The following is a 56,293-nucleotide window of genomic DNA, read 5'->3' as shown; positions in this document are numbered from 1 at the left end:
CTGGCACAGCATGTCGCCATCCACGATGCGATCATCGCCGGCGATGCTGCCGGCGCCCGGGCGGCGGCGCAGGCGCATATCGACTACATCGTCGAGGCGACGCGGGAGGCGACCCGCAGCGGCGAATGGTCCCGCGTCTCGCGCCTCAGGCTGATGCAACAGGAAAACCGCGGCTAATTTACCGGTTGAGATCGAGGTAGGCGCTCGCCACCATCGCATCGATATCGGCTGGCACCGGCACGATGCAGGCTTCTGCCCCGACACCACCCTTCGCAATACGCTCCAGGCAACGCACCTGCAGCGTGAAGCCGAGATCCATCGATTCCACCGAATTTCCGAGCGGCCGCGGCCCGGCGAGATTGGCCATGTGCCCGCCGCCCAGAACGTGGAAGGCGCGGCCGTCGGCAAGGTGGAAGGTCTCGATGCCATCGGCGGCATACAGATCGGTCTTCACCACCTCGGCGCTGGCGCGAAAACCCTCGACATCGATCTCGTGCGGGAAATGCCCGCCGTTGAGCAGAATGGCGCCGTCCTTGATCAGCGGCAGGTCGGCGACGGTGACGATGCCGGGAAAGCCGGTGACGGTGGCGATGATGTCGGCGGAGCGGATCGCCGCCTCGCGCAGCGGCGTGGAAAAGCCGTCGAGATGGGCTTCCAGCGCCGTCACCGGATCGATATCGACGACGCTGACGGCCGAAAAGGCATTGCGGAAGCAGGCGGCGGTGCCCTTGCCGCAGGCGCCGTAACCGAAAACCGTCACCCGCTTGCCGTTGGTCGAGCGGTTGGTGAAGCGCATATAGCTTTCGAACAGGCTCTGGCCGACGGCATGGCGGTTTTCGGCAAACTGCTTGATCGGGCTGTCGTTGATGACAAGGATCGGCATGGCAAGCCGATCACGCATCGGCAGGAGACGCGTCCGGCCGGAGGTCGTCTCTTCCGTGCCCCCACGCAGGCCGGCATAAGGCGCATCCGCAACGCGGGCGAAAAGATCGCCGCCATTGTCGAGCAGCAGGTCGGGCTTTTCGGCAAGCAGCGCATCCAGCGTGCGGGCATGTTCGGCTTCATCCGTGGTCTGGGTGGCGAAGACGGTGATGCCGCTGTCGCGGAGGTAGGCGACGGTTTCCGGCTGGGTGCTGTTGAGATTGCCGGTTGCGACGATCCGGGCGCCGCCGGCCGCCAGCGTCATCAGCATGGCAACCGTCTTCGGCTCCAGATGGATACCGGTCCCGATGCTGAGGCCATCGAATGGCCGCGTGGTACGAAACTCCGCGGACGTCGCCTGCAGCAGCCGACAGCTGCGGGCAACCCAATCGATGCGGCTGGCGGTTTCTGTCTGCGGCATGGCGTTCTCCCTGATGATCCCGGCGTATGATCCAAGGGCGATACTATGGCCGCGACCGCGATCCAATGGAGATAATCCTGCCCTTATGGTCAGATTTTCTGCCCTGTCGCCGCCCCCTGCCCGGCCAGCCAGGCACCGAGCCCGACGATGGCGGGATTGTCGGCGTCCGCAGTACGGAAACACAGCCGGTAACCGCCCGGCCGGGCGATGAAGCCGTAAGGTGCCTGAAGCAGGCCATGACGCAGATCGGCCTCGATGGAAGCGCGCGGCGCGATGGTGACGCCGGCGCCGGCGCGGGCGGCGGCGATGGCGAGCAGCAGGTCCTCGAAAACGGAACGCCGCGGGAATGTCACCGGCGCCGTGCCACCTTCGACAAACCAGTCGTCCCACAGCGTCGGCGCGGTGCGCGCAAGCAATGCCACGGCATCACCCAGCCGCGATGGGTCCTCCTGCAGGCGCAGCTGCGCGCACAGGTTTGGCGCAGCGACTGGGCCGAACTCGTCCTCCATGAAACGAAGGGCAGCGATATCGGGCGCCGGCTGATATTCGCCGCCCATGATGACGGCGTCGAGATCGGCATGGCGCGATAATGGCTCCACCACCGCCAACGGCAGAACCCTGATATCGATGCCATCGAGATCCGCTTCCAGCGAGGGCAGGCGCGGCATCAGCCACCAGACAGCGAAGGCGGCAGGAACACCGAGGCGAATTTCGCGCCGCCCCTTTGGCGCGACGATGTCGGCGGCGGCGCGCTGGAGAATGCCGAAGGCGGTTCCCGCCGCGACTGCCAGCTGCTCCCCCTCTTCCGTCAGGACCAGACGACGGCCCCCGCGGGAAAAGAGCGGCACGCCCAAATGGCTTTCCAGCGCAGCAATCTGCTGGCGCACCGCGCCGCGAACAACACCCAGCTCCTCCGCCGCCTTGAGGATGCTGCCGCAACGGGCAACTGCCTCAAAGGCGCGCAACGCATTCAGCGGCGGAAGTCGCATGCATCTGCCTTTTTTGGGAGAACGGCACGCATGTCGCAATCTGAACAAGGAATGCCGACAAATTCAAACTGAAACAGAGAAGTTTGCCATAGAGCACCCATCACGCGTTTTCCTTTGGATACGCTTTTTTTCCATAAGACTGGGGCAACTTTAAAAGATTATTCCTATATATGTTGCTTAAATAACCGTAGCTGAAAGGTTGTCCCCGAATTGCCAATCCTGTCGCGTCTTGCTTCCGATGTCCAATTGATGTTTCGGCGTCCGCCGAGGCAGCAATATGCGGCGCTCTGCTATCGGATGACGAGCGACGACCGGGTGGAAATCCTGCTGCAGACCAGCCGCGACACCGGCCGCTGGGTCATCCCCAAGGGCTGGCCGATGGCCGACAAGGGCCCACATGAGGTTGCTGCCCAGGAAGCTTATGAAGAAGCGGGCGTTCGCGGCAATGTGGACAAGACCAGCATCGGCTGCTTCCTCTACCGCAAAGGCATGAAGGACGGCTTCACCGTCGATTGCAAGGTGCAGGTATACGCCTTGGAAGTGACCGAGATGGCGAAGAAATTCAAGGAAAAGGGCGAACGCCGCGCCGAGTGGGTCTCATGCGAGGAAGCCGCCAACCGCGTCCATGAGCCGATGCTGAAGCTGCTGATGCTCGGCTTCGAAACCGAATTGCGGCAACGCAAGGGTTAAGCGGGCGCACCCCGTTGCACAAAAACGGCAAGACCTTTAAAGCGTGCCGCGATCTTTCACATTCGCTTGTCACGCTTCGGATCCTTGTTTTCAGGCAGGCCGCCATCGCGAAATCGTTGTGCCGTCCCGCCGCGCGACATGCGTTCGTTCACGGGATGCTTCGGCCGTCCCTGATCACGATGCCGTAGCAGGTTCTGGAGACGCATGGCGAACAAGCCGAAACAACTGACGAAGAAGACGCTCGACAAGGATCTCGACAAGCTGACCTTTGTCGAAGACGCGTCCAAGTTCGTCCTGCGCAGCCTGGTTGCGCCGGGGCTTGCCGTGCTGTTCCTCGGCATGGTCATGCTTTTTGCCGGTGTCTACGTGTTCGACCAGCCGGATGCGGTGCTGATCATCGCCGCGTCTGCGCTTGCGGCCTACATGGCGCTGAACATCGGCGCCAACGACGTCACCAACAACGTCGGCGCGGCCGTTGGCGCACGCGCCATCAGCATGGCCGGCGCGCTGATGATGGCAGCGGTCTTCGAAATCCTCGGCGCGACGATTGCCGGTGGCGCCGTGACGCAGACCATCGCCTCCGGTATCGTGGCGCGCGAAGTGATCCCCGATGCCAACACGCTGGCCTGGCTGATGATGGCGGCGCTGACCGCCGCCGCCTTGTGGATCAACCTCGCCACCTGGCTCAATGCGCCGGTCTCCACGACGCATTCGATGGTCGGAGCGGTGTTGGGGGCAGGCATAGCGGCGACCGGCTTCGATCTCGTGAACTGGGAGACGATCGGCATGATCGTCGTCAGCTGGATCGTGTCGCCAGTGCTGGGCGCCCTGATCGCCATCTTTTTCCTGTATATTCTCAAGGAAACGATCATCTATCGCGAAAACAAGATCGCAGCCGCCAATCGCTGGGTGCCGATCCTTGTCGCCATCATGGTCGGGTCCTTTGCCACCTACATCATACTGCAGACGGCCAACATCAATCATATCCCGATTGCCTGGGCAGCACCTCTGGGGCTTGCGGCCGGATTTGCCTCCTGGCTGGCGGCGCGGCCGCTCATCGCCCGGCAATCGATCGGCCTGGAAAACCGCAACGATTCGCTGCGCAAGCTGTTCCGGCTGCCGCTGATCTTCTCCGCCGCGCTCTTGTCCTTCGCACATGGCGCCAACGACGTCTCCAATGCCATCGGGCCGCTGTCGGCCATCGTGCATGTGGTGATGGAATCGCGCGATGTGGCCGAGATGGTGACCGTGCCTTTCTGGGTGATGGCCATCGGCGCCCTCGGCATTTCGGTCGGTCTCCTGCTGTTCGGACCGAGGCTGATCCGCATCGTCGGCGAGCAGATCACCAAGCTCAACCCGATGCGCGCCTATTGCGTCGCGCTGTCGGCCGCCGTTACCGTGATCGTCGCCTCCTGGCTCGGCCTGCCCGTCAGCTCGACGCATATTGCCGTCGGCGCGGTGTTCGGCGTCGGCTTCTTCCGCGAATGGTACACGCGCCACTCCCGCCGGCGCATCGAATACATGCGCCAAAAATCCGGCAATTTCGACATCGCCGAACCGGAGGACCGCAATCCGGACGAAACCCGACGGCGTTACCTGGTGCGCCGCTCGCACCTGATGACCATCGGCGCCGCCTGGGTGATTACCGTTCCCATTTCCGCAGCGCTTGCAGCGGTCCTCTATTGGATTATGTTCGCGCTGTTCATCTAGGACCGCCGATGCTGGCGTCACGGTCCGCTTCCCGAAATGTCTTCAAGGTCTGGAAATAGCATGCGCGCCAATTTTCGAATGCAGCGGCTCTACATAGAAGCGGCCCTGCAAAGGGACGTTGCCATCGAAGCCGGCAAGGAACACGTCCATTATCTCGCCAACGTGCTGCGCGCGGAAGAAGGCAGCGAGATCCTGCTGTTCAACGGCCGCGACGGCGAATGGAAGGCGAAACTCACCTTTCCGACCCGCAAGCGCATCCAGTTCCTGCCGCTGGAACAGGTTCGCCCGCAGCCGGCACCGTCCGATCTCCATTATCTTTTTGCCCCGTTGAAGGTCGGCAGGCTCGATTACCTGGTGCAGAAGGCCGTCGAAATGGGCGCCGGCGTGTTGCAGCCGGTGATGACCCAGCATGTGCAGGGCCGCATCAACAGCATCGAACGGCTGGAGGCCAATGTCATCGAAGCCGCCGAACAATGCGGCATCCTCGGCATTCCGACGGTCGCGCAGCCGAAGAAGCTGCAGGATCTTCTCGAAAGCTGGCCGGGCAACCGCCGCATCATCTATTGCGACGAGGGTGACGCCGGCCAGAACCCGCTGCCGCTGCTTGCGAACATCAAGGAACGGAACCTGGCGCTTCTGGTCGGCCCGGAAGGTGGTTTTTCGGAAGACGAACAGGCCCTCCTGCGGTCGCTCGATTTCGTCACGGCGATCCCGCTCGGACCGCGCATCCTGCGTGCCGATACCGCCGCCGTTGCCGCCATGGCGGTCATCCAGGCGGCGATCGGCGACTGGCGATAGCCACTCAAATCGGCTTCCGTTTTTTTTGATCCACGCATAAAAGATTTTCACTTGCGCGGTTTATCAATCCGGTCCACTCCACCCTACCGGCCCGCTTCCGGAGAAGCGGGTGCCTCCTCGTGTGCAAGGTTTGTCCATGGCTCGTGATACCACCGATCAAACGCCGATTACTGCGGCCAGCGAACTGACAGCCTATCTGGCATCGGGATCCAAACCGAAAGAAGAATTCCGCATCGGCACGGAACACGAGAAATTCGTCTTCTTCAAGGCCGACCACGGCCCTGTGCCCTATGCCGGCGACGCCAGCATCCATGCCCTGCTGACCGGCATGCAGAAGGCGCTCGGCTGGGAGCCGATCATGGATGGCGACAACATCATCGGCCTCGCCGGTCCGTCCGGCGCCGGTGCCATCTCGCTGGAACCCGGTGGCCAGTTCGAACTCTCCGGCGCGCCGCTCGAAACGCTGCACCAGACCTGCATCGAATCGAATCAGCACCTTGCGACGCTGCGCACCATCGCCGAGCCGCTCGGCATCCGTTTTCTCGGCCTCGGCGGCAGCCCGAAATGGACACTCGCCGAAACGCCGCGCATGCCAAAATCGCGCTACGAGATCATGACCCGCTACATGCCGAAGGTCGGCTCGCGCGGCCTCGACATGATGTACCGCACCTGCACCATCCAGGTGAACCTCGACTTCTCGTCCGAGGCGGACATGGTCAAGAAGATGCGGGTTTCGACCAAGCTGCAATCGCTGGCGACCGCGCTGTTCGCCTCCTCGCCGTTTACCGAAGGCAAGCCGAACGGCCTGGTCTCCTGGCGTGGCGATATCTGGCGCGACACCGACAACCAGCGCTCCGGCCTGCACCGCTTCATGATCGAGGACGGCATGAGCTTCGAGCGTTATGTCGAGTGGGCACTCGACGTGCCGATGTATTTCGTCGTGCGCGACGGCCGTTACCACGATTGCACGCACATCACCTTCCGCCAGTTCATGAACGGTGCGCTGAAGGGCGAAATCGCCGACTGGGAGCCGACGCTCGGCGACTGGACCAACCACATCTCCACCCTGTTCCCGGAAGTCCGGCTGAAGCGGTTCCTGGAAATGCGCGGCGCCGATGGCGGTCCGTGGCGGCGCATCTGTGCCCTGCCGGCCTTCTGGGTCGGCCTGCTCTATGACGACGCGGCGCTCGATGCTGCCGAGGCGCTGACAAAATCCTGGAGCTTCGAACAGGTTTCGGCATTCCGCGATGCCGTGCCGGCCGAGGGGCTGAAGGCGACCATTGCCGGCCACGGCCTGCTCGACGTCGCCCGTGAGGTGCTTGCCATTTCCCGCGCCGGTCTCAAGGCCCGGGCGCGGCTGAACGGCGACGGCCAGGACGAGACCGTCTTCCTCGCCTCGCTCGACGAAATCCTCGCCAAGAAGGCGACGCTCGCCGACGACCTGCTGATGCTCTACCACGGCCGCTGGAACGGCAGTGTCGAGCCGGTTTTCGAAGAATATCAATACTGAAGCGAAAACGGCCGGATGCAGAAATAGCTGTGTCCGGCCCGGGCGCTACGGCAAAAACCGGTTTGCGCCTAACCTTTTCCAGCTATAGTGGCGCAAATCGCACCGCTCCGGGAAAGGAACTCCGATGCTGCCTCTCTTCGACATGATGATGCGGGCCCAGAACGGCGCAGCCATGGAGGCGATGGCCGGGCAGTTCAATCTTGCCCAGGAACAAGCAGCCAAGGCAATGGCGGCGCTGATGCCGGCATTTTCCTCCGGGCTGAAACGCAGCAGCACCAATCCTTACGATTTCAGCGCGCTGATGCAGGCGGCCGCCTCCGGCAACTATGCCCGATATTTCGAAGACATGAGCAAGGCCTTCACCCCGCAGGGCATCGCCGACGGCAACACCATCCTCGGGCAGATCTTCGGTTCCAAGGACGTTTCCCGCGCCATCGCCGCGCAGGTGGCGCAGATGACCGGCGTCGGGCAGGAAGTGTTGAAGCAAATGCTGCCGGCCATGGCCGACATGCTGATGGGCGGCATCCTGAAACAATCGACCGGGCAGATGCCAGGCACCAATCCCTTCGCCAACACGCCGATGGCCGGCATGATGCAGCAATGGCTGGAAACCACCGGCATGGTTCCGAAATCCAAGCCGGAGCCGCAGGCGAGCATCTTCGACAATCCGTTCACTCAGGCCATGCAGGCGATGTTTGCCGCACCGAAAGCCGAGCAGCCGCAACCGGCCGCCAACCCCTTTGCCGACAATCCCTTCGCCAAGGCCTTCCAGGACATGATGGCGGCCGGTTTTACCGGAACGGCGGCGGCGCCGAAGCCGGAAACCGCCAAACCGCAAGCGCCGCCGGAACAATCGCAATTTTCCGATATGCTGAACGCGATGTTCGACAGCGGGCTGGAAGTGCAGAAGAGCTACCAGAAAAGCCTGGAGTCGATCTTCGAAACCTACCGCCCGGCCGGCGACGATGCGGCAGCGAAAAAGCCGTCGAACGACTGAGGCGAAGCTTTCGGATCTCAGGCGCAATTGGCGCGTGAAGACCCGCCACTTCGAACGCAAGCTTGCCTTCTTCATCACAGACTCTGATCGACCATGCAGATGCGTGGTGTCTCGTATTGCCCGGCAATACGACCTTGATGGCATTTCTGTTGCGGCCGAAAGGACAAGCGGGTGCGCCTTCTTTCTCCGGCCGGCGGCAAACCTCCTTCAGAGCATGGAAATGTGTAAATGCTCGGTACATCAGCTTCTCGACAATCGCCGATACTCAAAATTCTTCGCAAAACAACGAAATACATTTCCGCCCATCGGACGATTATCTTCTAAATACAGAATTATATTTCATAATATATCTCTATTAATCGTTGTACAAATTTGAGGCATTTATACAAAATTTCGGTTTTGAGTTTTTATACTTTGATTTCCGTTGAATTAGTAAGAATTTATGATAGCTGAATAGAAAAATCATTAGATCCTATTTAGCGATAGTGAGATTTCATATGAGAATCGTGCAAAACGGCATTTTTGTCGGTGACCTTCATAAGAAGGGCTTCGACGTCGAGACGTGCTCAAAGTTTCAAATGGGACCGAACCTGATCAACGATGGTGCCGGTGGCGGTAAAAAGGAAACCAATCCCCTTCATCCATCCGTGATTACCGAAAATGACTCGCTGATCCTGTTTGCAAAAAATGCGGAAACGATGAAGAGGGGCCTGGCAAAAATTGACCAGACTCAGATCATAACAGGCAATGGCTGCGGCCTCTGCATCGTGGCCGGGTACCACTCAAAGCCCGTCATGGGCGGCGCGAAGAAGGTCGGCCAGTTCTTGCAATGGTCTGTCGAGCGCGGGAAGCAGGGATTCATCCACGACTCCTACAACATCGCTCAATTTTTCGCCGCCATCTCCAAAGCAACAGTGCTTAAGAATAACAGCAACAGGCAATATATATACGATAAAGTTAACACAACTTATGCGCGACTTGGCATGAGAGGCAAGGTCACCTTTGCGGATTTCAAGTCCATCGTCAATCCGAAGCTGAAAGACAACTTCGCGATGATCATGGTATGCCTGAACAAATCCATGCCACTGCACAAACCCGAAGGCGTCACCGTCATTCGCAACATCAGGACGCGCATGACCGCAGGCGAATTGAGCTCTTTGGCCACACAAGCCTTTGCCGGACAGGGCGAAAACCCCTTTATGAACCCCTTCAACGGCACGATGCAAACGCACAACGACATTGGCTCGATCTAAGCACCGACACTGTCAGGCAAAGCCCGATCTGTCTTCGCAAGCCATCCTATCTCTACCGTCGACCGCAATGGATCGCTGTCCCAACCACAGCGATCCGTGGTCATTTGAGCGACAGGAACGCTCATCCGGCGCCATCCCGACCACAGAGATGGCCTGCGTCCGAAGCCCACCTTCCATTTTCCGAAAGCATAAAAAAACCCGGTGACGGCTCTTGGGTCCAGTCACCGGGTAAAGAGCAGGGCTTATTGGCTATCACCCTGCGGGGAAACTTCAAAAAATCAGCGCGTCCGTTCCATGCGCCGGGCGCGGTTGCGGGCGGTGGTCCGCAGTTCCAGGAACGGGTCCTCGAAGAAGGTCGAGGTCGCCGCCTGCCGGACATCGCTGCGCGTCAAGCCGATATCGAGGAGCTGGTGATCGTCGAGATCCTGCAACCGATTGAGTTCCACGCGGTTGCGGATGGCACGATAAACGGAAGTCAGCATGGCCCACAGGATATTCGTCCGGCCGGCAGCCGTCGGGCGCGCTATCGCAATTCTGGTCGTCCGTTCTGTCGTGCGCATCGGTCTGTTCCTTTCTTCAGGCACGAAAAAGTCATGCCCCTCCCGGAGGTCGGAAGGAGGGGCGTGTAAGAAACCGCGAACAGTCAGGGTTTCTGTTCGCTGTCGCTGTCGTGATTTGCAGGATCAGAATGTCAAAAACGTATTGATCAGTCCAACGAATGTTTCTAATATCAATCATCAATCGATTTTATGGATGATCCCATGTCCTCGCCGCTCGATATCGATCAGTTGCAGACCTTCATCGCCATCGTCGACACTGGCAGCTTCACCAAGGCTGCGGATCGCGTCTTCAAGACGCAGTCCGCCGTGTCGATGCAGATGCGCCGGCTGGAGGAGCGTGTCGGCAAGCAGCTCTTTGCCAAGGACGGCCGCGGCATCCGCATGACGACGGAGGGCGAAAAGCTCCTCAATTATGCCCGCCGGATCATCCGCCTGAACAACGAGGCGATCGCCGCCTTCGACGACAACCGGCTGGAAGGCACGCTCAGGATCGGCACGCCCGACGACTACGCCGACCGCTACATGCCGGAGATCATCGGCCGGTTTGCCAAGACGCATCCGAATGTCGAGCTTTACATCGTCTGCGAACCATCCGTCGACCTGGCGGAAAAGATGTCGCGCGGCGAACTGGATATTGCGCTGGTCACCCACAATCCGCGCGAACGCATGTCGGATGTGGTGCGCACCGAGCCTTTGTGCTGGGTCAGCTCCGCCAACCACCCGCTGCGCGACGACGCGCCGGTTCCGCTGGCGGTCGGAAGACGTGATTGCCTGTGGCGGCAGCTCGCCTGCTCGGCGCTCGACGGTGTCGGCCGCGAACACCAGATCCTGTTCACCAGTTGGTCGTCCACCGTGGTGGCGGCGGCCGTGCTGGCCGGCATGGCGGTCTCGGTGCTGCCGGAATCGGCGCTGCGCCCGGGCATGAAGGTGCTCAGCCAGAATGACGGCTTCCCGGCCCTGCCGCCGGTGCAGATTGGCATCATGAAACGGCCGGGATTTTCCTCGTCGCTGATGAGCGCCATCACCAACCATATCGCCGCCTGCCTCGACAACATCACGCCCGCCAACGTCAACGACGATCTGGAAGGCGAGGTGAAGGCCTATCCGCGCTACCCGCGGCTCAGGGCCGGCCACATGCTGCCGGGCTGGTGAGAAAAGCCGCCGCGATCAGGGATTTTCGGCAAACAGCGATGCCCGGATGATCAGCTTCCATTCGGTGAGCAGGCGTTGCGCCATCGCCGGCTCGGTTATCAGCGACATCAGCACCAGGTTGCCGACGAGGTGGCTGAAAAGAAACGCCCTCGCCTCCATGTCGATGCCGGTCGTGACAGGCAGCAGGTGACGGATGGCGGAATGGATCGTGTCTCCGACCCGCTTGCTGTCGGCAACGTTGAGGCGCATCAGTTCCGGATCGCTTTCGGTGCTCGAGAGGATCTGGCGCAGGGTCGGCTGCTCGCGGTATTCGCTGTAATACCAGTCGATAATGCCGTCGATCCGGTCGCTGGCCTCCTGCACTGAGGAAACGCCTTCGAAAGCGCCTTCAAGCTGGGTATGCACGCCCGCCGCCATCCTCTCGAACAGGGCAGCGACAATGGCGCCGCGATCGGGAAAATACTGGTAGAGCGAGCCGACCGGCACCTGCGCCTCGCGGGCAATTTCCGTCATTTTCAGGCCGGCGATGCCGTGCATGCCGATCAGGGTCTCGGCCGCCTGGAGGATCGCCTCCACGCGCTGCATGCTGCGGTCCTGCTGCGGTTTCCTGCGGTAACTCACGCGAGGAGTATCGTCCGAACGGTTCATATGCGCCTATACGAAAATATGGAAATGCTTATGTGCCGAAGTGAGACAAGCTGTCACTCTATGGCACCGGCAGGTTCATACTTCCTGAAACAAAACGGTCGCCTTTTACCGATCGAACCATTCTCCTGAAAAAATCGCAGTGGACACGGCTGCCAACCACTCTCCCCGTTTTCGACGCCCCGTCAGGCGGCGAGGATCACGTATTTCTTCAGGAAGGCGACGGTGCGCGACCAGGCGAGATCCGCGGCAGCCTTGTCGTAGCGAGCCGCCGAAGTATCGTTGTTGAAGGCGTGGTTGACGCCGTCATAGACATAGATCTCGAAGGTCTTCCCGTTTGCTTCCAGCGCTGCGCGATAGGCCTCGATCCCGGCATTGATGCGCTCGTCCAGGCCGCCATAATGCAGCAGCATCGCCGCCTTGATGCCGGGCACATCCTCCGCCGGCGGCTGGGCGCCGTAATAAGCGACGCCGGCCTTGAGATCCGCAGACTTGGTGGCCAGCCGGTTGACGAGCCCGCCGCCCCAGCAGAAACCCATGGCGCCGGCAGCGCCATTGCCATCCGGCAGGCCGGTAAGATAGACGCGGCTCGCTTCGGCATCCGCCACCGTGGCGGCGGGATCGAGCTTGCCGATCATGTCCCGCGCCTTGTCTTCGTCGGCGGGCGTTCCGCCTGACGGGGTGAGGAAATCGGCAGCAAGCGCCACAAAACCTTCCAGCGCCAGACGGCGGGCGACATCGCGGATATGCGGATTGAGGCCGCGGTTTTCATGGATGACCAGCACGCCCGGAAGCGGCGCGGCAGCACCCTTCGGCTTGACGAGATACCCCTTCATCTCGCCCTTGCCGCCGGGGTAGGTAACGTCTTCTGCAACCAGCCGGTCATCGTCGGCCGGAACGATCTCGGCCCTGGCATTGCTGGCGGCGAGAAGCGGCGCGATCGCCGCCGCTGCAGCACCCGATCCCGCCAGCGCCGTCAACTTTTCCATGAAGCGGCGGCGGTCGAGTGTCAGGTGGGTGTATTCGTCATAGGCGTTGATCATCGCCTGGGTGATATCCGGCCTGTCCATGGCTTCTGCCTCCTCCGATCGCGTCCAACGTTTCGATAGCGGGGAAGATAGGTCAGGCGCCGGCAGGCAGCGAACAAAATCGCGTTACCGCGACACGATCAGCTCATGGCCAGCCAAACGGCGAACCAGGCCCACATCAGGCCAAGCGTGACGAAACCGACCAGGAAGGCCGGCTGGCGGCGCGACAGGCGGTTCCCGGTGACATGGACGAAACTGTGGGCATAGCGGGAAACGACAAAGATCCAGGACAGCGCAATCATCGGCAAGTTGTCGGCTTCGACGAAATAAAGCGCCAGGCAGCAGACGTGGAACAGCACCGGCAGTTCGAACTGATTGGCGAGATTGTTGCGAACCACCAGGCTTTCGGCCGGTTCGTCGCGGTTTTCGCGAAACTGTTCGATATAGGCCTTGCCCTGCTTGACCATGGCGGCGCGGCGCAGGCCGAGCAGGCCGTAGAGGCCGAAGACCAGGGCCGCATGGGCGACCATCGGCCAGAAGATGGCGGCTGTGGCGGACATATTGCTTCCTTCAAAATTTCGTCGCGCCATCCAGACAAGAAAATGTGCCCGCGATCAAGCATTTAGGCTGATCGCGGGTGAAACTGTTCCGGCCAAAGACGGTCGCCCAACCTTCTGAACTGCGGCGCCCGATGCGGCGCGAGCCGAGGGAACCTTCTGCTTCATGCTGCCGGAAACGGCGGCGCAAGGACCACACAATCGACGGACCCCGCGGACAGGCGACCTCTCGAACACAAAAAACCCTTTTGCAAGCGGTTCGACTTGCGATCCCGGGGAGGCCAAACTTACATATGCATCATCTGCGGCGGGGACGGTTTTCATGAGCATTCTTGAGGGGTCTTTGGATAAAATCACGGCCCTTTGCGTCGGCACCACCGCGATGGCTTTCGGCATTCCGACGGGAGCGCTGGAGGCGAGCGTTGCCACAGCTGGCTTGATTGGCTTCTTTTTGGGCCGCAGGCAAAAATTTGGGCCGGAGTGCCAGCGCGTTCGACAACACATCACCGCCGAGGTGCTGGAGAGCTACATAAGCCTCACATCCGGTAGCGACGGCAACGGAGAAGCGCAGCAGGACCTGCGCGCCGCAAGCGGGATGCTGGATGCCGCCCTTGAGACCTGCTTCATCGATCGCCAGAAACTTGCCGCCTCAGCCGTTACGCCGAAAGGATTTCCCGACCGCGCAACGGAAATCGTCATGGAGAGTTTGGGCGCTGCGCACCCCGAATTTTTCTCCTCGTCCTGCGCCAACAGCCTGCCCTATCGCTTCGCAAAGGACGTCGTCCAGGCGGGGATAACAGCCGCTGCCGGAAACGCGGACTATTATCGCCATCTCGAACCGCAACTGATGTTCGAGATGGCGCGAGCCCTTGGCGAGGTACGGGAAGTCGCCATATCGACACGGCTGACCGTAGAGGAGCTTCGCGATACCTACCGCCGTGAACTGGACGTCGCAAAACGCGACTTGCAGGCGACGGAAACCGACCTCATCGCGCTGCTGACATTTATCCTGCAGACGCGGGTGTCGCGGGAAAATCTGCTCGGCGCCCTTGAGCAAGCCTATGGGCGACTGAGCCAGTTACGCGAGAACATGGGAGACCTGCGTTCGCTCGGAAATGAAATCCCGGAGATTGCCGAACTTCTGGCGAAAGCAGACGCGGCACTTTCGGCGGGCGTAGGGTTTTCTCTCGATGAGGCAGAAAAGGCTCTGGCCCTCGCTGATCGACGATACGCAGACATCATCGAACAGCGGGAAAAGGACCTCCAAAGGCGGCGGGCGGAGCTTGAAGAGCGGGAAGGCGAAAATCGGCGCGACAAGGAAAATCGTGCCCGGATCCTCGGCAAACGCGCTGACGTGGCCGCCGTCAAATTCAACTACGCGGACTGCGTCCAGCTATACAGGGAGCAATTGCGCTTGCTGACCGAGGCTTTCGGTTCGGAACACCCCGACACGGCGAGAAGTTGCAACAGTCTCGCTGATAGTCTCAACGCAATGGGGAAGCCGTTTGAGGCCGAACCGTTTTATCGCAAGGCGCTGGAGATCATGGAGCGGTTACACGGTGTTGATCACCCGGATACGGCGACGAGTTACAACAATCTTGCGTTGAATCTCAACGCGTGCGGTCAGCCATTCGAGGCCGAACCGCTTCTCAGAAAGGCAATGGCCATCAACGAACAGATGCTCGGCCTTAACCATCCGCACACGGCCGGAAGCTATAGCAACCTTGCTTTAAATTTACAAAGCCAAGGACGATTAGCTGAGGCCGCGCAATTTTTATACAAAGCAAGTGCGATAAGAGAGCAGGTTCTAGGCCTCAACCATCCCGACACCGCACGAAGCTACAACGATCTCTCCCTGAATTTAACTGCTCAAGGCCGGCCAGATGAAGCCGAACCACTCTCGCGCAAAGCCATTTCAGTTTTGGAGCGGGCACTCGGTCTTGACCATCCCGATATCGCAACACTTTATGATAACCTAGCTTCAAGCTTGACTGCCTTGCGGCGGTCGTCAGAGGCTGAGACGCATTTTCGCAAAGCGCTGATGATTACTGAGCGGATACTAGGTCCTGATCATCCTCAAACATCCACAAGCTACAACAATCTTGCCTGTAATTTGAACGCTCTGGGACGGTTTTGCGAGGCTGAACCGCTTTTCCGAAAAGCTTTAGATATTGTTGAGCGAGCACTTGGCCCGCAGCATCCGCACACAGCCACGTGCTACGACAATCTTGCGTCCAATCTTGTAGACTCGGATCGCATATCTGAGGCTGAACCGCTTTTTCGACAAGCGCTGGAGATTCGAGAACGAACACTCGGCCTCGAGCATCCGACCACAGCCATGAATTGCAACAACCTTGCACTGAATCTTGACCATCAGGGTAGGTCAAGAGAGGCCGAAGCGCTTTTCCGAAGAGCTTTTGATACTTTGTATCGAGTACTTGGCCCCGATCACCCCAAAACAGCGCAAAGCTGCCACAACCTTGCTCTGAATTTAGACGGTCAGGGCAGACTATCTGAGGCCATACCGCTTCTTCGCAAGGTAATCGCAGTTACAGAGCAAACTTTAGGCCTCAACCATCCCGACACGGCAACCTATTACAACAACCTCGCCTCGAAATTGAGTAAAATTGGTGAGTTGTCCGAGGCTGAGCCATTTTTACGAAAGGCACTCGAAATTCGTAAACATGCGCTTGGTATCGATCACTCCGATACTGCTAGGAGCTATAACAACCTCGCTTCCAATTTAAACGCTCAAGATCGGATAGCAGAGGCTAATTTGCTTTATCGTAAAGCGCTGGAAATCCGCGAAGAGTTATTCGGTCCGGATAATCCAGACACCGCAAGGAGCTATCACAATCTCGCCTCCAACTTGAACGTGTTAGGCCGGCTATCCGAAGCAGAACACCTTTTTAAGAAGGCAATAGATGTAAGAGAACATATCCTCGGCCCCACCCATCTCGATACCGCAGCGAGCTACCACAACCTCGCGACCAATCTTGAAGCTCAGGGCCGGTCGGCGGAAGCGGAACCACTCTTTCGTAAAGCTATCGAAATCAGGGAACGGCCCGCCGAAGCGGGCCGAAACACGTAAACCAGCATACAGCCCCGCTTCCAAAACAGCAGCGGATGCCATCAGAGCATTTCCGCCTTTGTCCGAAACGCGAAAACGCTCTATCTCTTTATTCCCACGCAATTCCGGACGCAAAACCGCTTCGCACTTTTGCTGGAAATGCTCTAGCCTGCGATCAAGCAGGCAGGCTTACTGAGCGAGCGTCAGCTTTTCCGTGCCGCTGCCGTCTTTGCCGGTAATCGTCCAGGCGCCGTCGAGCTCACCGTCGCCGACCTTGTAGACGATCAGGCCGATGGCATCGCCGAGGACATAAGCGGCGGCAAAGGCGTCGCCGTTCAGCATGCACACGCCCTGGGAGGTGGTCGAACCCGTCTTCCACTCGATGACGCAGGTGGTTTCGCTGGCGAGCGTGATCGTTGCCGTGCCGTTGTAGCTCGAACCGTCGAGGTTGGTGCCTTCGACGTTGTAGGTGCCGGCGCTGACGGTCTGTGCGGCGACCGGAGCGGCCATGCCGAGTACGAGCATCGCCGAAACAAGAAGCTTCTTCATGGTATCCCCCAAAATTGGAACGCCGCACCTGAATCGGTCGGCGTGCAAGGATATTAGGCGCAAACAGCGCCGCCGGAAATGAACATAATTGGGTGATAGGATGTTCTTTGGTAAAGGAAGTGTTTATTCTGGCAATACTTAACCGACATCATTTTCTTTAAACCGCTGCAGCAGCAAAAAGCGCATGATGACGAGCGCCGAAACCAGGAAAAATACCATCTTGGCGCTTCCGAGCCACGGCAGCAGCCTCGGGGCGTTTTCCATGACGACATGCAGCGGAACAGCCGTCGAGAAATAGGCGAGGCTGAGGGCGTTCTCGGCGTAATCGGCGATGACATAGATGAACGGCAGCGCCAGGAGCATCGTCAGCAGGCCGCCGCTGATGGGGCGGCCGAACAGCGTGCCGCCGGGCGCCAGCCGCCGCATCGACAGCAGGCCCAGCGCGCCGAGGCAGGCCGGCAGGATCAGGTCCGGTCCGGCATAGAGCCAGAACAGCAGCACCGCTGCCTCGCGTCGCTCCGGCAGCAAAAGCATGTCGCGCAGAAAGGCGATATCGGCTGGTGTCGCCGTGCCGAAGATGAGGTTCCAGATGGGAAACCCGTCGGAAGCCTGGACGAAACGCCAGGCGATCCATGCCGCCAGGATCAGGCAGACAAGGGAGATGCCGGCAAGCAGCCGGATCCTGAACAGGAATCCGCGCTCGCCGGCGTCCAGCATCAGAGACCGCCCGGATAGTTCGGGCTTTCGCGGGTGATGGTGACGTCATGCGCGTGGCTTTCGCGCAGGCCGGCACCGGAGATGCGCACGAAGGTGGCACGCTCCTGGAAGTCCTTCAGCGTCGCGCCGCCGACATACCCCATCGCTGCCTTGAGGCCGCCAGCGAGCTGATGGAGAACGCCGGAGACCGGCCCCTTGTAAGGTACCTGGCCTTCGATGCCTTCCGGCACCAGCTTCAGCGTGTCGCGCACTTCCGCCTGGAAGTAGCGGTCGGCGGAACCGCGGGCCATGGCACCGACAGATCCCATGCCGCGATAGGCCTTGAAGGAACGGCCCTGGTAGAGGTAGACCTCGCCCGGGCTTTCGTCGGTGCCGGCCAGCAGCGAACCGATCATGACGGCCGAAGCGCCGGCGGCGATGGCCTTGGCCAGATCACCCGAGTACTTGATACCGCCATCGGCGATAACAGGGATATCGGCGGCACGCGCCGCCTCGACAGCCGACATGATGGCCGCCAGCTGCGGCACGCCGACACCGGCGACGATGCGTGTGGTGCAGATCGAACCCGGGCCGATACCGACCTTGACGGCATCGGCGCCGGCATCGATGAGCGCCCTGGTGCCATCCGCCGTCGCGACGTTGCCGGCCATGATACGCACCGAGTTCGACATCTTCTTGACACGCGTCACGGCATCCAGCACGCGCTGCGAGTGGCCATGGGCGGTATCGACAACGATCAGGTCGATACCGGCATCGATCAGCCGCTCGGCCCGTTCGATGCCGTCATCGCCGACGCTGATGGCGGCGGCGGCACGCAGGCGGCCCTGTGCATCCTTCGAGGCATTGGGGTTCAGCTGCGACTTCTCGATGTCCTTGACGGTAATGAGGCCAACGCAACGACCATCGCCATCGACAACCAGCAGCTTTTCGATGCGGTGGCTGTGCAGCAGCCGCTTGGCTTCCTGCTGGTCGACGCTTTCCTTCACCGTGATGAGGTTTTCGCGGGTCATCAGTTCGTAGATGCGCTGCTCCGGGTCGGAGGCGAAACGCACGTCACGGTTGGTCAGGATGCCGACGAGGCGGCCGGCACGGCTGCCGTTGCCGCCGTTCTCGACCACCGGAATGCCGGAGATGCCGTGGGATTTCATCAGTGCCAGGGCTTCGGCCAGCTTGGCGTCCGGGCCGATGGTCACCGGATTGACCACCATGCCGCTTTCGAACTTCTTGACCTGGCGGACCTCTTCGGCCTGCTCGACCGGGGTGAGGTTGCGATGGATGACGCCGATGCCGCCGGCCTGCGCCATGGCGATCGCCAGGCGGCTTTCCGTCACCGTGTCCATGGCGGACGACAGGATCGGCAGGTTGAGGTCGATATCGGTGGCGATCCGGGTGGCGATATTCGTCTGGCCGGGAAGAACTTCGGAGTGCCCCGGCTGCAGCAGCACGTCGTCGAAGGTAAGGGCGTCTGCCCCGGTTGCCGTTTCTATGATCCGCGCCATGGCCAAATTCCTTTTTAGAAGAAAATGCCGATCCTCCCGGTACGAATCGTCGTCCCGGCGATCAGCAAGAATTGCTTGGAAGTTGGCGAGGGCTGGTAACACGTCTATGACAGGAAGGAAATAGCAAAATGTCGAAGTCCACCAGACGATGGTTCTTGCAGCAGCCGAGTGGTTTTGACCATTCCCAGGCATGGGCGGCCAACGCCGTCCACGCCCTTCCGTCGTTTAAAAACCGCCCGCAGCGCCCTCAGATGTCGAACTGATAGGACTTCGGCACGAAACGATACCCTGTCTCCACCTTCTCGACGAAGCCGACGGCCGGGAACGGCATGTGGTATCCGAGGAAACCGAGGCGATCCGTGGCAATCATGTCGAACACCTTTTTGCGCGTCGCAGCGGCAGCGGCCTTGTCCATGTCGTAACGCACTTCCCAATCCGGCCGCTGCAGCGACAGGACGAAGTGGTTTGCGGTGTCGGCCGTGAGGATCAGCTGCTTGCCACCGGATTCGACGCGGAAGATCATGTGGCCGGGCGAATGGCCGGCGGCCAGGATCGAGGTGATGCCTGGCACGACGGTCGCGTTGTCGCCGATGAAGGTGGTCTTTTCCGCCAGCGGCACGACATTGGCGAGCACCGCCTTGTGCCCGCCTTCGGCCGGCGAGCCTTCCCGCGTCTTGTCCGACCAGAAATCATATTCCACCTGGCCGGCGACGTAGCGGGCATTCTTGAATGCCGGAGCGCCGTTTTCCATCAGCCCGCCGATGTGGTCGCCATGCATGTGGGTGAGCACGACGATGCTGACCTGATCGGGCGAATAACCGGCGGCAGCGAGGCCATCCAGCAGGCGCCCGCCGCCCTGTTCACGCGCGGCAGCGCCGAGGCCGGTGTCGAACAGCACAACATCCGAACCCGTATCGATCAATGTCGGCGAAAAGCTGTTGACGAAACGGTCGGCCGGCAGGAAGTTTTGCGTCAGCAGTTCCCCCACCGCTTCCGGCGTCTGGTTGGTGCCAAAAATCTCGTTCGGCTTTTCCATCGGCCGGCCGCCGTCCTTGATCACCACGACATTGAAGGTGCCGACCTTGAACTGATGGATGTCGGGCAGTTGTGTCTTTTTCATTCCGGCTCCCGGATCGGTGTTGGCTATGGCGGCGCGGCTCATCAGGAAGGGTGCCGACAGCAGCCCTCCCCCGACTGCACCGAAAAGTGTTCGGCGGTTCAAAGAAAACGACATCGGCATGGTCCACCTCCGGCTGTGGCGGCATCCGGTGCCGCGCTTTGCTTATAGACTTGACGAACGACAAGATAGCGTCGGCCGAAAGCCGAAGAACAGGGTTTCACGCAGACGTGATCTTGCGCGATCATCAGCCATTGGCAGAACGCAAACCAAGGCGTAGAGACGGGCCGAACGAGAGAATCCAAAGGCTATCTCGCTGATGAATCGTGTCGTACCGCTTATCCTCGCCGTCGCCCTGTTCATGGAACAGATGGACTCGACGGTCATTGCCACTGCCCTGCCCGCCATTGCCACCGACCTCGGGGTCGGGCCGATCACACTGAAACTCGCTTTGACCTCCTACATGGTGGCGCTGGCAATCTTCATCCCGGTCAGCGGCTGGATGGCCGATCGTTTCGGCGCCAAGCGGATCTTCCGCATGGCGATCGTCGTCTTCATGATCGGCTCGGTGCTCTGCGCCGTATCCTCCAGCCTGTTCGCCTTCGTTCTCTCCCGCTTCCTGCAGGGCATGGGCGGGGCGATGATGACGCCGGTGGGGCGCCTCGTACTGCTGCGCACGACGAAGCGCAGCGAGCTGGTCGGCGCCATGGCGCTTTTGACCATTCCGGCCCTCGTCGGACCGCTGGCCGGCCCGCCGCTCGGCGGCTTCATCACCACCTTCTTCAGCTGGCACTGGATTTTCCTCATCAACGTGCCGGTCGGCATCGCCGGCCTGTGGCTGACCCACATTTACCTGCCGGAGGTGGAGGCCACCGCGCCGCCGGCCATGGATGTGCGCGGCTTCCTGCTCAGCGCGATTGCTGCTGCGGGAACGGTGTTCGGCATGTCGGTCATCAGCCTGCCGGCGCTGCCGCCGGCCATCGGCATCACCGCCACGGCAATCGGTCTGATCTGCGGCGTCGCCTATGTGTTCCACGCCCGCCGGCATCCGGCGCCGATCATCAACCTCAACCTGTTTCGCAACCCGACCTTCCGGGCGGCCACCGTTGGAGGCTCGACCTTCCGCATCGCCATCGGCGCCATCCCCTTCCTGATGCCGCTGATGCTGCAGATCGGTTTCGGCCTCTCGCCGTTCCAGTCCGGCCTGATCACCTTTGCCGGCGCCATCGGCGCGATCACCACGAAATTCATGGCAAAACGTGTCTTCGCCGCCATCGGTTTCCGCACGACGCTGCTCTGTACGGCCGTCATCAGCGCCATTGCGACGGCCGCCAACGGCTTCTTCACGCCGGAGACGCCCTATCTCGTGCTGATCGGTTTCCTGCTGCTCGCAGGTTTTACCCGCTCGTTCTTCTTCACCGGCGTCAATGCGCTGTCTTATGCCGATATTCCGGATGAGCAGGCCAGCCAGGCAACCTCGCTCGGCTCCGTGCTGCAGCAGATCAGCCTGGCGCTGGGGGTGGCTTTCGCCGCGGCGATCCTCGAAGGGGCGACGCTGATCCGTGGCACGCATCTGCAGATCGGCGATTTCCATCTCGCCTTCTTCGTCGTCGCAGCCGTCTCGCTGTTCGGCGCCATTCCCTTTATCGCCATGGATCGCAATGCCGGCGCAGCCGTTTCCGGCCACCGGCAGGAGACTGTGCTCGAAACCGAGAAGGCGGAGTGATTATTCCGGACGCTCGCAGACGGCGGAAATCTTGTTGCCGTCGGGATCGCGCAGATAGGCGGCATAAAAATCGGCGTGGAAGGGGCGAAGGCCCGGCAGGCCCTCATCCGTGCCACCATGGCTGAGGCCGGCGCGATGGAAGGCATCGACGGCAGCCCGGCTCGGCGCCTCCAGCGCCACCATCGACCCGTTGCCGATCGTCGCTGCCTTGCGATTGAACGGCGTTACCACCCAGAGCCGGCAGCGCATATCGCCATCGGCGGCATATCCCACTTCCTCGATGTTTTCGCGCTGGCGCTTGTAACCGAGTTCCGCCAGCACGGCATCGTAGAACAGCCGGGAGCGGAAAAGATCGTTGCTTCCTATGGTGATGTAGAGCAGCATCGAAGGCCTGTTCAATCCTCGACCGTGTCGTCGCCGTGGACTTCCACCTCGCCATCGGACGCCCCGGGACGCGGGCGTCCCTTGAAATCTTTGGCCAGCAGGAACATCTCGACCGACTCCGCCCGCGAGGACGGCGGCTTGATGTGGATGACCTGACGGAAATTCAGCTTGAGCAAGTTCAGAAGCTCGCGCTCCGTGCCACCCTGGAACGTCTTGGCGAGGAAATGGCCGCCCTTGGCCAGCACCTCGATAGCGAAATGCGCCGCGACTTCGCAGAGATGCATGGTGCGGATATGGTCGGTCTTCTGGTGGCCGGTGGTCGGCGCCGCCATGTCGGACAACACGACGTCGGGCGCGCCGCCCAGCGCATCCATCAGCGCCTGGGGTGCGGCATCGTCGAGAAAATCCATCTGCAGCAGGGCAACACCCGGCAAAGGCGCCACTTCCAGGAAATCGATGGCCGCGACGCGGATATCCTCGTCGCTGGAATCGGTGACCTTGGCGGCGATCTGCGACCAGCTGCCCGGAGCGGCCCCCAGGTCGATGATCCGGCGCGCGCCCTTGAGGATCTGGTGCTTTTCGTCGATCTCCAGCAACTTGAAGGCCGCACGGGCGCGAAACCCTTCGAGCTGCGCGCGCTGCACATAGGGATCGTTGATATGGCGCTCGATCCAGCGCCGCGACGACGCCTTGAGCTTGCCCTTCTTGACTTTTTGGCCGAGCTTGCGGCCGGTGCGATTTCCGCCGATCGGTGGCTTGGTCATCGGTTCCTCAACGTTCCCTGCCGCTGCGATGGCTGCGGCGCTGGCGGCCGCGGCGCCAAACGCCGTCATCCGCCATCATGTCTGTGAGCAGGCCTTCCCGCAAGCCGCGATCGGCGACGCGCATGCGTCTGGCCGGCCAGCGGCGGCGGATGGCTTCGAGAATGGCGCAGCCGGCAAGCACCAGGTCGGCACGATCCGGCCCGATGCAGGGATTGGCGGCACGGCCGGCGAAATCCCAGGACAGCAGGCGCGCCTGCATTTCCGTCACTTCCGAATCCGACAGCCAGAGCCCGTCGACGCGGCGGCGGTCGTAACGCGGCAGGTCGAGATGCACACCGGCCAGCGTCGTCACCGTTCCGGAGGTGCCGATCAGATAAAAATCGTCAAGCGGCATGGTGGCGTCGAGCGCCGGGCAATCGAACCGGGCGAGCATACCGTCGACCTCGTCGACCATGGCGGCAAACACAGTGGGCGACACATCCCGGCCGCCATGACGCTCCGACAAGGTGACGACGCCGACCGGCAGCGACGTCCAGTGGGTGATATGGTTGGCAAGCCGGTTGGAGCGGTTTTCGCCGATACGCAGCACCGCGATCTCCGAAGAGCCGCCGCCGATATCGAACAGCACGACGGAACGGGCATCGCGCCCGACCAGCGACGAGCAGCCGGAAACGGCCAGCCGCGCTTCCGTCTCGCGATTGATGATTTCCAGTTTGAGACCGGTTTCCGCCGTCACGCGGGCGAGAAATTCCTCGCCGTTGGCAGCGGCGCGGCAGGCTTCCGTCGCGATCAGGCGCATGCGCCGGATTTCACGGCTTTTCAGCTTGCCGGCGCAAATGCGCAACGCCTCGACAGCCCGCTCCATCGCCTCGTCGGACAGGCGCCCGCTGGCGCCAAGGCCTTCACCGAGCCGGACGATGCGCGAAAAGGCATCGACGACGCGGAACTGTCCCGGCCGGGTCGGCTGGGCGATCAGAAGACGGCAATTGTTGGTGCCGAGATCGAGCGCCGCATAAAGATCCTGCGGATAGCTGTCTGTCCCGCGATGGCCGGCACGCTCGCCGTCATGCTCCCGGTCGGAACGCTGGCGGCCGGCCTCGCCGGTTTCGCCGTGGTCCGCACGCGGCATCCTGGCTTGAACCGAAGGCGAAGCGGAAACGGAGGGCAACTGCACCGGGGCAAGAGGCCGTGCCTGCGAGCCGCGCCGGTTCTTGTTCTTGCGCTTGTTCTTTTTGGCGCGCGCCGGCGCAGCGGGCGACGTGCCCTCGCGATCGGGTGCGCCGCTGACGACCTGGACGGGCGATGGTATGGCTGTGGCCGGATTGCTCAAGCCATTGCCGCCGCGACGACGGCGTTTGCGCTTGCGGGCAGGCTCTGCGGCATCGTTATAAACAGGACGTCCAGCCGCGCCGGGAACACCGGCCTGGCTTGCATGGGCAGAATTCGCAGCGTCACGGGTTTCCCCGGTGCGCTTTGACTTGCCGCGACGGGAGGACTTCCCCCGTTTGCGGACTGCCGTCGACGCCCCGGCATCTTGCGACTCTGGGCCGCGATCGGGGTCTTTCACGTGTCTTATCCACCGCGCCGCGCAACGCCTGAGGCATGCAGCTGGCACTCGCTCGATTTTCGTTGGATCTATGATACCAGCGGCAAGGGCTTTCGCCAAATTCTTTTTACGGCATCGCTGTTGCCGGAGAGGACAAGCAGAAAAACAGGCGCATCAACCGGTGGCGAGGCCGGGAGCAAAGGAGGGGTCTTAGCGGTCGGCAGTCAGCACATGGGCAAGGGAGACCAGTTGCTCCTTGTCCCTGACGCCCTTTTGCAGGGAATGGACAAGAATCACGGCCAGAGCCTCGGCATCCTGACTATCCTTCTTGATGCCATGCTCGGCGCAAGCTTCGTCGAAAACATCCCGCAGCAAAGTCAACTGATCGCTGTTGATCGGGGCTCGAGCATTGGGTGCGCGCATATAGTTTCCTCCAAAGCGCCAATTTTCCCGACTCGGTAAATCATTTCCGGGACACGAATCTCTCGATGATCGGTGATTGTACGTAAATTGAGGCACTATGCAAACTTTGTAGACGTTCTCCCCAAAAAGAGGCACGCAATTCACCGAAATGCCTTGCGGAAGACGGAAACTCCACAAGGGAAACACGCCGTGATGCGGGCCTCCCTGACCTGATCCACAGGGAGACTCACGCCCCGTCGCCGGCCTTGGCGCGCGGCTGGCACGCGCCGGCGAGGATGTTGCCGATACGCCGGGCAATCCTGTCGATTTCGTCCGGGCGCACGCGGGCGATGCCGAACAGCAGGCCGGGTCGCGGCGTTCCGAGAAACAGGTCCGACATCGGCTTCAGACCGTAGCCATCGGCGTTGAGCATTCGCGCCACGGCCCGATCGTCGACGCCGGGATCGCGAAACCAGGCGGCCAGCTGCAGTCCGCCGGAGCCGGAGGCGACCTGCAGCCAGGCGCCGCAATGGCGTTCGAGCGCTGCCACCGTCGCCTTCATCCGCTCGGCATACCGCACCGTCATCCGCCGCAGATAGGCCCGCAGCCGCCCCTCGCGCATGAAATCGGCCAATGCCGCCTGGATATGGACCGGAACCGCCAGGCCACGAAGGTGCTGTTGCGCGGCGACCTGCGGCAAGAGACGCGGCGGCACGATGAGATAGGCGACGCGCAGGCCCGGCGCCAGGATCTTGGAAAAGGTGCCGAGATAGGCCACCACCTCGCCACGATCGATGCCCTGCAGGGCGGCTATCGGCCGGGAACCGTACTGGAATTCGCTGTCGTAATCGTCTTCCAGCACCAGGGCGCCGCTCGACCGGGCATAATCCAGCAACGCCAGCCGCCGCTGCAGGCTCATGGTCACGCCGGTCGGATATTGATGCGACGGCGTGACGTAGATCAGCCGCGGCGCCGGCCCGCTGGCCCTGGCAAGATCGATGCCCGCCTCATCGCAGGCAACCGGCACGATCTGGGCGCCCGCCTGCCGCAACAGACCCTGCGCGGCGGAATATCCCGGCTCCTCGATCCAGGCAACGGCTGCTCGACCGCCTTGCGGCGGCAGAAGCAGGCGGGCGAGCAGATCGATGGCGGCGCGGGTGGACGGCACGATCAGCACCTGTCCGGCCTTCGCCACCACGCCGCGCGTCACCGAGACATGATCGAGCACCGCCTGCCGCAACATCGGCAGGCCGCAGACATCGTCGTAACCGAGATCGTGGACCCGCAAGGCCCGCCCCCTGGCGGCCAGGCAACGCGCCCAGGCGGCGTGCGGAAAATCCTCGACATCGGGAACGCCCGGCACCAGCATGCCGGACGACATCGGCTCGGGCGCAAACGGCGAGGACGGCTGACGGGCCGGACCCCACCCCTCCAGCAAGGGCGGCGCAAACCCGGCGACGCGGGTTGCCGAGCCAACCTGCCCCTCGACATAACCTTCGGCCTTCAGGCGATCATAAGCCCCGACGACGGTGGAGCGGCCGACAGCAAGTGCCGCCGCCAGAGCACGCGTCGCCGGCAGCGGCTGCCCCGCCGGAATGCCGCCGGCGAGGATGTGGTCGCGAAGGGCGCGGTAAAGCTGCCCTTCCAGATCCCCCACCGCGCGGTCGAGGCTCAGCCATGTCGGATTGTCCATGTCGGCCTCATCGATTGGTTTGCCATAAATTGCTGAAGTGGATTTTTACACAAGACCATTTGCAAGGCAATTTCCTCGCATCGATCAAGAGGGCACCAGAATGGACCATGTTTCGGCCGAGGCCGGCGAATACCCCACCACCGAACGCAGCCGCGTGCGCCGGCGCCATGACCGCGGCAGCCACGGCCGCAGCGACGTCTATGCCGTCCTCGACGCCACGCCGCTCTGTCACGTCGGTTATACGATCAACGGCGCTCCCTATGTGACGCCGACGCTGCATTGGCGCGAGGGCGATCGCGTCTATTGGCACGGCTCTGCCGCAAGCCGTTTCCTGCGCGCTTCCGACGCCATGCCGGTCTGCCTGACCTGCAGCATCATGGATGGCTACGTGCTGGCCCGATCAGCCTTCAACCATTCGATCAACTATCGCTCGGCGATGGTTTTCGGCACGGCGCGGACCGTCGAGGAACCGGACGAAAAGGCGGCGGCGCTGAAATATTTCACCGACAGCTTCTTTCCCGGCCGTTGGGACGATCTCCGGCCGATGACGACGCAGGAACTCAAGGCCACATCCGTGTTATGGATGGATATCGAGGAGGCAACGGCGAAGGTGCGCAACGCTCCGCCCGGCGATCCGGAAGAAGCGCATGTGCCCGTCTGGGCCGGCGTGCTGCCGGTTCGCCACGGCCTGGCTGCGGCGGAACCGGCACCCGACCTGCCGGCAAGCATCGCCCTGCCCGACGCCCTCGATGCCCTGATCCGCTCCGGCCGCCTGCGCTGACATCACGATTGGATACTGCCATGACCGACCACAAGGACCTTACGACCTGGAAGGGCACGCCGCGCCCGGACCGCAAGGCACTGGACGGGCGCTATGCCCGCCTCGAACCGCTCGATCCCGTCCGCCACGGTGCCGATCTGCTGGCGTCCGCCCAGGCGCCCGGCGGCGACGAACGCTTCCGTTATCTCTTCGAAGAGCCGCCGGCGGATCTTGCCGCCTTCTCCCCCTGGCTGCAGAAGGCCGCGGCCGGAGAGGACCCGCTATTCTTCGCCGTCATCGACAAACGGACAGGCCGCGCCGAGGGGCGCCAGGCACTGATGCGCATCGACACTGTCCATGGCGTGATCGAGATCGGCAACATCCTCTGGGGACCGGCCATCGCCCGGACACAGGTCGCAACCGAGGCGCTCTACCTCTTTGCACGCTACATCTTCGACGATCTCGGCTATCGCCGTTTCGAATGGAAATGCAACGACCGCAACGAACCCTCGAAACGCGCCGCCGCGCGCTTCGGCTTCACCTTCGAAGGCATCTTCCGCCAGCACATGGTGACCAAGGGCGGCAACCGCGACACGGCCTGGTTTTCGATCATCGACAGCGAATGGCCGGCGCTGAAGAAAGGTTACGAAGCCTGGCTCGAAGCGGGGAACTTCGATGATGCCGGAAGGCAGAAGGAAGCGTTGCGATTTTGAGCCGGGGCAGCCATCTGTTGGCGTACGTCCCGGGGATCCCGGCAGATGGTGCCGGGCATCCCTCCGGGCATATCGGGATAACACCCGGGCAGCCTTCCCTTGAACAGTTATGCGGGCGCCTTCGAAGCTTTCCAGTTCCACGGAGCAACACGAGATTATCTGCCTGTATTGTGTACGTGGGATATCTCGGGCTTTGTTCCGAGAAGCGCCGTCGCACTCGGTGCGTCGAGTGGCTGGCCGAGCAAGTATCCTTGCGCCGTCCCGCAGCCGCACGCGATCAGGCTCTCAAGTTGGTCTTCATTTTCAACACCCTCTCCGGTCGTCGCGATTGCCAGTGAGTTGGCCATCGCCGTGATGGCACGCACGACAGCTGCCGACGAGGCATCCGAATGCGTGGCGGCGATGAAGCTGCGGTCGATCTTGATCCGGTCCAGCTCAAAATCCCGCAGGTGCGCGAGGGAGGAATAGCCCGTCCCGAAGTCATCCATGGCGATCCTGACGCCGAGTGCCCGAAGGCTGGCGAGGGTGGCGGCAATCTGCCCGCTATTTTCCACCAAAGCCGTTTCGGTCAGCTCGATTTCGAGGCGCGAAGGAGGAATGCCATGCTTTTCCAGAGCCGTGGTGATCTGCCTTAGGATGTCCACCGAACGAAGCTGCACGGGCGACACATTGATGGAGACGTAGATGTGAGAAGGCCAAAGCGAGACTTGCCGGCAAGCTTCGTCGATGATCCAGGCACCAATCTTGACGATCGCTCCGCATTGTTCAGCCACCGGGATGAAGTCCACGGGAGAAACGGAGCCGCGCTCGGGATGATGCCAGCGCAATAGCGCCTCAAAACCGGAAAGCGTTCGGTTCGGCAAGGTATAGAGCGGCTGGTAATACAGTTCGAACTGTCTGGCCTCCAGAGCCATCGCCAGATCGGTTTCCATATGCCGGCGAAGCTCTGCTTCTTCGAGCATGCCTTCGCGATAGATTTCGACCCGACCGCGGCCGTTCTCCTTGGCCTTGTAGAGCGCAAGGTCGGCCATTCTCTGGGCGAGAACAGGGTCGCCACCGTGTCCCACCATCGCCAGACCGATGCTCCCGCCAATCGAAATCGTGTGTGGCCCTACCTGGAAGGAGCGGCCAAGGGCGTCCACCATTTCCACCGCCAGCCTGACGGCATGCTCCTGTTCCAACGTCGAAATGACCGCCAACTCGTCACCCCCCAGCCGGAACAGCAGGTCGGAAGCCCCGCAGAGAGCACCCAGTCGGCCGGCAACCGCGATCAGCAACTCGTCACCAACGTTGTGACCAAGCGTATCGTTGACCGCTTTGAAGCGGTCGAGATCCAGCATGATCATCGCGAAAGGACCCTCGCTCATCAGTCCGGCAACATGTTCCGCAAAACTACGCCGGTTCGGAAGACCGGTGAGTGCGTCGTGGAACGCCATATGGGTGACCTTTTTTTGCCCTTCGCGTGTCTCCGTCACATCGTCATATGTCAGGATCGCCCCACCATCCTGCATGGGCTGGCATGAGATGCTGAGTATTTTTCCATCGTCGAAATGATGCTCGACGCGCGTGACGGCAACCTGCGCCATCCAGGCATAGTGGTTTTCAATGACACGCTGCGTTCTGGTATCGTCCCATCCCGCAATGGCGCCAACATGTCGAAGGAACTGGCCAAGCGTCATCCCCACGCTCAATTGGCCGACCTCGAGGCGAAGCAGTTCCAGCACCCGGTGATTGAACAGACGTATCGTCCCGTTGCCGGCCACCATGATCAGCCCGTTCGACATATTGGCCAAGGCATCGGTGGCCTCTTCACGGGCGTGATTGTCGATGAGATGGCTGGCAATGCCGGAACCGACAACGATCAGGGCGACACCGGCGACGGCAAGCGCCAAGGCCCGCAACGCGCCGGGATTGGAGAAACTGCCGTCGATCAGCAATGGATCGACTTTGAACGCCGTCATACCGGTGAAATGGAGGCTGACGATCGCAAGAACCAGAACGCCCGCTGAGACGCACCTGTTCACCAGGGTATCTCCACGCGCGGCCAGATGCAGAGCCACCGCCGAAAGCACGGAGGCAAGCGCAATCGAAGCAACGAGATGGGGTTGTTCCCAGCTGACAAGCCCCTGCACGCGGTAGGCTATCATCCCGCTATAGTGCATGGCGGAGATCGCAAGGCCAACCAGACTGCCGCCGATCGCGGGCGCCAACCGGGTAGACCTCACGGCGGCGACGGCGAAGCCGACTGTGGCACCGGCGATGGCGATAAGCAACGAGATGATCGTCAGGACGGGATCGAAGCTGACGGGGACGCCGGGATTGTAGCCCAGCATTGCGATGAAATGCGTGCACCAGATGGCCGCACCGGCCACGACCGACGTCAGAAACAGCCATGCCACTTTTTCAGTGGCGGTTGTGGCGACAATCCGCATGAACAAGCGGACCGTTGCCCAAGCTCCGGCGATACAAACGGCCAGGGCGACGATGACAAGCTCGGCATCGTGGCTATCCGTTATACATGTCAGCACTCGAAACATCTCAGTCGATTCTCCGGCAGTCTCTAAAAATGCGCAGAAGGCATCAGGCCCGATGGTCGGCCGGTTGAATTCCTGTTTCCATCGGGGCCCGTCGTTTCAGCCAAGCCGCAGGCGTTGTCGTGCGGGGTGGCTCCGGCTCAGCCAAGGCAACCGCCACCCCAGGTCGATCGGTCGTCCGGAAGGCTGGCGCCGGGACCGGGGACAAGAACCCGCCGCCACGCCTTCCGGACGCCCTGTCACGCCGGAACTCTTGCCATTCCCCGATCGCCCTGGCTGTGGCGTGCGTACCGCCGGGCGCCTGCAAGGCCCGAACGCTCGGGCCAAGAACCCGTGGACGCATGCAACTGGCCGGTCCGGTTGTGTGACGTGTGGCCGGCGAGCTTGAACTGGCTGAGCAACTGGAACAGCGCCTCGGCTTCGGTTGCGAGATTGCTGCTGGCGGCCGTCGATTGTTCGACCATGGCCGCGTTCTGCTGTGTGCCCTGGTCCATGGTGTTCATCGAAATATTGATTTCCCTCAGGCCGATGGCCTGCTCCTTCGAAACATCGACGATGGCAGCGACATTGGTGTTGACGTCCTGCACCTGCTGGACAATTCGCTGCAGAGCCTCACCCGTCTCGCCGACCAAACTGACGCCGTTTTTGACCTGCTCGGCTGACGTGTTGATCAACCCTTTGATTTCCTTGGCGGCTTTTGCGGATCGCTGCGCCAGTTCACGAACTTCCTGCGCCACGACGGCAAATCCCTTGCCGGCTTCGCCGGCGCGTGCGGCCTCGACGCCGGCGTTGAGAGCCAGGAGATTCGTCTGGAACGCGATGTCGTCGATGACGCCGATGATCTTCGAGATCTCGTTTGAGGAGGTCTCGATCTGCCCCATGGCAACGATCGCCATACGAACGACGTCGCCGGAGGCCTGCGCATTGTCGCGCGTGTCGTTGACAAGCTTGCCGGCGTCTTCGGCACGCCGGCTGGAATCGGCGACCGTCGTTGTGATCTGCTCAAGCGCAGCCGCCGTTTCCTCGATGGAGGCCGCCTGTTGCTCGGTTCGTTTCGACAAATCGACGGCGGCGGCACGGATCTGGCTCGAGCCTGCGGCGATCGCCTGGGCGTTTTCGCCGACGGTACGCATCGCGTCTGCCAGCTTTGCAACGGCCAGATTGAAATCTATGCGAAGCCGCTCGAGCGATGGAATGAACGGGTTCTCGAGCGCCAGCGTCAGGTCCCCCTCGGCAAGCTTGCCAAGCGAGCCGGCAAGCGTCTCGACGTTTTCCACGCGACCGGTAATATCCGTTGCGAATTTGACGACCTTGAACACGCGGCCATCCATGTCGAGGATCGGATTGTAGGACGCCTGTATCCAAACCCTCTTTCCGCCCTTGCCAAAGCGCAGGAATTCTTCGGCAACGAACTCACCGTTCCGCAGGCGCTCCCAGAATTCCCGGTACTCGGCGCTTCGCGCATAATCCGGCTCGCAAAACATGGCATGGTGACGGCCCTCAATCTCTGAAAGCTGGTAGCCGAGGGTGGCTAGAAAATTCTGATTGGCCGTCAGGATGTCACCCGCCGGGGTGAATTCAATCACGGCCTGCGCGCGCGACAAGGCATCAAGCTTGCCGGCATCTTCGGCACCCTTGAGCTTCTGTGCGGTGATATCGGTCGCGAATTTGACGACCTTGTACGGCTTGCCGTTCCGCAGGACCGGGTTGTAGGAGGCTTCGATCCAGATTTCCCTGCCGCCCTTGCCGATCCGACGATACTGGCGCCGATCAAGCTCGCCCTCCCCCAGACGCTTCCAGAAGTCACGATATTCGGCTGAATTCGCCTCAGCCGGATCGACAAACATCCGGTGGTGCTGGCCGACGATCTCACTGGCTTCATATCCGACGGCCCGACAGAAATTTTCGTTCGCGCTGAGTATCCGGCCTTCCACCGTGAACTCGATAATGGCCTGCGACTTGCTCATGGCCTGCAGAACGGCGTCGGCATCCGAACGCCGCGCGAAACTGGGTAATCTCATCATATCCTCCGAAATATAAATGTTTTTAGTCAATTCATGTGCGTCATCGATCCGCGCCATGTGAGGGGCGCGGGTGCAAGGTCGAGATGTGGATTGCCGCTTGTTGCGGCTATGGCCAAACGCAAGGAAGGCCTGGATCAATCCTGGATGTTCACGCCCGGCCGGGATTGTTTCAGCAAGGCCTCCAGCCGCCGAAGCTCCGTGAGGAGATCTTCAAGCGCCACCTTCATCTCGGCCATCGGCTCAAGAGGTGACGGAGAAAATCTGGTTTGTGTGCCGCTGGATGCGCGGAATGCAATTCTGAAGCGCGTCTGGGATAGCGATTGAGCTGGAATCGTCACGGTTGATTGCCTTCTCTGAAAAAATTGCCTCATCGGAAACCCCTCCCCTAGATAAAAACTCCCGACACACAGAATTACCGGAGAATACTCAGGGTTTAACAATGATGCAATTTTCTATCTACGTAATATATTCACTCGAATTGACCGTCTCATCGTAATTGACAACAGTCATATATTCGACAAAAGAAAAGTAGTCAAAATTAGTTGACGGCGATGAAATAAACACAGCGAATTCCACCTGACATTCCGAAGGAAAGCGAAATTTTTACTCAAAATCCCATCCCGACTTGCGAGCACGAGTGGAAAATGCGTAATTTCTTATATTTGAAGAAATCGAATCAGCAGGGCGTCAGCCAACATTTCAAATGGATCAAAAAACAATTCAGCCAGCCCGCAGCGAACGTTTCAACGCCAGAGCAATGCACATCGCCCAATGTCGCCGTGCGCGGGGATATTGGGCATCCTGGAGCCGCCCACTTTTCGCCTCGCAGATGAACCCGGAATATATTTCAGTATTCAGAGATATTACTGTTCGCGTGCGACACAGGGCCGGGGCATGAATTCAATTCGGACAACAATCGCTGCACTTTGGCAATCCTGGCGGTCATTCCCGGCTTTGATCCTGGGGCTCAGTATTGCCGCCCTGCTTTCATACGAGTTGGTGCGGAGTTACTTGCAGGCCCGTGAGGATGCCGAACGCCGCGTCCATAACCTTGCCTATTTGATGTCGGAACAGTTCACCAGAACGGTACAGAATGTCGATATCGACCTCGAGAACATAGCAAGCGAGCTTGAGAACAATCCTGCGATGCCGAAAAACGATCCGGATTTTCGTGCACGACTCCAGAGACTGTCCCTCGTTCCTTTTGTGAACTCGATCTTCATCGTCGGACCTGATGGCGATGTGATACACGATACAGATTACCCGAGAAAACTAAATATCAATCTGTCCGACCGGGAATACTTCACGGACCACAGGAATAGTCCGTCGCTTGGCCTGCACATCAGCGGACCCATGAAGAGCCGACCGCGGGGCATCGTGTTTTTCAGTTTAAGCAGGCGACTCCAAACGAAGGACGGCAGTTTCGCCGGCGTTGTCGTTGCAGCGGTCGAGCCGCTTTACTTCGAAAGCCTGTACAAGAGGCTCTGGCTGGGTGCGGGGACAGTCGCGCTGTTGCTTGAAAATGGAACGATGCTTGCCCAATCCCCCTCGCCGGGAGCCGATAAAGCAGCAGGCGAACCCGCCGGCGATATCGAGACCTTTCGCACCTTGCTTACCCGGAAAGGCCGGAATGTCACCTGGATCAACGGTCCCATCGATGGAGACGTGCGTGTCGTCGCATACCAGCGGCTTGAGAGCGCGCCGATCGTTCTCTTCGTGACGCTCAGTGGCGCCGACGTCCTGCGGCCCTGGCGATCCCACGCGATTGCGAGCGTCGTTGGTGCGTCCATATTGCTCGTTCTGCTGGTTCTTCTCGAATATTTGTCGATCCGCAGCCGCCGGCGCGAGAAGGCGGCACGGCTGCGTCTTGAGAAAACACAGAAAATGGAGGCGATCGGCCGGTTCGCCAGCAGCATTGCCCATGATTGCGGTAACCTCATGCGGGTCATTCGCTCGGCGACCGTGGTCCTGAAGCCCCTCGTTGCCGACCGGCAGGAAGCGGTCAAGCTTCTCGGCGAGGTGGATGCGACGCTCGATGCCGGCCGGGCATTGGTCAACCGGCTGCTGAGTTATGCCCGCAATTCAGAAGCCCGCCTCGACGTTGCAAGCCCGTATGCCCTTATCGAAGAGGTTCTGCCGATCGCCCGGCAGGCCGCGGGGCCGGGCATAGAGGTCACCGTGGGTCCCGATGGCCAGACAGCACAGTGCCGGATTGACAAGACGCAATTTCAGGCGGCGATCATAAATGTCGTGCTGAATGCCCGCGACGCCATGCCGTTTGGCGGAACGATCACGATCGAGGTCCGGTCGGTCGAGGACGACAATGTGATGGGTGTCCCCGGCTGGGTCGACATCAACATCCAGGACAATGGCGTCGGCATGAGCGAAGAGGTCCGGCGCCAGGCCACGGATCCTTTTTTCACCATGGAGGAAGAGGGAACAGGAAACGGCATGGGCCTGAGCCAGGTGCAGGAATTTGCCCTGCAGTGCAGCGGGCGTGTCGATGTCTTCAGTCGGCCGGATCACGGGACGACCGTCCGAATCCGGCTACCGTCCGAAGTCCGTGCCGCGCAGGCCGAGGGTACGGACACCGCACCGGGAGATGTTGTCCTTTGGCTGATGTGACGGACAGCGGCGGAGGCCGCACACGGGACGTCCTGATTGCCGACGATCACCCCCTCATCCGGGCGGGAATCAAAGCAACGCTTGCCGGTCGTCCGGAATGGCGCGTCTGCGCGGAGACAGAGACCGGGGAAGCCGCCATCCGGCTGGCGCAGGAGCTTAAACCCGACCTCATCGTGGTCGACTACGCGCTTCCCATTGCCAACGGGGTGGAGGTGGCGCGTCAGCTTTGCCAGGACATGCCCGGGATCGGCGTTCTGGTCTACACCATGCATGTCGATGAGCGCGTGCTCATGGCCGCCATCCGGGCGGGAGCACGCGGATATGTGCTGAAGTCGGAAGATGACGCCACCTTGCTTGCGGCGATGCGGGAGGTTGCGACAGGAGGAACCTACATCTCCGAGGGTATCTCAAGCCGTCAGCCGGCCCGCCTGACGGACGCGACGATTTCCGCGCTGACGGTGCGGGAAACGGAGGTCATCCGACTGGTTGCCATGGGGGAAACGAACAAGGGCATCGCCGCCAAGCTGAATGTCAGCATCAAAACCGTCGACACGCACCGGACTGCCGCGATGCGCAAGCTTGACCTCCATTCGGCAATCGATGTGGCGCTTTTTGCGATCAGGAGCGGGATGATCAATCCTTAAGCCCCCTTATCTTTAAATATGCATACCCTGTTGTCCTGCAAATACAACAGACCCAGCCATCTTCGGCGATAAAGCGCCGGCCTCAGGTGTTCACCTGATAGCGGCCGATTCTCGAGAATGCTAATGTTCCAAATCGAGGCAATTGGGGGATGCCGGCACGATCGACAGGTGCTGCGCAAAGCCCGTCTATCGAGTTTGGGCATGCAGCATAAACAATTGAATTACATATCGTCCCGCAGCTACATCGATATCGCAGAACGGTTCGCCGACATTGGTTTCTGGAATGTTGATATGTCGACCGGAGAGGTGCGAGGTACGACCGGATTTTTCAGGATCCTCGGCCTGCCCCAGGGAGAACCGTTCAATCTTTATCAGTGGACGGAAATGCTCGCTCCTGAAGACAAAGAAGAATTCCGCTCCCTCTATTCCGTTTCCACGATGGGGGTATCGGTGTCGCGCGAGGTGCGGCTGCTTGAGGCGTCCCGTCCCGCACGCTGGATTCGCATCGCGATCCAGGAGGCCGGCAGCGGCGATTACACAGCCGGTATCGTCCAGAACATTACCAAGGAGCGCGTGTCGAAGGCCACGCTTTATCGGGAGCGCGCGCGCCTGGACGCATTCATCACCATGTTGGGCGGTTTGTTCTGGGCACATGACGTGAACGGCATACTGGCAGACCTCCGCGGCGGCGAGAGGATCATTGGCCTGGACAAGCTGCAAATCGGCAATCGGGGTTGGCTGGAAGCCGTACACCCCGACGACCGCATGCCGACTGCACATCTTTGGTCGATCGGATTGCGCGACAGTGTCGCAAGCGAATTGCCTTGCCGGATGCTTTATGCGGATGAGGTCTACAGGCAGGTCGTGGTGCGCATGACTCCGGTTCGCCAGGAAAACGGCACTCTGATCGAGTGGCTTGGCCTCATAGAAGAGACATGGCGACGGGATGCTCAGGCGCTCCTCCCCGATGGCGCCGCGCCACTTTTGCCGCAACAACTGCGTGCAGCCCGCGTGCTGCTTGGCTGGTCGGTCGAAGATCTTGCGCGCGAGGCCGGCGTTTCGAAGGCGACGGTGAGACGGTATGAAACGACGGGGGAACACACGAAGGAAGCAACGGTCGCGACGCTGGTCGCGGCCTTCAAAAGACATGGCCTCGTCATGACGGGTTCGCCCGTCAGCCTCAGCCTCCAGTGTGGCTGACCCCCTTCGGCGAGGCGAGGCTGGAGCGGCGATCCAGGCCACCGCTCCGAAACCGGCCTCCAATCGCCGGAGGCGGCCGCATTCTCGATGAAGCGCCTTGCCCTCAGCGCGCCATATGGCCGGTCTGATACATGTGCCGACTACCCGATTTTCGGGCGATGAGGGCATCGATCGACAACAATCCAGGCCCACGCGCGGCGATGATAAGCAGGCAAACGGCCCATGTCCCGTGCGTTGGCCAGGCATCCGGATAGACAAAGATTTCGATCACCATCGTCATCGCCAGCAGCGCCAGCGCGGAGAGCCGGCTGGCAAGGCCGATCACCAGCAGAAACGGGAAGATGTGCTCGGCAAAGGCGGCAAGGTGTGCGGCAAGCCACGGATCGATGAGTGGCAGCCTGTACTCGGTTTCAAAGAGATACACGGCGCTGTCAGAAACCGACCAGCCTTCCAGTTTGGTCTGGCCGGATCGCCAGAAGACGGCGGCTATGGAAAACCGTGCAATCAGGGCGATCAGGTCGTTCGGAATGTGGTTGAGCGTCCGTGTCGCCTGTTCGAGAAGGCGGTGCGGAAGCGTCGGGGAAAGATCCGGCGTGGTCGTGATCTTCATCGGGTTACTCCTTCCTGAGAGCAGTGAAGGCTCCGGCCTGGAGCAGGATTGCGAGATTGCTGGAAAGATCGAAATCGGCATCGTCCGCCGCCGCCGCACCGGCGGCTTCCGCCAATGTGAGGCCTTGCGCCAGATGCCGGAAAAAGAGTGCGCCGGCCGACAGCAGCGGCACGACCTCGACGATCATGCGCGGCCGAACGACCAAGGCGTGTTCACCGCAACAATCCGCAATCGGCGCAACCGGGCGCTTACCCGCATTCATCGTCCAGATCGTCACCGCCGGATGGGACGAGGAAACGATCGAGAGCGCGGGATGGGGTAGGAGGACAATGTTTGCCAGACGATCGGGTTCGATCCTCGCGAGGATCTTTGGGTCGAGAGGTGCGGCGTCGGCCGCATGATAGGCTCGTGTCCGTGCTGCCTCGAGGCGCATGACATCCGCGAGATAAGCCACCTCCAGCGCCGGTTGGAAGGTTGAAGCGAAATCCGGGAAATCATCGCCATAGGCCAGAAGCAGCGGAGAGCGCGGCGGCTGGAGGTGAATGTAGGCCTCGGCCATGGCCTGGAAGAATTCGGCCCCGACGATCCGCTCGGCTGCGGGAAACCGGGCGGCAAGAGCGGCCGTCAGACCGGCCGACACGTTGTTGCAATAGACGCCGTAGCGACGGCCCGGATGGGACGAATTCCACGCCACGACATCGGCCGGAGGCGGTGCGGCCGTCAGGAGGCCGGCTGCAAAGGCACACTGCGTCACTTCCGACATGGCTCAGGCCGCCCTCATCCGTGCCGCCGTATCGAGCATGCGTTGCGCCGCCGCGGCCTCTTTGCGCAGCACCGGCCAGGCGGGGACATCGTTGTCCCACTCGATAAGGCTTGCGACTGGCCCGATTTGGCCGAGAACCTTCTCGTAGAGCGCCCAGACAGGGTCTTTCACCGGCGTGTCATGACTGTCGATGAGGAGGGGAGCGCCGAGATCGTCCACCGTTTCGGAATGGCCGCTAAGGTGGATTTCACGCACGGCCTCCAGCGGGAAGCGGCTGATGTAAGCGTCAGGGTCGAGATTGTGGTTCGTGGCAGCGACGAAGACATTGTTGACATCCAGAAGAAGGCCGCAGCCGGTGCGTCGGACGATCTCGGCGAGAAAGGCGGTCTCCTCGATCGTGCTCTCCTCGAAGAGCAGGTAGGTGGCGGGGTTTTCAAGCAGCATCTGCCTGCCAAGCGTCGCCTGCACCTCGTCGACGTGATCGGCAACGCGGGCGAGCGTTTCTTCCGTGTAGGGCAGCGGCAGCAGGTCGTTGAGGAAAACACCGTCATGGGTCGACCAGGCAAGATGCTCGGAAAAGCTCTCCGGCTGGTAACGATCGCACAAGGCTTTCAGCCGGGCGAGATGATCGCCGTCGAGTGGCTGCATGGAGCCGATGGACAGGCCGACCCCATGAACGGAGAGCGCATAGTCCTCGCGCAGCTTGCGGAGCTGTGCGTGTGGCGGACCGCCGGCACCCATGTAGTTTTCCGCATGGATCTCCAGGAAGCCAACGGGTTGTGGTTCAACAAGCATAGCGGAGAAATGTTCGGGCTTGAAACCGACGCCGGCTCGATGTGGAAGAGCGGAAGAAAGCATGACAGACCTTTCTCGAAAAGAGGCGACGGCGCCGGGCCGGCGCCGTCCGTGGAGCGGGATGGCGTCAGGCCGGCGCGGGGCCTTGCTCCAGCATGCCATGTCCATCGGGGGTCTTCATCGACACGCAGGTGCCCGTTGGAACCAGCTTGAAAGCGTTCTTCTGGTAGTCGATCTTCGACGTGCCGGCACAAGTCGTGCCGGCGCCGGCAGCGCAGTCGTTCTGGCCCTTCATCGCGATGCCGTAGCACTTCTCCTTGGCGTCATCGGCGGCAGCGGGTGTGGCTATGGCGGCAAGCGCGGAAGCGAGCGAACCGGCAAGGGCAAGGGTGGCGATCGTGGTCTTCATTCTCTGTCTCCGTTTTGAGCCAGCCGCGATTGGCTGTGCAGGAACGGCTACGGAGAAGAAGGCGCGGTTTGTTACAGGGTGCCGGTCGATTTTTTCCGGGCTCCGCTGCCGCATGTCCGGGAAAACGAGAAAAAAGCATTTTCGATCATTGGCTTAGACATGTTCAGAAATTCTTGTCGTGGGCGTGGTAACAAAATCGTGTCTCCCTGCGTAGGTAAGCAACAGTGAAGCAGTCGATACGCGAAGAGGAATGGGCAGCATGGATGCGCCTCGCCATGAAGGGGGATGCGCAGGCCTATAACCGTTTCCTCGTTTCGGTGACGCCGCATTTGCGCGCCATGGCGCGGCGACGCTGCGACCAGTATAGCGCCCCGGCAAGCGAGGCGGAGGATGTGGTGCAGGAAGTGTTGCTTGCCATCCATCTCAAGCGCGGCACCTGGGATCCGGCAAGGCCGCTCGGCCCCTGGCTGACGACGATCGTGCGCAACAAGCTGGTCGACAGCCTGCGTCGGCGTGGCCGGCACGGCAGCGTTCCGCTTGAGGATGTCGCCGACTTTCTGGAGGCGGAGGATGAAACGCACGAGGCCGCCGATCGGCTCGACACGGAAACAATGCTGGCGCGGCTAAAGAACCCGCAGCGCGATATCGTCCGCTCGATCTCGATTGAGGGAGCAGGTATTCGCGAAACGGCGGCGCGGCTGAAGATGACCGAGGTCGCGGTCCGTGTCGCCCTTCACCGGGCGCTGAAATCGCTGGCCTCCCTCTACCGGAGCGAATGATATGAAGACGGACGAACTTATCACCCTGATGACCCAAGATGCGCCCCGCGGCATGCGCTATGGCCGCGCGCTTGCGCTTGCGCTTGGCGCGGGCGTCGTTGTCTCGGCCATCCTGCTTCTGTCGACGGTCGGATTGAGGCACAACTTGGCAAGTGTTTTCGATACCGCGCGGGTGCTTTTCAAGGTTGCCATTACAATTGCCTTCGCCGCTCTCGCCGCGCGGCTTGTGATGCGCATCGGCCGGCCGGGGAAGGAACTGCGTCGCCCGGCGCTTCTGCTTGTGGTTCCTGCGGCGCTGGTCGCCGTCGCAGTCATCGCGGAACTCTTTACGCTGCCGGCCGATGCCTGGCGGGCAAGCCTCGTCGGCCGGAATGCCCTCTTCTGCCTGTTCTTCGTGCCAGTCCTGTCGATCGCGCCTTTCGCAGGCCTTTTCTGGGCCTTGAAGCAGGGCGCGCCGCAAAGTCCTTCGGCTGCCGGTGCCGCAGTCGGGTTTGCCGCGGGAACCATTGCGGCAGCAATATATGCCTGGCATTGCCCTGACGACAGCCCGCTGTTTCTCGCCACGTGGTATACGGTCGCAATTGCCGGGATAACGATTGCAGGCACTGTTCTCGGACGACATCTTCTACGCTGGTAGCCGCCATCTCTCATGCCAAAATCTCGTCATCAAGGACTGGTGCTTTTGCCGTGTGACCTGACACGTGCCTCTACGGCCGACAGTTCCTGAACCTTCGAATGCCGGCCAAAAGTCGGAGACTTGGCGCAGATACTACAATGAGGAAAGTCCTCATGCCGCAATGGGGAACAATACAGCTCCTCATTGATCAGACCCCATTCATCCATTCTCTGCGTCCGATGGACATGATGCGCCACGGCTGGCTTACGCCAGGCATCGCAGCAATGATCGACGACGAACGTCGGAACGTCGGACTGATGCATCGACGTCGTCGCGGTATGGCGCAAGGAATGGAAATCGAGGTTCTTGCGATAAACGCCGATGGCCTTCCGGTCGTGAGTGAACCACTTGGCAAAGCCGTGACCGAGCTTGTCGTCCGCTCCGCCCGGGTTCAGGGCCGGAAACACCGACTGCAAGCGTTTTGATGTAGATGAGGAAGCCCATGCGCATGAGATCGCTGTGGATCGGGACACCCCGAATGGCGTCCTTGTTCTTCAACTGGCGCGGCGGGCGGTCGTTGATATCGAAGAAGGAAATGTCGTTTTCCTCCCGGATATCATCGGTGCGAAGCTCGCAGATTTCTTCCAGCCTCATGCCGTGGAACAGGATGATGAGCGGCATCCAGAATTTATCGTCCCGATGATTTGCGCCCCTGCCTGAGAACGGCGGCCTGCAGACGAGCACCCCGACCAGACGGGAGAGCCGAACAGAACCGTGAGTTCCGTATCGGTCCACTGGTCCCGCTCATCGACAGCCCGTTTCAGCCTGTCGCGCAAATCGGCGGGAACGACTCTTCGGAAATGAAACATGCGTCCGCGCAGGACGATATTGGACGGAATTGCCAAGCTGCTTCGCTCGCCTTTGTAGCAAAGCGCTTCATCCCGCCGGAGGTGGCGCGATGTTTGCAAATTATTTCAATGAGTTAGGAGAAAATTGGCTGGGGAACCTGGACCCTGCACGGCCAGCTTTTCAGCCCGAAAACCTCAATGAAATCAGCACATCGCGATAGGAAATGGTTTGAGAATTGTAGCAGTCGATTGGATCGCTGCAAGAGGCTCTGCGCTGCTATCCCAAAGGTCGTGCTCCCTTGTCGTAAAGATAGACGGTGACGGCGAAAGGCCAGTCTCGCTCGGCTTTCAGCAGGGCCTCGCGCACCGTCGTGTCGACCGAATCCAGCACATGGAAATAGGCAGGATCGGCCTCCGCCTCCTCCAGCACGAACCAGGGACGCCCGTTCGGACGTCTGGCATTGTCATGGGCGGAGGGTTCGAAGACGGCATCGCATTCGGGGGTGCTGCGGTCTGTTCGGTGATCGATGATGTTGCCGAGCATGAAGGCTGACCTACTGGAGCGGAACGGGTGAAAGATCGGAAACAATCGTCAGGATAAACTGGACGATCTCCTCGTCCGACACCGTGACCCGATTATAGGCCATGCTCTCGATTCCGGCAGCAGGACCATTGAAGACACCGATAACCCTGCCGTCCTTGACGGGACCGTCCAGCACCACGAACTGGATGGCATATTCTTCGTTTCGGCGCGTCAACGCATCGTTGCCGCTGGCGCGCATGACGAAGGTATCGACGTCGACCACCTCCCACACAATCTCGTAGTTGAGCCCCTGCAAGTAGTTCGTAAGCTGGCCGAGCGTTATCTGCGCGCTGACGAACGGCCGCGCAGCGGCGACTTGTCGGCTGAACATATCCTGCGTCGGTTGGCCGCCTGGCAGCAGGCGGGACATTCTGGCCTGCGCAATGCGCGTTGCAGTGTCGGGGCCGAAGATGGCCTTGTATCCGGAAACACCAACAGCAACGACCGCGGCGACGAGCAAAGCCCCACGCCAGGACTGAAAAAACTGAGCGTTCATGGAAAATCCTGTGATGAAAGAGGTCAGGCGGAAATCGGTTTCAAGAGGTCGATACGAAGCCAGCGATTGCCGGGAATGCCTTTGGTCGCGGCACGTCCGCTGTAGCGGGTGCCATCGCCTGAGCGCGCCTCGACGGTGTAGATGACCAGAAAGTCCCCGTCGAAATAGACGTCGTAAGCCTCGACCAGCCGACCGGTGCCGCGTGTAACGATGTCGATTGCCTTTCTCGACGGCGTGGTTTCGACTTGCTCGCGATCCATGACGGTCGTGCCGATGCCGGATATCGCCACCTCAAGGAGGTCATTCTCCGTGGCGTTGGCAAGGTAAAGCGGTACATAGCCGTGCGTCCATTGCTTGCCGAAATACAGGGCGACGGGGAACGGGCAATGATCCAGTGGGATCGTCTCAGGCCACTCATATGCTTTCCGATAGGCGACCTCATAGGGAACATCGGTAAAATCCGGCGTGAATACCTCACCGTCTCCGATGGCATCCGTCGTGCCGATGAAAAGGCGTGCCTTCTGCTCGCGGCAGAGCGCAAGCGCCTGCTGGAGCTGCGGGTGCTCTGCCGAAGGAAGCGGCTCGGTTTCCACAAACTCGGCCAGCACAATGGCGGATCGCAGCATCTTGCGGATTTCTCGCCGTTGCTTTTCCAGAAGGGCTTGCGCTTCCTCGGGGCCAGCGGGTGCGCGAAAATAGACCACGACATTCCGGGATCGTGCCCAGCTTTCGCGGGTGGCCTCCTCGGGGTCTTCCAAACGGACGACTTCCAGCCCGTCTTGCGAAATGGGCGCGAAGCGTTGTCCAGCGAGTGCCTTGGTCGTGGCGATCAGCACAGCGGCTCGCTCGCGGCTCGCTGCCTTCCGGGCAGCGCCATAGGCAGGGCGGCGGCCTGATCCATCCTCCATCTCCGTGAAGGACGCGACGACAACACCCTGCTTTTCCATCAGCCACCGATTGGCTGAGTGAAGCTGGACAAGAATTTCCGGTCCCGCATCGGCCATCGCGTCCGTATCAAATTGGCTGAACAGGGGAACGGGCTGTTCATCCTCGTCTTCGGTCCAATGGGTGATGAGAGGATATGTCCTGGCGACGGTTCCGCCTGCCTGACGAAAATAGACGACAACTTTCATGGGCTCCCCATCGTGATTTCTCATGATGCGGCTCCCTCGGGCGATGAACCGCCCCACGTATTCACGTCAGTCTCGTTTGAATTGCTCCGAATTCGCAAGAAAGTCCCACTGTTACCGATTGAACACAGTTGTCCGGGTCGGATTGCCGATGGCCCTTACCCGCCCCGGTATCGCAGCCTGGAGTTTGGCGAGATGTTTACCCCAGGTGAGGTCGTCCCGCTGGGCCTTGTCGAACCCGTAAATGATGAGATGGGGAAGCGTGTCGATAAGGGGCACTGAGCCCGTTTCGAGAATCTGTCGGATCGCCGGTGCAACACTGCGGGCGGCGCTCTCTCCGAACGCCCGCATGCGCATGTCGTTGAAACGAAGCAGCGCCCTTGCCGTCTCGACATATCCTGCCGAAAGCTCGGCCCTATAGGCTTCCAGCGCCTTATGGTAATCCGTGATCTGACGAACCACATCGGGGAGATTGTCACCGCTGGCGCGTAGGGCCGAATTGGTGAAGTGCTTGGCTTCGTAGAAGCGGATCGTCGGCACATCGTTTTCAAGGGTGGCAATCGCCGCGTCGATACGATCCTGCCTTCGGTCGGATGGGGCAATCTCCTCCTCGCCATCGTCGTCCGGCGAAGACAGGCGCGTCAGGGCGATCTCGGCATCGATCACATCGGCATTGCCGGCGAGCATGGGATGAAGGCCGGCTTTCTCCGCGCCGGCATACCGAGATGCGGCCCTGCACATCTCGTTCAAGGTTTCCATACCCAGATACGTCTTTTGAAGCACGTCGCGGGCGTCGAATTGGAATTCACCGCGTTCCAGGGCAACATAGGTCTGCGCTGGCCGAACAAGATATTTGGCGTGGGTGAACGGGATCACCTGGCCCGGTTTCCAGCCGATACGAAAGATGGAAGCGCCTCTATAGTAGGCGTTGATGGAGTTGCGCCGGACGGCGAGAACAAGGTCGGGATGCTGGAGCACATCACGCCACCAGTTGCCTGTGCTGTCGGTCGCCAGTTCCTCCAGCGCATCCAGGAAAGCTGGATCAAGCGCGCGGTGCGGAGCTATGAAGGGTGTCATGCCGCGACCTCCCACCATTCACCGTCGTTCTTCTGCTGGGCAATGGTTCCGAAATGATCAGGGAAGCGGTGCGGTTCGAACGTATGGATCGGAACCAGCATCCGGGGCGCCAGCGCTGTGGCAAGCCGCTTGAGGTCGGCAATGCTGGCATGACCGGAGGTGTGGGCATGTTCGAGGGGAATACTGCGCGCATGCAGCGCCTCGGACACCTGCATACCCTTTTCCTGGTTCAGATAGCCGTCCCATTGCGACCAGACGGCCACTGCGCCATCCAGGCATTCGGCCCGGTCGAGATCGGACAGCATGGCGGGACGAAAGAGGAAGGCGGCTTTCGGGGCGAGCGCCTTCAAATCCTCCGCGAAGATGCGGTTGGCCTTGTGAGGTTCGAGGAGGTCGAAACGCTCGGTCTGCTTGATGCGGACACGTTGGTAATGCGGCACATAGACGGCGATGTTCGGCCAGTCCGAGTGCGGTATGTTGGCATTGCCTGTAGCGCGCAGGACTTCGGCGGCATAGAGGTCGATAACCAGGGTACGGCCAGTCCGCTTGCAGGCACGGTAAAGGCTCACCATCCGGTCGATGTTCTGCGCGGATGCCGCCACCAGCGCCATGCCGGGCGTTGCCCGGAAGATGTCGATGAGACGCGCCTCGATCTCGGGTTCGGTCGGAAACTTGTGGTCGGCGTCGAGTCGTCCCAGCGTGGAACCTTCCATCAACAGCAGATCGACGTTGCGAGGCGGGTTTGCAACTAGTTTCTCGAACAACGCGGCTTTGCGTCCATGGGCGCGGAAGTCGCCCGAATAGAACAGCTTCTTGCCGCCCGCCTCGACTTCCAGAGCATAGGCGTCATAGGCCGAATGATCGACCAGATACGGTGTCACCTTGAAGGGGCCGAACGACATGGGCGTCCGGTCGCGAAGCTCCAACGTGTTTTCGGGGATATAAGATCGCGGCAAAAATGGTGCCGCCGCCTGGAAGATGCGATGGGTTGCGGCACCCAAAGCGACGGGCAGTTCCTTACCGGCGAGATGCGCCAGCCCCCAGTGATCGAGATGGCCATGCGACAGGACAAGCGCCCGAAGGGAGTCTTGCCCGTCCAGGCCGTCAATAGTGGGGTGAACCGAAATATCTTCCGGGTCACCATCCAGGGGCAAGCCCAGATCGAGCAACAGCCTTTCGCTGCCTGCCTCAAGCTCGATACACGAGCCGCCGATTTCCTTGGTGCCGCGATGAATCCTGACCCGCATTCCCCCTCCGGTTCGACCAGGGAGGGTGTAACTTGGCTATGGTTCGCTCCGCTTGGTTTCGGCGCAACCTAGAATCTTCCTGTGGCTATAGCCAGTGGTTTCTTTGGCAACATGAATGCTGTCCTCGTCTGATGAACGGACGGGCGCTGGTCGCATGGAATCTCAGGCGGATAAGGGTCGGCCAAGGCATCTCGCAAGAGAAGCTGGCCGCCGATGCTGGCGTGGATCGCGCGTATCTGGGTGGTTTGGAGCGGCAGACGGAAAACCCTACCGTTGACCTGTTGGACAAGGTGGCCGGGGCGCTGGCGGTGTCTGTGAGCGAATTCTTTATGGTGCCAGGGCCGGGGGATCACCCGCCGAAGCCGCTGCGGAGTGGGCGGCGGAAGGAATAGTGTGTGAGCCGAATGGGGTGGGAAGCCAACAGTCCGCTGTTGGAGAGCGGACAAGATTAGCAGACATCCGCCGGGTACTACATCGCGTCGATAGCAGAGTGTCCGCTTTGACGTCGCAAATCATTCGGAAAGCTTTATAACGTCGATTTTGGTATTACGAAACGAATGGGGGCGACGCATTTCATGACACTAGCACATACGCTCGCCAAGGCTCGCACGGAGGAAGACGTCAAGGACGCCTATATTTCGGCCTTGGGACTCAAGGGTGTTTCCAAGAACCTTGTCGATATTCAGACGCAGGAAGTCTGGTTCGAAGCAAAGGCGGTTTCGACACCGCCGATTGTTATGTTTGCGCAACTGATGTTTTATGTCCGTGCCGCAAAGAAGCGGGGCGAACCGATTCCAGCTTTCTTGGCCGTGATCGACCGCGAAAAGGCGGCGATCATGCCAACCGAGAAGGCACTGCCGTTGCTCGACGACAAGAGCATTGTCTGGCCAAAATCCGGATCGGGCGCCGGCAAAGCGTTGGGCACTCAGATCGCGCCATACGTGCAGACGCACATCGTTGAATATGAGATTGCGCACGACGAGGCCGCATTCATCTTGGCGGTAAAGGACGCGATCAAGAAGCGGCAAATCATTCGTACGGCGATCACGCCTGATAATCTGCGGCAGGTTTTCGACCGCTGGGTTTCGATGATCGGCGGGGAGCTGGGCGTGAAAGCTCAGGCGGATTACGCCGTCCTGTTTTTCGCCGATATTATGCATGATGGGCAGCGTGAGGCGATAAACAATCTGCCTGCGCGACTATTGATGACCGCTGCTGGGCCGACGTTCCTCCTGAACGGCCAAACTTACGAATTGGCCAACGATCGCGGCTACCGCAACTTTTGGGCGATTTATCACCGCCCACCCGAACAGAAGCACCGCCATTATCTACTTGAAAGGCGCGATAGCCTTCTCCCCATCGATGAGCAGAAATTCAAGGGTGCGTATTACACTCCCCTGCACATCGTCGACAAAGCCTATGATCAGCTTCGTGCCACGCTGGGAGAGAAATGGCAGGACCGCTATATAGTTTGGGACATGTGTGCAGGGGTGGGCAATCTCGAGGCGAAGCACAGCAACCTGCGCAATGTGTTTATGTCAACGCTCGACCAAGCCGACGTGACAATCATGAGATCGAACCCGGCTTTCGCGGGTGCGGAGATTTTCCAGTACGATTATCTCAACGACGACGTTACCGACTTCGGCGAGGTCGACTACAGTCTGTCCAATAAGCTACCCAAGGCGCTGAGACAGGCGATTGACGATGCCCGCAATGGGAAAAAGGGCGCGAAGCCGATCCTGGTCCTGATTAATCCGCCTTATGCGGAGAGCGGGTCTGGAATCGGCAAGGGCGACGAGAACAAGATCGGTGTGGAGAAGACGCGCATCAACGGGTGGATGCGCGAAATGAACTTGGGCTACGCTAGCAAAGAATTGTTCGTACACTTCCTAATTCGCATCCGACAGGAATTGCCCGGTGCAACGCTAGCGATGTTCAGCAAGTTGAAATACGTCAATGCTCCCAATTTCGAAGCATTTCGAAGGGTTTGGCAAGCGAAGTATCTAGGCGGCTTTGTTGTCCACAGCCGCGCCTTCGAACTGAAAGGCGAATTCCCGATCGGCTTTTTGATATGGGACCAAAGCGTAAAAGACCAAATCGGCGACATCACAGCTAATGCGCTAGATAAGGCGGGAATGTTGGTCGATGAGAAGACTTTTGCGGTTCATCCCGCGTCCACATTCTTGAATGCGTGGATCGTAGCTCCCAAAGCTAGAGGAGAATTGGCACTCCCGCTTTCGAACGCGCTCACGCCGTCAAGAAATCCCCGTAGGAAGCGCTCGTGCGAGGGCGCTCTAGGATATCTGTTTGCAGGTAACAACGATCTGCAGAACGCCTCGACCGGGACAGTCCTTACCTCGTCCATTTATACTGGTAGGAATGGCGGCGGCACTTACGTCACACCGGACAATTTGTGGCAAGCTGCTGTCGTTTTCAGCGTCCGCCGCCTGATCAAACCGACTTGGCTCAACGATCGTGATCAATTCCTGCAGCCGAGCAAGCCGCTGACCGACGAGTTCAAGTCGGACTGCCTTGTCTGGATGCTGTTCAACAATAGTAATTTAACCGCCGGGGCCGACGGCCTTCACTGGAACGATCAAGACTGGAGCCTAGTCAATCACTTCATCCCCTTCAGCGAGGCCGACGTTGGCGCGAAGGGGCGATTTGAGAGCAACTTTTTGGTACGCCACTTGCAAGGCATGTCCTTTTCGCCGGAGGGGCGAGCGGTGCTCAAAGAAGGCCGGAAGCTCTGGGCGCGCTTCCATGCCACTAAATTCCCACGCAAAATTCGCGACGAATACAAGCTCGGGCGGCCAGACGCCGGATGGTATCAGATTCGACGTGCACTCGAAGCATATGGTGACACCGAGCTGACCGACTTCGATCCATTGAGGGCCGCGTATGCAACGCTAACCACGAAGCTTCGCCCAAAGGTTTATGCGTTGGGCTTCCTGCCCAACTGAGTTACTAGGGCCGGAGCAGCGTTCCGGCCTTTTAATGAGCCTTGTGTTTCAACCAGCCAGCGTCCCGGACGGCGAACCGATCAGCACCTCGGCACGAACCTGATCCTCGGCGTCGAGATAAGCGTCGATCATCTGGTCGATCCGCGCGAAATCGGCGTAGCGTTGATGAAGCCGTTGGGCGTAATCATGCTCTCCGGCGGTTCCGATGGCTTCAATAAAGCGCTCAAGGAATATGCCGGTGAAGGTGGGCTGACCCGGTTCCGGTTTCTTGAGGTGGCTGGCATAGGCCGCGATCCCGTTCTGTACATGCCAATTCAGGCGAGGGGCGATGACGATGAGGTGTCCGTCATTATAATTGCCGCGCTGGATCATGCTGGCGGCGAGCAGATGTTCCCGCCATAGCTGCTGGCATGGGCTGGACCTCAAACTGGAAGCATTGGGGTCTTTGTACAGGCCGGATTGCTCGGAAAGCCTGTCGAGATGGGGCCGGGTCGGCTGCGTCGTTTCCTGGAGGGTTTCGGTGTATTTCTGCTCGACGAAAACGAACCCGCGTCGGCCATCCTCGGTGCGGTAGCGAACTAGGGCGTCGGCTGCGGTGTAGTCGGCGGAAAAGGCCGGGTTTCCCCGTCCGGGGCTGTGCTCGAACAGGATGTTTGTGACCGTCCCGTTGAAGCCCGGCAGGACCAGACGCATTACACGGGTCGCAAGGTCAAGATCGCGTTTGAGCGGGCCGAAGAGATTGAACACCAGCGGCATGGATGAAAGCAGGTTGCGGAAGAGGCGGTCGGCGTCGATCAGTGCGCCGATCTCGCGATAGACCAGTTCACGACGAACCAGCGAAGCGATGGCTGGATCGAGGAAGTTGGCTCCGGCGCGGCCTGCCGACATGGTAAGACGAGAGCCGATCTGGCGCGTTTCCCCTGACGGACTGCGGTGGCGACCGACCGGCAGGTTCTGATCCTGCCGCCAAAGGGATTGCAGCAGGCGGGCAGCGGCGGTGAACCTTGAGGCGTCGGGTTCCAAGCAATGATGCTGGCGCAGGATGTCTTCGGGAATGAGTGGGATGGTTTCGTTTACGTCGTCTTGGTCGAAGGGTGTAGGATGGACGTTGGCCTGGGGCATTCAGGAAAATCCTCGATCTCTGAAATGAACGAGGATGATTCAGACGAGCCAGATGCAAGTTGCTATGAATTGTTGATGAAATGGTCGAATTAACATTAATCGAGTACGCTACGATTGAGCATTGAATAGGTATCTGATGCCAGTAAGCCGGGACAGCAAGAAGCTGAAAAAGCCGCGTCGCGGTGGCCAATCAGGAACCTTTGGCATGGGAAACTCCGGCATAAGACGGAGCGATTTTCTTTCGAATGATGATTATGCGCGGGCGGTCCACGAAGCCGGAGGGCCTGGGGCCGACGAGGTGTGCGCGTCGGATGGCTTTGGACCGCATACCTTGCTTTTGCAGGCAATCCATGGCGCGAATCTTGATGATAAGTACGAAATTTTCCAAGCCGAGTTCGCGAGTGAAGTCGTCGACCGGCCCCATGTCTTTGTGAAAAAATGGAAGGGTCGTCTCCGGGGCGGCTATCTGAAGGCCAGTGCACCATCTGAAACCGTTGTGGAAACTCGCACTAACCCTGATGGGGCGGCCCGGCAAGTGCTTGTTATGCCGAAATCAGACCAGGCATCACGGCTGATCGATGAGGCAGAGTTTGCGGAATTGTATTCCGCCTGCGAGTTCGCTCATGAGTTTGGACTGCCGCTCGATACGATGATCACGATTACATGGTCGCTCTTGGATTGCCGAAGTGACAACGACGTGAAGAAGGGCTTCCAATCGCTACTGAAGTGCATCGGGGATTGGTTGGGGCAGCGAGGTTGGCCGTGTGCATACATCTACTGCCACGAGAACAGTGCTGCGCTCGGCCTCCATTCCCACATCGCGTTATTTGTACCGGGCGGCTCGCCACCAGGCTTAAAGCGTTTGTCCGCCACGGAGCATCCCAGGCGGCAGTTTAAGGCCTATCTGAAGAAGTGGGTGGAGCGGCGGTTTGGTGGCGTGGCAAGAGGTTCGGTCAGGATAACGGGTGCCTTGGTGGAGCAGCCTTGGCTAACGTTTCTTCGTCTCGGCTACATTTCGAAAGGCTTCGAGCGTGGGGCCCTGGTCCAATCTGCTAAGTATGCCCCCGATGGTCGAGATGTTTTCCTGGGAGACCTCATTCCTTTCCGATGGCGAGACCCTGGTCCTGTCAGCGTGAAGCGGTGCGGCGTCTCGCAGAGTTTGGGGCCAACCCAGCGACGAACGGGTGTGCCAGGTGGCCTGGAGCGGTTCTATGCCGATCCGGTGAAACTTGGAGGCGACTTGAAGCTATTAGGGGTATCTGCTGTTGATGCTGGCAAGGCACGCTCCGACCTAGACATTTGGATGAAAGCGGATCGACGCCCGGCAAAGCCGAAGCGGTTCAAATCTGCATATGAACGGGGGATTCGCGACGTTCGTGAGCTTTATCCGCAGGATTTCGTAGACCGATTGAACTTGTACCGGTGACGAAACTGACCACTACGGCAGGTAACTTGGGCTGCATAGTCTGCCAGTTTCTTTTTTGGCAGATCAAGGGGTTTCGGTAAGTCTGAATAATTGTTTGTTTATAGGCGTTTAAGTGGTTTCCCCAATCGAGCATTTGTGACTATTTGCGCGATCTCATCCCGTAGGATGCAGGTGGGGGCGAGGGCCGAGGGGTAGGTCTGATTTGAGATGGGTTGCGCTTGAGGCGGCTCTCCCATTTTCAAGTATATTTCAATAGGTCTCGAAGCCGGGCTCTTGCGGCGGGCGCTGTACGATGAAGGCGCCAGGATCATCAACAACGTCTATGGGCTGGGCGGTGGCCAGCCCGGCCTCTCGCAACAACCGGATGAAGACAGCGAGACCAAGGTTGGCGCCCTTTTTGCTGCTGTCGTCGCGACTGACCTTGCCGGTCGAGGGCCAGAAATTGAAGACTTGGACCTTGAGATGAAATGGCGAATGGCGCACGAACTTGACTCCGGCGCGGGTCAGCGCGGCCTCGGCTTCGGCCATGGCCTGGGTGGCGTCGATGCGGCGTTTGGCTGGCATGGGCTTATCTCCTCGGTTGGTTTCCCTGCTTTTGATTTGTTTCCCGATTGAAGGATCAGGGAATGCAGAGAGGAAAGGGAATGGAGGGAGAGGGAAGAGAGAATGATTGGATCGATGGGATCGATCATTCTCCCCTTCGCGATAAAGTCAGAAGCGGCCAGCTTCGCCAGCCGAATTTTTGCCTACGCCCGGAGCGTTTCGGGCTCCGGGTGCATTTTCAGCGGTCGTTATGAAGGTGTGCCAGGGCAAGTCCCGGCTTGATGGCCTCTATCGCGGCGGCAAGCTGTTGCAAGGTCGATCCCTTCGTGTATCGCGCGGTTTCCCCAGGCGTGCTGTGACCTGTCAGGTGATCAATGACATTTGTCGGGACATCGGCTTGGTGCATCAAGGACGTCGCAGTATGCCGCAGGGAATGGAAATCGAGGTTCTTGCGATAAACGCCGATGTCCTGCCGGTAGCGGGTGAACCATTTTGTAAAGCCATGGCCGAGTTTGTCGTCCGCTCCGCCCGGTTTCAGGGCCGGAAACACCGGCTGCGATCCCTTTCCAAGCGTCTTGACGTAGGCCAGGAAGCCCATGTGGATCAGATCGCTATGGATCGGGACGCGCCGAACGGCGTTCTTGTTCTTCAACTGGCGCGGTGGACGGTCGTTGATGTCGAAGAAGGAAATGCCATTTTCCTCCCGAACATCATCGGTGCGAAGCTGGCAGATTTCCTCCAGCCGCATGCCGCTTAACAGGGTTATAAGCGGTATCCAGAATTTGTCGTCGCGGATGATTTGCTGACCGGGCTGTGAGCGACGGCCTGCGGACAAGCATCCCGACCAGACGGGGGAGCCGAACAACGCCTTGAGTTCCGTACCGGACCACTGGTCCCGCTCATCGACAGCCCTTTTGACGGCGGCGAATTTGAAGCCGGAGAAGATGTTTTCCGTGGCCTTGCCGGTGGCCACGGCCTCACTCCACATCGCAGAAAGAGCCGAGAAATGGCGCTTGATGGTTTTCTGCGTTAGCAGCGGTGGCTTGCGCTCGACCGGCAGCTTTTCATAGGCGCGGATGATCTCTTCGGGCGTGAAATTCTTGTAGGAAGCGGCCTTGCCGTAGTCGGAAGGCATACGCTCCGCCGTTGCGCGGAATTGGGCGGCGTCCGGCCGTCTATACTGGCTTACCGGCTTGTCACCGCAAATCTGGATGAATAGCCTATAGGTGGCGTCTGCTTGGTTGCCTGTCTGCTGACGCCATTCGCCGCGCCGAAGCTGGTCTTCGATGTAGCTCGGATAGACAGTAGAAAATAGCGGCTCTGCCTGCGCCCTTGATTGCGTCTGATGAAGGGGAGCGGCAGTAGGGGGAACTTCAGCCAAAGCTTGGCGAAGCAACTTGCTCTTGGGCTCGAACTCGAAGTCGCCTTCATATCGGGCTTTCAGCGCTTCTGCGAGGTCGATACCGGCACGGTGAACGACTTCCTTGCATTGATGCCGCTCGGCTTCGTTCAGATCATCCCAACTCAGGCCAGCCAATCGGGCCGACATTCGGGCTGCGTCTGATCCGTGATCCAGAGTGTTACCGCCCAACGAATCTCGGACCTGCTCCGCGACGTTCCCCCAGTAGTTCGCTCGGGCAACGCGGCCGTCTTTAGTGAGATACATGCCGGATGCTCGCACCGCGCCTTCCCGTTCCAGGACGTGGTTGTAGAAACTCTGGGCAAGGCGGGCGAGTTGATCCTGGGTCAGCATGGGGTTTGCACGGGCCGTTTCGAAAAGTTGCTCGGAGAGCCAATATAGTTCATCGGCTCGTAGCCGAGCGCTCCTTGGGCCGCAAGCACCGAGGCTGCGAACCAGTTCGCGGCGTTTCAGCCTGTCGCGCAAATCTGCCGGAACGGCTCGTCGGAAATGAAATATGCGTCCGCGCTGGACGATATTGGAAGGAGCTGCCACGCCGCTTCGCTCGCTCTTTGTAGCAGCGGTTTGTAGCAAAATGCTTCTTCCCGCCTGAGGTGGCGCGACGCACTTAAATGATTTCAATGAGTTAGGAGGAAAGTGGCTGGGGAACCTGGATTCGAACCAAGATTAACGGAGTCAGAGTCCGTCGTTCTACCGTTGAACTATTCCCCAACGCTGGAGCGCGCTTGCGTCGCCTTCGGTGAAGCGGCTTATAAACAAAAAAAATCGCGCTTGCAAATAGCCGAAATCAAAAAACTTCGATTTTTCTGGGCATAATCTACTACCCGAATGAAAAGCTTGGGATTTTCAGGGTGCAAGAGTGGCGGAAAGCTGATTTTTCGTTTGCGCTGGAGGCAGTCCCACGGCATTTTCGGCGGTCTTTTTGAAAGTGTGCGGGTTTTGGCATGGGAAGCGACGTCATCGTCTTGGGTGCGGGCATCATCGGCGTGTCGACCGCCATCCATCTGGCAAGACGCGGACGGCAGGTAGTGCTGGTCGACCGGCGGATGCCCGGAGAGGAAACCTCCTTCGGCAATGCAGGGTTGATCCAGCGCGAGGGTGTGGTGCCCTATGGTTTTCCGCAGCAGTTCGGCCTGTTGATGCGCTATGCGCTGAACAATCGTGTCGATGCCTCATTCCATTGGCGCGCCCTGCCCTCGCAGATAGCCTTCCTGGCCCGCTACTGGTGGCATTCGAATGCCGGGCGGCACCAGCGGATTTCGGCGGCCTATGCGCCGCTGATCGCCCATTCGATCAGCGAGCACGCCGATCTCATCGAGGCCGCCGGGGCCGGTAACCTGATCGCAAAAAACGGCTGGCAGGAGGTTTTTCGCAGCCAGGCGGCCATGGATGCCGAGTTTGCCGAAGCCGAACGGCTGCAGAAAAACCATGGCGTGCACCATCGGCAGCTTTCGGCGCAGGATCTTGCCCGTGACGAGCCGTTCCTCAACGGTCCTTTCGTCGGCGGGCTGCATTGGAGCGATCCCTGGTCGGTGCGCGATCCGCATGCGCTGACATTGGCCTATATCGGCTATTTCGAAAAACTCGGCGGACGTTTCGTCACCGGCGATGCGTCGTCGCTGGCCGCAGATGGTTCGGGCTGGCGGGTGCAGACGACGGATGGTCCCGTTTCCGCGCAGGAGGCCGTCGTCGCGCTCGGCCCGTGGTCGGAGGTGGTGACGCGGCGGCTCGGCTACCGTTTTCCGCTCGGCGTCAAGCGCGGTTATCACATGCACTACAAACCTGAGAACGGCGCAACGCTGAACAACTGGACGCTGGACAAGGAAACCGGCTACCTGCTGGCGCCGATGAACCGTGGCATCCGGCTGACCACCGGCGCCGAATTCACCGGGCGCGACGCGCCAAAAACGCCGGTGCAGCTCGACCGTGCCGAAGCCGTGGCACGCCGCATCTTCCCGCTCGGCGAACGGCTGGATCCCGAACCCTGGATGGGCGCCCGCCCCTGCACGCCCGACATGATGCCGATCATCGGCAAGGCGCCGCGCCATGCAGGTCTCTGGTTCGGTTTCGGACATGCTCATCACGGGCTGACGCTCGGACCGGTGACCGGCAGGCTGCTGGCCGAGGCGATGACCGGCGAAGGATCGCTGATGGATATCTCCGCCTATGCACCGGAGCGATTCAGGCCGTGATCGCAACGCGGCTGTTCACACGGTTGCGGCCACTATTATATTGACGAAAACATTCATGTTTTATAAGTCGCCTCGA

Annotated in this window: 53 protein-coding genes and 1 tRNA gene (1 of these 54 running past the window's edge); 23 read left to right on the top strand and 31 right to left on the bottom strand. The window is 60.3% G+C overall.

Translation table 11 applies throughout. The annotated features are described in order from the left end of the window. Positions 1 to 177, top strand: partial view of a FadR/GntR family transcriptional regulator gene (locus tag ACSQ3I_RS03855; protein ID WP_435996288.1) — the 3' end only. The gene continues 594 nt to the left of window position 1, outside the view; 177 of the gene's 771 nt are visible here — the last part of the coding sequence; its start codon lies beyond the left edge, outside the window; it ends in the stop codon at positions 175 to 177. A gap of 1 nt (position 178) precedes the next feature. Here the strand turns inward: ACSQ3I_RS03855 and ACSQ3I_RS03850 are convergent, their stop codons facing one another. Further along, entirely contained in the window at positions 179 to 1,342 is a 1,164-nt protein-coding gene (locus ACSQ3I_RS03850) for an adenosylhomocysteinase (protein WP_435996146.1), read from the bottom strand. Between the two features lie 89 nt (positions 1,343 to 1,431). After that, positions 1,432 to 2,331 (bottom strand): LysR family transcriptional regulator, encoded by a 900-nt coding sequence (locus ACSQ3I_RS03845; protein WP_435996145.1) that lies wholly within the window; start codon positions 2,329 to 2,331, stop codon positions 1,432 to 1,434. Between the two features lie 210 nt (positions 2,332 to 2,541). Between ACSQ3I_RS03845 and ACSQ3I_RS03840 the strand changes: the two genes are divergently transcribed. The 6 genes from ACSQ3I_RS03840 (at position 2,542) to ACSQ3I_RS03815 (ending at position 9,289) form a co-directional block, all read left to right on the top strand. Further along, positions 2,542 to 3,021: an NUDIX hydrolase gene (locus ACSQ3I_RS03840; RefSeq protein ID WP_435996144.1), complete on the top strand. Its 480-nt coding sequence runs from the start codon at positions 2,542 to 2,544 to the stop codon at positions 3,019 to 3,021. A gap of 204 nt (positions 3,022 to 3,225) precedes the next feature. Beyond that, positions 3,226 to 4,731: an inorganic phosphate transporter gene (locus ACSQ3I_RS03835; RefSeq protein ID WP_435996143.1), complete on the top strand. Its 1,506-nt coding sequence runs from the start codon at positions 3,226 to 3,228 to the stop codon at positions 4,729 to 4,731. Positions 4,732 to 4,791: 60 nt separating this feature from the next. Next, a complete protein-coding gene (locus ACSQ3I_RS03830; RefSeq protein ID WP_435996142.1) occupies positions 4,792 to 5,529 on the top strand; it encodes a 16S rRNA (uracil(1498)-N(3))-methyltransferase in 738 nt (245 codons plus the stop codon). 136 nt (positions 5,530 to 5,665) lie between these two features. Next, a complete protein-coding gene (locus ACSQ3I_RS03825; RefSeq protein WP_435996141.1) occupies positions 5,666 to 7,039 on the top strand; it encodes a glutamate--cysteine ligase in 1,374 nt (457 codons plus the stop codon). A 124-nt stretch (positions 7,040 to 7,163) separates the two neighbouring features. Then, positions 7,164 to 8,036, top strand: a complete 873-nt coding sequence (locus ACSQ3I_RS03820) for a DUF937 domain-containing protein (RefSeq protein ID WP_435996140.1) — start codon at positions 7,164 to 7,166, stop codon at positions 8,034 to 8,036. A gap of 497 nt (positions 8,037 to 8,533) precedes the next feature. Beyond that, positions 8,534 to 9,289, top strand: coding sequence for a hypothetical protein (locus ACSQ3I_RS03815; protein WP_435996139.1), 756 nt, complete (start codon positions 8,534 to 8,536; stop codon positions 9,287 to 9,289). A 278-nt stretch (positions 9,290 to 9,567) separates the two neighbouring features. On the opposite strand, the gene ACSQ3I_RS03810 is transcribed toward ACSQ3I_RS03815, so the two are convergent. Continuing rightward, complete coding sequence (locus ACSQ3I_RS03810) at positions 9,568 to 9,849, bottom strand: DUF1127 domain-containing protein (RefSeq protein ID WP_435996138.1); 282 nt, start codon at positions 9,847 to 9,849, stop codon at positions 9,568 to 9,570. 201 nt (positions 9,850 to 10,050) lie between these two features. On the opposite strand from ACSQ3I_RS03810, the gene ACSQ3I_RS03805 reads away from it, so the two are divergent. Beyond that, positions 10,051 to 11,001 carry a LysR substrate-binding domain-containing protein gene (locus tag ACSQ3I_RS03805; protein ID WP_435996137.1) on the top strand — a complete coding sequence of 317 codons (951 nt, stop codon included), beginning with the start codon at positions 10,051 to 10,053 and terminating at the stop codon, positions 10,999 to 11,001. 15 nt (positions 11,002 to 11,016) lie between these two features. Here the strand turns inward: ACSQ3I_RS03805 and ACSQ3I_RS03800 are convergent, their stop codons facing one another. The 3 genes from ACSQ3I_RS03800 to ACSQ3I_RS03790 all read right to left on the bottom strand — a co-directional run bounded on the left by ACSQ3I_RS03800 (position 11,017) and on the right by ACSQ3I_RS03790 (position 13,234). Next, complete coding sequence (locus ACSQ3I_RS03800; RefSeq protein WP_435996136.1) at positions 11,017 to 11,622, bottom strand: TetR/AcrR family transcriptional regulator; 606 nt, start codon at positions 11,620 to 11,622, stop codon at positions 11,017 to 11,019. 209 nt (positions 11,623 to 11,831) lie between these two features. Continuing rightward, a complete protein-coding gene (locus ACSQ3I_RS03795; protein WP_435996135.1) occupies positions 11,832 to 12,716 on the bottom strand; it encodes a dienelactone hydrolase family protein in 885 nt (294 codons plus the stop codon). 98 nt (positions 12,717 to 12,814) lie between these two features. Further along, entirely contained in the window at positions 12,815 to 13,234 is a 420-nt protein-coding gene (locus ACSQ3I_RS03790; protein WP_435996134.1) for an MAPEG family protein, read from the bottom strand. A 319-nt stretch (positions 13,235 to 13,553) separates the two neighbouring features. On the opposite strand from ACSQ3I_RS03790, the gene ACSQ3I_RS03785 reads away from it, so the two are divergent. Beyond that, a complete protein-coding gene (locus tag ACSQ3I_RS03785) occupies positions 13,554 to 16,322 on the top strand; it encodes a tetratricopeptide repeat protein (RefSeq protein WP_435996133.1) in 2,769 nt (922 codons plus the stop codon). Between the two features lie 168 nt (positions 16,323 to 16,490). Here ACSQ3I_RS03785 and ACSQ3I_RS03780 read toward each other — a convergent pair whose 3' ends face one another. The 4 genes from ACSQ3I_RS03780 to ACSQ3I_RS03765 all read right to left on the bottom strand — a co-directional run bounded on the left by ACSQ3I_RS03780 (position 16,491) and on the right by ACSQ3I_RS03765 (position 20,306). Then, on the bottom strand, positions 16,491 to 16,850 hold the full coding sequence (locus ACSQ3I_RS03780) for a hypothetical protein (protein ID WP_435996132.1): 360 nt from the start codon (positions 16,848 to 16,850) through the stop codon (positions 16,491 to 16,493). A gap of 138 nt (positions 16,851 to 16,988) precedes the next feature. Continuing rightward, entirely contained in the window at positions 16,989 to 17,567 is a 579-nt protein-coding gene (locus tag ACSQ3I_RS03775; protein WP_435996131.1) for a hypothetical protein, read from the bottom strand. After that, positions 17,567 to 19,066 carry an IMP dehydrogenase gene (gene guaB / locus ACSQ3I_RS03770; protein WP_435996130.1) on the bottom strand — a complete coding sequence of 500 codons (1,500 nt, stop codon included), beginning with the start codon at positions 19,064 to 19,066 and terminating at the stop codon, positions 17,567 to 17,569. The genes ACSQ3I_RS03775 and guaB overlap by 1 nt, the downstream gene beginning before the upstream one ends. A 247-nt stretch (positions 19,067 to 19,313) precedes the next feature. Next, entirely contained in the window at positions 19,314 to 20,306 is a 993-nt protein-coding gene (locus tag ACSQ3I_RS03765; protein ID WP_435996129.1) for an MBL fold metallo-hydrolase, read from the bottom strand. A gap of 196 nt (positions 20,307 to 20,502) precedes the next feature. Between ACSQ3I_RS03765 and ACSQ3I_RS03760 the strand changes: the two genes are divergently transcribed. Beyond that, positions 20,503 to 21,909, top strand: coding sequence for a DHA2 family efflux MFS transporter permease subunit (locus ACSQ3I_RS03760; RefSeq protein ID WP_435996128.1), 1,407 nt, complete (start codon positions 20,503 to 20,505; stop codon positions 21,907 to 21,909). On the opposite strand, the gene ACSQ3I_RS03755 is transcribed toward ACSQ3I_RS03760, so the two are convergent. The 5 genes from ACSQ3I_RS03755 to ACSQ3I_RS03735 form a co-directional block, all read right to left on the bottom strand. Next, positions 21,910 to 22,293: a VOC family protein gene (locus ACSQ3I_RS03755; RefSeq protein ID WP_435996286.1), complete on the bottom strand. Its 384-nt coding sequence runs from the start codon at positions 22,291 to 22,293 to the stop codon at positions 21,910 to 21,912. Positions 22,294 to 22,304: 11 nt separating this feature from the next. Next, complete coding sequence (locus ACSQ3I_RS03750) at positions 22,305 to 23,057, bottom strand: RlmE family RNA methyltransferase (RefSeq protein WP_435996127.1); 753 nt, start codon at positions 23,055 to 23,057, stop codon at positions 22,305 to 22,307. A 7-nt stretch (positions 23,058 to 23,064) separates the two neighbouring features. Next, positions 23,065 to 24,624: a Ppx/GppA phosphatase family protein gene (locus ACSQ3I_RS03745; protein WP_435996126.1), complete on the bottom strand. Its 1,560-nt coding sequence runs from the start codon at positions 24,622 to 24,624 to the stop codon at positions 23,065 to 23,067. Between the two features lie 189 nt (positions 24,625 to 24,813). Beyond that, positions 24,814 to 25,026, bottom strand: coding sequence for a hypothetical protein (locus ACSQ3I_RS03740; RefSeq protein ID WP_435996125.1), 213 nt, complete (start codon positions 25,024 to 25,026; stop codon positions 24,814 to 24,816). Between the two features lie 226 nt (positions 25,027 to 25,252). Further along, positions 25,253 to 26,698, bottom strand: coding sequence for a PLP-dependent aminotransferase family protein (locus ACSQ3I_RS03735; RefSeq protein ID WP_435996124.1), 1,446 nt, complete (start codon positions 26,696 to 26,698; stop codon positions 25,253 to 25,255). Between the two features lie 100 nt (positions 26,699 to 26,798). Between ACSQ3I_RS03735 and ACSQ3I_RS03730 the strand changes: the two genes are divergently transcribed. Together ACSQ3I_RS03730 and ACSQ3I_RS03725 are read left to right on the top strand one after the other, a co-directional pair. After that, positions 26,799 to 27,479, top strand: a complete 681-nt coding sequence (locus ACSQ3I_RS03730) for a pyridoxamine 5'-phosphate oxidase family protein (RefSeq protein WP_435996123.1) — start codon at positions 26,799 to 26,801, stop codon at positions 27,477 to 27,479. 20 nt (positions 27,480 to 27,499) lie between these two features. Further along, entirely contained in the window at positions 27,500 to 28,171 is a 672-nt protein-coding gene (locus ACSQ3I_RS03725) for a GNAT family N-acetyltransferase (RefSeq protein ID WP_435996122.1), read from the top strand. A gap of 155 nt (positions 28,172 to 28,326) precedes the next feature. Here ACSQ3I_RS03725 and ACSQ3I_RS03720 read toward each other — a convergent pair whose 3' ends face one another. From ACSQ3I_RS03720 to ACSQ3I_RS03710, 3 genes are all read right to left on the bottom strand, one after another. Beyond that, on the bottom strand, positions 28,327 to 30,708 hold the full coding sequence (locus ACSQ3I_RS03720; protein WP_435996121.1) for a bifunctional diguanylate cyclase/phosphodiesterase: 2,382 nt from the start codon (positions 30,706 to 30,708) through the stop codon (positions 28,327 to 28,329). 236 nt (positions 30,709 to 30,944) lie between these two features. Beyond that, a complete protein-coding gene (locus ACSQ3I_RS03715) occupies positions 30,945 to 32,726 on the bottom strand; it encodes a methyl-accepting chemotaxis protein (RefSeq protein WP_435996120.1) in 1,782 nt (593 codons plus the stop codon). Between the two features lie 137 nt (positions 32,727 to 32,863). Then, positions 32,864 to 33,100, bottom strand: a complete 237-nt coding sequence (locus ACSQ3I_RS03710; RefSeq protein ID WP_435996119.1) for a hypothetical protein — start codon at positions 33,098 to 33,100, stop codon at positions 32,864 to 32,866. Between the two features lie 523 nt (positions 33,101 to 33,623). Here ACSQ3I_RS03710 and ACSQ3I_RS03705 point away from each other — a divergent pair. The 3 genes from ACSQ3I_RS03705 (at position 33,624) to ACSQ3I_RS03695 (ending at position 37,198) form a co-directional block, all read left to right on the top strand. Next, positions 33,624 to 35,354, top strand: coding sequence for an ATP-binding protein (locus tag ACSQ3I_RS03705; protein WP_435996118.1), 1,731 nt, complete (start codon positions 33,624 to 33,626; stop codon positions 35,352 to 35,354). Next, entirely contained in the window at positions 35,351 to 35,998 is a 648-nt protein-coding gene (locus tag ACSQ3I_RS03700) for a response regulator (RefSeq protein WP_435996285.1), read from the top strand. Before ACSQ3I_RS03705 ends, ACSQ3I_RS03700 begins: the two co-directional genes overlap by 4 nt. 123 nt (positions 35,999 to 36,121) lie before the next feature. Beyond that, the gene (locus tag ACSQ3I_RS03695; protein ID WP_435996117.1) at positions 36,122 to 37,198 is read left to right on the top strand and encodes a PAS domain-containing protein; all 1,077 of its coding nucleotides are present in this window, start codon (positions 36,122 to 36,124) and stop codon (positions 37,196 to 37,198) included. A gap of 103 nt (positions 37,199 to 37,301) precedes the next feature. Here the strand turns inward: ACSQ3I_RS03695 and ACSQ3I_RS03690 are convergent, their stop codons facing one another. From ACSQ3I_RS03690 to ACSQ3I_RS03675, 4 genes are all read right to left on the bottom strand, one after another. Next, positions 37,302 to 37,808, bottom strand: a complete 507-nt coding sequence (locus ACSQ3I_RS03690; protein ID WP_435996116.1) for a DoxX family protein — start codon at positions 37,806 to 37,808, stop codon at positions 37,302 to 37,304. 4 nt (positions 37,809 to 37,812) lie between these two features. Then, entirely contained in the window at positions 37,813 to 38,571 is a 759-nt protein-coding gene (locus ACSQ3I_RS03685; protein WP_435996115.1) for an HvfC/BufC family peptide modification chaperone, read from the bottom strand. Positions 38,572 to 38,574: 3 nt separating this feature from the next. Next, positions 38,575 to 39,429: an MNIO family bufferin maturase gene (gene bufB, locus ACSQ3I_RS03680; RefSeq protein WP_435996114.1), complete on the bottom strand. Its 855-nt coding sequence runs from the start codon at positions 39,427 to 39,429 to the stop codon at positions 38,575 to 38,577. A 64-nt stretch (positions 39,430 to 39,493) separates the two neighbouring features. Next, the gene (locus ACSQ3I_RS03675; RefSeq protein ID WP_435996113.1) at positions 39,494 to 39,775 is read right to left on the bottom strand and encodes a BufA1 family periplasmic bufferin-type metallophore; all 282 of its coding nucleotides are present in this window, start codon (positions 39,773 to 39,775) and stop codon (positions 39,494 to 39,496) included. A 224-nt stretch (positions 39,776 to 39,999) separates the two neighbouring features. On the opposite strand from ACSQ3I_RS03675, the gene ACSQ3I_RS03670 reads away from it, so the two are divergent. The 4 genes from ACSQ3I_RS03670 to ACSQ3I_RS03655 all read left to right on the top strand — a co-directional run bounded on the left by ACSQ3I_RS03670 (position 40,000) and on the right by ACSQ3I_RS03655 (position 41,890). Then, on the top strand, positions 40,000 to 40,554 hold the full coding sequence (locus tag ACSQ3I_RS03670; RefSeq protein ID WP_435996112.1) for a sigma-70 family RNA polymerase sigma factor: 555 nt from the start codon (positions 40,000 to 40,002) through the stop codon (positions 40,552 to 40,554). A gap of 1 nt (position 40,555) precedes the next feature. Continuing rightward, positions 40,556 to 41,191, top strand: a complete 636-nt coding sequence (locus ACSQ3I_RS03665) for an NrsF family protein (RefSeq protein WP_435996111.1) — start codon at positions 40,556 to 40,558, stop codon at positions 41,189 to 41,191. 152 nt (positions 41,192 to 41,343) lie between these two features. Continuing rightward, positions 41,344 to 41,655 (top strand): hypothetical protein, encoded by a 312-nt coding sequence (locus tag ACSQ3I_RS03660; RefSeq protein ID WP_435996110.1) that lies wholly within the window; start codon positions 41,344 to 41,346, stop codon positions 41,653 to 41,655. Between the two features lie 34 nt (positions 41,656 to 41,689). Further along, positions 41,690 to 41,890, top strand: a complete 201-nt coding sequence (locus tag ACSQ3I_RS03655; protein WP_435996109.1) for a hypothetical protein — start codon at positions 41,690 to 41,692, stop codon at positions 41,888 to 41,890. A gap of 405 nt (positions 41,891 to 42,295) precedes the next feature. Here ACSQ3I_RS03655 and ACSQ3I_RS03650 read toward each other — a convergent pair whose 3' ends face one another. From ACSQ3I_RS03650 to ACSQ3I_RS03630, 5 genes are read right to left on the bottom strand one after another with little or no spacing between them, the layout of a single operon-like run. Beyond that, positions 42,296 to 42,562: a hypothetical protein gene (locus ACSQ3I_RS03650; RefSeq protein ID WP_435996108.1), complete on the bottom strand. Its 267-nt coding sequence runs from the start codon at positions 42,560 to 42,562 to the stop codon at positions 42,296 to 42,298. A 10-nt stretch (positions 42,563 to 42,572) separates the two neighbouring features. After that, the gene (locus ACSQ3I_RS03645) at positions 42,573 to 43,097 is read right to left on the bottom strand and encodes a hypothetical protein (protein ID WP_435996107.1); all 525 of its coding nucleotides are present in this window, start codon (positions 43,095 to 43,097) and stop codon (positions 42,573 to 42,575) included. A gap of 23 nt (positions 43,098 to 43,120) precedes the next feature. Continuing rightward, positions 43,121 to 44,287 (bottom strand): hypothetical protein, encoded by a 1,167-nt coding sequence (locus ACSQ3I_RS03640; protein ID WP_435996106.1) that lies wholly within the window; start codon positions 44,285 to 44,287, stop codon positions 43,121 to 43,123. A 54-nt stretch (positions 44,288 to 44,341) separates the two neighbouring features. Next, on the bottom strand, positions 44,342 to 45,304 hold the full coding sequence (locus ACSQ3I_RS03635; RefSeq protein ID WP_435996105.1) for a hypothetical protein: 963 nt from the start codon (positions 45,302 to 45,304) through the stop codon (positions 44,342 to 44,344). After that, on the bottom strand, positions 45,301 to 46,551 hold the full coding sequence (locus ACSQ3I_RS03630) for an MBL fold metallo-hydrolase (RefSeq protein ID WP_435996104.1): 1,251 nt from the start codon (positions 46,549 to 46,551) through the stop codon (positions 45,301 to 45,303). Before ACSQ3I_RS03630 ends, ACSQ3I_RS03635 begins: the two co-directional genes overlap by 4 nt. Positions 46,552 to 46,589: 38 nt before the next feature. Here ACSQ3I_RS03630 and ACSQ3I_RS03625 point away from each other — a divergent pair, with 38 nt between their 5' ends. Further along, positions 46,590 to 46,943: a helix-turn-helix domain-containing protein gene (locus ACSQ3I_RS03625; protein WP_435996283.1), complete on the top strand. Its 354-nt coding sequence runs from the start codon at positions 46,590 to 46,592 to the stop codon at positions 46,941 to 46,943. Positions 46,944 to 47,126: 183 nt separating this feature from the next. Next, complete coding sequence (locus tag ACSQ3I_RS03620; RefSeq protein ID WP_435996103.1) at positions 47,127 to 49,514, top strand: hypothetical protein; 2,388 nt, start codon at positions 47,127 to 47,129, stop codon at positions 49,512 to 49,514. A gap of 48 nt (positions 49,515 to 49,562) precedes the next feature. On the opposite strand, the gene ACSQ3I_RS03615 is transcribed toward ACSQ3I_RS03620, so the two are convergent. Next, complete coding sequence (locus tag ACSQ3I_RS03615) at positions 49,563 to 50,636, bottom strand: PGN_0703 family putative restriction endonuclease (protein WP_435996102.1); 1,074 nt, start codon at positions 50,634 to 50,636, stop codon at positions 49,563 to 49,565. Positions 50,637 to 50,841: 205 nt separating this feature from the next. Here ACSQ3I_RS03615 and ACSQ3I_RS03610 point away from each other — a divergent pair, with 205 nt between their 5' ends. Further along, the gene (locus ACSQ3I_RS03610; protein WP_435996101.1) at positions 50,842 to 52,062 is read left to right on the top strand and encodes a hypothetical protein; all 1,221 of its coding nucleotides are present in this window, start codon (positions 50,842 to 50,844) and stop codon (positions 52,060 to 52,062) included. A gap of 249 nt (positions 52,063 to 52,311) precedes the next feature. Here the strand turns inward: ACSQ3I_RS03610 and ACSQ3I_RS03605 are convergent, their stop codons facing one another. The 3 genes from ACSQ3I_RS03605 to ACSQ3I_RS03595 all read right to left on the bottom strand — a co-directional run bounded on the left by ACSQ3I_RS03605 (position 52,312) and on the right by ACSQ3I_RS03595 (position 54,736). After that, positions 52,312 to 52,626, bottom strand: a complete 315-nt coding sequence (locus tag ACSQ3I_RS03605; protein WP_435996100.1) for a hypothetical protein — start codon at positions 52,624 to 52,626, stop codon at positions 52,312 to 52,314. Positions 52,627 to 52,843: 217 nt separating this feature from the next. Continuing rightward, positions 52,844 to 54,559: a tyrosine-type recombinase/integrase gene (locus tag ACSQ3I_RS03600; protein WP_435996099.1), complete on the bottom strand. Its 1,716-nt coding sequence runs from the start codon at positions 54,557 to 54,559 to the stop codon at positions 52,844 to 52,846. 103 nt (positions 54,560 to 54,662) lie between these two features. Further along, positions 54,663 to 54,736: transfer RNA gene (locus ACSQ3I_RS03595), tRNA-Gln, on the bottom strand. Positions 54,737 to 54,969: 233 nt separating this feature from the next. Here ACSQ3I_RS03595 and ACSQ3I_RS03590 point away from each other — a divergent pair. After that, on the top strand, positions 54,970 to 56,217 hold the full coding sequence (locus ACSQ3I_RS03590) for an NAD(P)/FAD-dependent oxidoreductase (RefSeq protein ID WP_435996098.1): 1,248 nt from the start codon (positions 54,970 to 54,972) through the stop codon (positions 56,215 to 56,217). Positions 56,218 to 56,293: the final 76 nt, after the last annotated feature.

Source organism: Rhizobium sp. LjRoot30 (genome assembly GCF_964253915.1).
In the GTDB taxonomy this organism is placed as follows: Bacteria; Pseudomonadota; Alphaproteobacteria; order Rhizobiales; family Rhizobiaceae; genus Metarhizobium.
The sequence above is the reverse complement of the archived record's forward strand: the minus strand, read 5'-3'. Positions and strand labels throughout refer to the sequence as shown.

Excerpts from the sequence above, each read along its gene's own strand:
- ACSQ3I_RS03615 (WP_435996102.1), bottom strand. The coding sequence starts at position 50,636 with ATGCCCCAGGCCAACGTCCATCCTACACCCTTCGACCAAGACGACGTA.
- ACSQ3I_RS03720 (WP_435996121.1), bottom strand. The coding sequence starts at position 30,708 with ATGTTTCGAGTGCTGACATGTATAACGGATAGCCACGATGCCGAGCTT.
- ACSQ3I_RS03705 (WP_435996118.1), top strand. The coding sequence starts at position 33,624 with ATGAATTCAATTCGGACAACAATCGCTGCACTTTGGCAATCCTGGCGG.
- ACSQ3I_RS03780 (WP_435996132.1), bottom strand. The coding sequence starts at position 16,850 with ATGAAGAAGCTTCTTGTTTCGGCGATGCTCGTACTCGGCATGGCCGCT.
- ACSQ3I_RS03835 (WP_435996143.1), top strand. The coding sequence starts at position 3,226 with ATGGCGAACAAGCCGAAACAACTGACGAAGAAGACGCTCGACAAGGAT.
- ACSQ3I_RS03735 (WP_435996124.1), bottom strand. The coding sequence starts at position 26,698 with ATGGACAATCCGACATGGCTGAGCCTCGACCGCGCGGTGGGGGATCTG.
- ACSQ3I_RS03620 (WP_435996103.1), top strand. The coding sequence starts at position 47,127 with ATGACACTAGCACATACGCTCGCCAAGGCTCGCACGGAGGAAGACGTC.
- guaB (WP_435996130.1), bottom strand. The coding sequence starts at position 19,066 with ATGGCGCGGATCATAGAAACGGCAACCGGGGCAGACGCCCTTACCTTC.
- ACSQ3I_RS03820 (WP_435996140.1), top strand. The coding sequence starts at position 7,164 with ATGCTGCCTCTCTTCGACATGATGATGCGGGCCCAGAACGGCGCAGCC.
- ACSQ3I_RS03775 (WP_435996131.1), bottom strand. The coding sequence starts at position 17,567 with ATGCTGGACGCCGGCGAGCGCGGATTCCTGTTCAGGATCCGGCTGCTT.
- ACSQ3I_RS03590 (WP_435996098.1), top strand. The coding sequence starts at position 54,970 with ATGGGAAGCGACGTCATCGTCTTGGGTGCGGGCATCATCGGCGTGTCG.
- bufB (WP_435996114.1), bottom strand. The coding sequence starts at position 39,429 with ATGCTTTCTTCCGCTCTTCCACATCGAGCCGGCGTCGGTTTCAAGCCC.
- ACSQ3I_RS03765 (WP_435996129.1), bottom strand. The coding sequence starts at position 20,306 with ATGCCGATGTCGTTTTCTTTGAACCGCCGAACACTTTTCGGTGCAGTC.
- ACSQ3I_RS03810 (WP_435996138.1), bottom strand. The coding sequence starts at position 9,849 with ATGCGCACGACAGAACGGACGACCAGAATTGCGATAGCGCGCCCGACG.
- ACSQ3I_RS03665 (WP_435996111.1), top strand. The coding sequence starts at position 40,556 with ATGAAGACGGACGAACTTATCACCCTGATGACCCAAGATGCGCCCCGC.
- ACSQ3I_RS03815 (WP_435996139.1), top strand. The coding sequence starts at position 8,534 with ATGAGAATCGTGCAAAACGGCATTTTTGTCGGTGACCTTCATAAGAAG.
- ACSQ3I_RS03630 (WP_435996104.1), bottom strand. The coding sequence starts at position 46,551 with ATGCGGGTCAGGATTCATCGCGGCACCAAGGAAATCGGCGGCTCGTGT.
- ACSQ3I_RS03610 (WP_435996101.1), top strand. The coding sequence starts at position 50,842 with ATGGGAAACTCCGGCATAAGACGGAGCGATTTTCTTTCGAATGATGAT.
- ACSQ3I_RS03710 (WP_435996119.1), bottom strand. The coding sequence starts at position 33,100 with ATGAGGCAATTTTTTCAGAGAAGGCAATCAACCGTGACGATTCCAGCT.
- ACSQ3I_RS03830 (WP_435996142.1), top strand. The coding sequence starts at position 4,792 with ATGCGCGCCAATTTTCGAATGCAGCGGCTCTACATAGAAGCGGCCCTG.
- ACSQ3I_RS03685 (WP_435996115.1), bottom strand. The coding sequence starts at position 38,571 with ATGTCGGAAGTGACGCAGTGTGCCTTTGCAGCCGGCCTCCTGACGGCC.
- ACSQ3I_RS03695 (WP_435996117.1), top strand. The coding sequence starts at position 36,122 with ATGTTCCAAATCGAGGCAATTGGGGGATGCCGGCACGATCGACAGGTG.
- ACSQ3I_RS03635 (WP_435996105.1), bottom strand. The coding sequence starts at position 45,304 with ATGACACCCTTCATAGCTCCGCACCGCGCGCTTGATCCAGCTTTCCTG.
- ACSQ3I_RS03850 (WP_435996146.1), bottom strand. The coding sequence starts at position 1,342 with ATGCCGCAGACAGAAACCGCCAGCCGCATCGATTGGGTTGCCCGCAGC.
- ACSQ3I_RS03675 (WP_435996113.1), bottom strand. The coding sequence starts at position 39,775 with ATGAAGACCACGATCGCCACCCTTGCCCTTGCCGGTTCGCTCGCTTCC.
- ACSQ3I_RS03730 (WP_435996123.1), top strand. The coding sequence starts at position 26,799 with ATGGACCATGTTTCGGCCGAGGCCGGCGAATACCCCACCACCGAACGC.
- ACSQ3I_RS03790 (WP_435996134.1), bottom strand. The coding sequence starts at position 13,234 with ATGTCCGCCACAGCCGCCATCTTCTGGCCGATGGTCGCCCATGCGGCC.
- ACSQ3I_RS03785 (WP_435996133.1), top strand. The coding sequence starts at position 13,554 with ATGAGCATTCTTGAGGGGTCTTTGGATAAAATCACGGCCCTTTGCGTC.
- ACSQ3I_RS03805 (WP_435996137.1), top strand. The coding sequence starts at position 10,051 with ATGTCCTCGCCGCTCGATATCGATCAGTTGCAGACCTTCATCGCCATC.
- ACSQ3I_RS03645 (WP_435996107.1), bottom strand. The coding sequence starts at position 43,097 with ATGAACGCTCAGTTTTTTCAGTCCTGGCGTGGGGCTTTGCTCGTCGCC.
- ACSQ3I_RS03845 (WP_435996145.1), bottom strand. The coding sequence starts at position 2,331 with ATGCGACTTCCGCCGCTGAATGCGTTGCGCGCCTTTGAGGCAGTTGCC.
- ACSQ3I_RS03740 (WP_435996125.1), bottom strand. The coding sequence starts at position 25,026 with ATGCGCGCACCCAATGCTCGAGCCCCGATCAACAGCGATCAGTTGACT.
- ACSQ3I_RS03760 (WP_435996128.1), top strand. The coding sequence starts at position 20,503 with ATGAATCGTGTCGTACCGCTTATCCTCGCCGTCGCCCTGTTCATGGAA.
- ACSQ3I_RS03650 (WP_435996108.1), bottom strand. The coding sequence starts at position 42,562 with ATGCTCGGCAACATCATCGATCACCGAACAGACCGCAGCACCCCCGAA.
- ACSQ3I_RS03750 (WP_435996127.1), bottom strand. The coding sequence starts at position 23,057 with ATGACCAAGCCACCGATCGGCGGAAATCGCACCGGCCGCAAGCTCGGC.
- ACSQ3I_RS03795 (WP_435996135.1), bottom strand. The coding sequence starts at position 12,716 with ATGGACAGGCCGGATATCACCCAGGCGATGATCAACGCCTATGACGAA.
- ACSQ3I_RS03755 (WP_435996286.1), bottom strand. The coding sequence starts at position 22,293 with ATGCTGCTCTACATCACCATAGGAAGCAACGATCTTTTCCGCTCCCGG.
- ACSQ3I_RS03660 (WP_435996110.1), top strand. The coding sequence starts at position 41,344 with ATGCCGCAATGGGGAACAATACAGCTCCTCATTGATCAGACCCCATTC.
- ACSQ3I_RS03715 (WP_435996120.1), bottom strand. The coding sequence starts at position 32,726 with ATGAGATTACCCAGTTTCGCGCGGCGTTCGGATGCCGACGCCGTTCTG.
- ACSQ3I_RS03605 (WP_435996100.1), bottom strand. The coding sequence starts at position 52,626 with ATGCCAGCCAAACGCCGCATCGACGCCACCCAGGCCATGGCCGAAGCC.
- ACSQ3I_RS03625 (WP_435996283.1), top strand. The coding sequence starts at position 46,590 with ATGGTTCGCTCCGCTTGGTTTCGGCGCAACCTAGAATCTTCCTGTGGC.
- ACSQ3I_RS03825 (WP_435996141.1), top strand. The coding sequence starts at position 5,666 with ATGGCTCGTGATACCACCGATCAAACGCCGATTACTGCGGCCAGCGAA.
- ACSQ3I_RS03690 (WP_435996116.1), bottom strand. The coding sequence starts at position 37,808 with ATGAAGATCACGACCACGCCGGATCTTTCCCCGACGCTTCCGCACCGC.
- ACSQ3I_RS03725 (WP_435996122.1), top strand. The coding sequence starts at position 27,500 with ATGACCGACCACAAGGACCTTACGACCTGGAAGGGCACGCCGCGCCCG.